Consider the following 57,671-nt stretch of genomic DNA (forward strand, 5'->3'; position numbering starts at 1 on the left):
CACAACCTGAAATGGTTAAATCGAAACGGGAAGCCGACTTCCCTATAGGATTTTCACCCTCTACTCTTGAGTAGAGGAAATTTTCTGACGGCGACTAACCGTTAAACCAGCAACTACTACACCTAAACCAAATAACACAGTAGGTTCTGGTACTTTCTGAGCCTTGCTATCAAAATCAACATTTGTCACTACCCCACTAAATCCTCCATTGTTTTCTACTTCCACATCTTCCATTGCTATAACTGTTTGAGCAAAAATAAAGTCTGTTGTTTCTATACCAAAAAAGGAACTCAAGTCACTATTGACTTCATTTACTCCTAATCCCAAAAACGCCGCAGAAAAATCATTTGCACCTACCGATATATCTCCAGTAAAAGAACCACTTACAAGTTCACCATCAGCAATAATTTCACCTAAATCATCCCTAACTGTTCCAGTAATGCTAACCGAACCTCCACTGCCAAAAGTATAGAAACCATCTTCGGAAATATTGGCTCCAGTTTCAAAGTTAAGTACACAACTATCACAAACTAATTCTGCACCATCATTAGCGTTAGTATCAATTCCCATTACCATATCTAATAAGAAATCTGTACCGACAAGGGAACCACCCTCACCATCGTAGGAAATTGTACCGCCACTAATGGTTTCATCGTCGAATTGGATAACAGCAGCATTAGCAGCATTAGCACCAGCAATTAGGAAAGGGATAGCAGCGATGGAAGCAACGATTTGGTTTTTCATGGTTTTTAATTCCTGTGTTTAACTCTATGTTTTAATCATCTCCCTTTTTTTTGATGGTGGTGGTGACTTGATAAGTGAATTTACGGTGATTTTTTGGTGGTGATGGAGTGAGTTGGGAAGTATTAAGAGAGTGAGCGTTCATGTCTCTTCTTTGTGAAGTAGATGAGTAATTCTAGTGATGATGGTCACAATTTAAGGAGGGTAGGCATTCAGGAATATTATATATAGTTAAAATTCCTCCTCAGTCTCAATAATTGACTGAGAAGGAATCAAGTGAAGTTTATGTGCTGTGGAGTAATTAATTTCCTAAAACATCTTGACAGAATAGATGGTCAGACTCGAAGCTTTGACCGGAATTATTAGCTTGGGTTTCTTTTGCTTCTAGAATGTTTTTGGCCATATCTTTGGCCTGGAAACGGGTGGCTCCTCCTGCGTTACCATATTCCCAGTTCCCATCGCTTACTCTATATCTATAGCTACAAGCGTAATGGTCGTTGACAAGTTGTACTTTTCCTTATTTTCCTACAGCGGGGAAGGAGAAACCTGTGATTACTACTAGAGCTGATCAACTGCTAATAATAAAACGTTGCATTTTTTTTCTCTCAATTTAACTAAACTGTTTTGTTGTTAATAACTACTATGGTTTACCTATCTGAAAAACTCTGGATAGTTAACTGAGAGTGTTATTAGAGTTGGCTCAAATTATCTTTAGTAATTATTGATTGAGAATTAATGGAGAAAATAAGTAAGTATTCAACCGGACATGATATTAGTGCAACGAGGGGCAATGATTCATAAAAAATCTCTGAAATCCTTATCTTTTCAGGGGCACAACCTGAAATGGTTAAATCGAAACGGGAAGCCGACTTCCCTATAGGATTTTCACCCTCTACTCTTGAGTAGAGGAAATTTTCTGACGGCGACTAACCGTTAAACCAGCAACTACTACACCTAAACCAAATAACACAGTAGGTTCTGGTACTTTCTGAGCCTTGCTATCAAAATCAACATTTGTCACTACCCCACTAAATCCTCCATTGTTTTCTACTTCCACATCTTCCATTGCTATAACTGTTTGAGCAAAAATAAAGTCTGTTGTTTCTATACCAAAAAAGGAACTCAAGTCACTATTGACTTCATTTACTCCTAATCCCAAAAACGCCGCAGAAAAATCATTTGCACCTACCGATATATCTCCAGTAAAAGAACCACTTACAAGTTCACCATCAGCAATAATTTCACCTAAATCATCCCTAACTGTTCCAGTAATGCTAACCGAACCTCCACTGCCAAAAGTATAGAAACCATCTTCGGAAATATTGGCTCCAGTTTCAAAGTTAAGTACACAACTATCACAAACTAATTCTGCACCATCATTAGCGTTAGTATCAATTCCCATTACCATATCTAATAAGAAATCTGTACCGACAAGGGAACCACCCTCACCATCGTAGGAAATTGTACCGCCACTAATGGTTTCATCGTCGAATTGGATAACAGCAGCATTAGCAGCATTAGCACCAGCAATTAGGAAAGGGATAGCAGCGATGGAAGCAACGATTTGGTTTTTCATGGTTTTTAATTCCTGTGTTTAACTCTATGTTTTAATCATCTCCCTTTTTTTTGATGGTGGTGGTGACTTGATAAGTGAATTTACGGTGATTTTTTGGTGGTGATGGAGTGAGTTGGGAAGTATTAAGAGAGTGAGCGTTCATGTCTCTTCTTTGTGAAGTAGATGAGTAATTCTAGTGATGATGGTCACAATTTAAGGAGGGTAGGCATTCATGGATATTATATATAGTTAAAATTCCTCCTCAGTCTCAATAATTGACTGAGAAGGAATCAAGTGAAGTTTATGTGCTGTGGAGTGATTAATTTCCTAAAACATCTTGACAGAATAGATGGTCAGACTCGAAGCTTTGACCGGAATTATTAGCTTGGGTTTCTTTTGCTTCTAGAATGTTTTTGGCCATATCTTTGGCCTGGAAACGGGTTGCTCCTCCTGCGTTACCATACTCCCAGTCCCCATCGCTTACTCTATATCTATAGCTACAAGCGTAATGGTCGTTGACAAGTTGTTTTTATAATAAACATTCAAAGCTTTGGCTAACAATAATTATGGATATTATAAGTAAAAATACATATTACACAAAAGTGGTTTTCTCTGCTAGTCAGAATTTAGAGATTAATACTGTAACGACATTTTTTAAACTTGGTATAACTTTATTTTTGGTGAGAATGATGTAGGCAATGAAGATAATCATCTTTAAATACAATTAACTATTGTTAGCTTTAACTTCCCTGGCGGGAAGTCCCGCGCTCTCCCGCACCTTTAGCGTCGTATGGGAAAGCCAGGGCCAAGATTCGGATACCTTCATAAGCTAAACGTTCATATGCCCTTGACAAGCTAGGTACATTTTGTTAGGGTAAGGTCCAACACAGGGGGAGGACATCACCTCTGTCTAAACAGCGGTCAGGGTTTCCCAGACTGAAGAATCCCGCGTTGTCCCGTAAGGGCAACGTCGGGAGTATGTCAAAGATGATACTATAATTGAAGGTGCGCCTTTTATGGGGGTTTGAATCCCCCATTATACACCTTGAGAAGCCGATCGCTAAGTGCTACTTCAATCAGAGACTGTCAATTTCGCCTCTACTAAATCAGCACTACGCTGCAATTGAAAACCCACTTTCTCACAAACTCGTTGCATAGCTATATTCTCAGCTAAAATTGTCGCAACAATTCCCTCTAACTGCTCATCTCGACCAATTTGTACCAGTCGCAATAACAATTCCGTTCCTAACCCCTGACGTTGATAGGGGTCGCTCACTAACATGGAAAATTCTGCTTCATTTACCCCATGTGACTTACTCAAGCGACCTGCTCCTAAAATCTCATGGTTTCCTGTTTCCGGATTTTTATAATCCACTACCAATGCCATTTCCCGATAATAATCAATAAAGCAAATCCTAGTTAACCGTTCGTGAGCAATGCGACGACTCAATTTGAGAAAGTTAAAATAACGAAAATACACACTTTCCTCAGATAATGTTTTGTGGAACTGAACAATTAACGGTTCATCCTCTGGACGAATAGGACGAATAGTCACCTCAGCACCATTTTTCATTTGCCAAGGTTTGATATATTGAGTCGGATACGGACGAATAGCTGGCGATGGCAATTTTTCTACACCCACACTCTTGTCATGGAGAACTACCCGTGCATCCAAAGCAATTAAACGTTCCGAAGAAGCCAAAAGTGGATTAATATCAATTTCCTTGATCCAAGGTTGCTCTACCACTAACTGACTAAATTTCACCATTAACTTTTCCAATGCTGCCAGATCCACAGCTTTACGTCCCCGAACACCTTTGAGAGCTTGGTAGATTTTTGTTTGTTCTATCATGCGACGGGCAAGAGTTGTATTCAGAGGCGGTAATGCTATTGCCCGGTCTTTAAACACCTCTACCAACTGACCACCCGTACCAAATAACAATACCGGACCAAATTGTGGATCGATACTGCTACCAATAATCAATTCATAACCAATGTCTAAGCTTAACATCGGTTGCACTGTCACCCCTAAGAAATGCTCAGAACCGACCTTCTCAGCTACGGATGTTTGAATATTCTGATATGCCCATTTTACTGCTGCTGCATCTTTGAGATTTAACTGCACTCCACCCACATCAGTTTTGTGAGTAATGGTCTCAGAAAAAAGCTTCAGTACTACGGGATAACCAATAACATCCGCGTGTTCCACTGCTTCAGCTTCAGTTTTAGCAATCAATGTCTGCACAATAGGAATGCTATAAGCAGCCAAAACCCGTTTCGACTCAGACTCAGTAAGAATAGTTCGGTTCCCATCCTGAGCAGTTTTGATAATTTGCTCAACTACAGAACAGTTAGGACCTTCTTCTTGTTCTTGTGCTAGCACTGGTGTTTCATATATACCTTGCAGGTTATAACTATATTTCCACATAAAGTTAAACAACCGTGCTGCTGCATCTGGATAACGATAAGTGGAAATACTAGCGCGATTCAGTATTGTTTCACCTGTGGTTACTTCATCTCCTCCCATCCAACTTGCTAATACTGGTTTTTTGGCAGTCTGAGCATAATGTTTCAACTGTTCTGCGGTTTGAGTGGGGTCTGTCATAGCTTGAGGAGTCAAAATTACAAGCAAACCGTCAGTATTAGGGTCTTTGACTGCTACTTCTAAGGTTTTGTGATAACGTTCGGGGTCAGCATCACCAAGAATATCAATGGGGTTACTATGACTCCAGTGAGTGGGCAAAAACTCATTCATTTGAGTAATGGTTTCTTCTGCTAGTGGAGCAAGTTCCCCACCAGTTGCAATCAGAGCATCAGTAGCTAGAACTCCCGGTCCCCCAGCGTTAGTAATAATTGTCAATTTTGGTCCTTTGGGAATCCTTGGCTGTTTTGCCATCACTTCTGCCATATCAAATAGTTCAGAAATACGATTCACCCGCAATACTCCACAGCGACGGAAAGCAGCATTGAGAACTTCATCGCTACCTGTGAGAGAACCTGTATGAGAAGCAGCAGCTTTGGCAGCGGCTTCGGTTTGACCTGCTTTGATTACTATTATTGGTTTGGTTAATGCTACTTCCCTAGCAGCAGATAGGAACGACCGCGCATTGCCAATGGATTCCATATAAATAACAATACTCTTGGTGTGGGGGTCATCACCGAGATAATAAATGAGGTCGCCCCAATCTACATCTAGCATGGAACCGATGGAGACAAAAGCACTGAAACCAACGTTTTCGGGGAAACTCCAGTCGAGGACTGCTGTACAGAATGCCCCACTCTGACTAATGAAACCAACGTTTCCAGGGTTTGCCATTGTGCTAGCAAAGGTGGCATTGAGTCCGCTATGAGGATTCATTAAACCTAGACAGTTAGGGCCGATAATTCGCATTTTGCCCCTAGCTGTTGCCATGATTTGTCGTTCTAATTCTATGCCTTCTGGTCCAATCTCTTTGAATCCAGCGGAGACTATGATCGCGCCTTTTATACCTACTTCTACACATTCACGCACAGCATCAGGGACCATTGGTGCGGGTATAGCAATAATTGCTAAGTCTACTGGTGCTGGTATGGCTTTAATATTTGGGTAAGCTGGAATTCCTAACACACTATGACGTTTGGGATTAACTGGAAAAATTGTGCCTCCAAAAGGGTTGCTGAGTAGATTCCAGAGAATTGTGCGTCCGACACTGCCGACTCGGTCTGTAGCACCAATTACTGCCACATTTTCTGGGGCAAATATTGAGGTTAGGGGTTGTCGCTCTGCCCTCAGAATATCATAGCTTGAGTCTGTTGTTTTTTGAGGTATTTGTAACATTATTTTTCCCCTTTTTTTCAACTTTAACTTGAAACGATATTTAACTTAACACTACTTTCAGGTCGCTGTACTTGTCTAGATATTTCATTTGTGAAAGGTTAAGGGAATCTTAAAATATATCTTCTTTGTCAATGGACAAAAATATCTTTTTTTTTACTTTTAAACATCGACAATATTTTATCAAATTAATTTTGCTTAGTCAAATTAATCTAGGATTAAAATAATGTGAGATTATCCTGTTTATCTGGGCAGATAAACTCTTATGAAATTATTGTATAATGACATACATTCTTCAAGTTTTTCCCCAGAAAAAATAAATTCCTTCTTTCAGAGTTTGATATTTTTGGTCAATACGATACTGTAATACGAATTTCATAAAATTCAGTAATATCAAACAAAGTAATTTCTTGAAAATCTTTTTCTGCTCAAGATAATATAATTTCATCTAACCTTTTTTGTAACTGTTTTTTTCCTGTTTTTGGGTTGATAATATTGACTTTTCGGTTTTTTGCTAAACCACCTATTATATAGTTCAGCTCTAATTTCTGTAGTTCCTCTAAAAAAGAGGAATTATTGCCATAACCTCCATCCACTAAAACTACACCAGGGGGATATTTTCTGGACAATATTTTTTGAACTAATTTGAGTGCTAAATCAGGTTTTTTGACCGTCAGACCCCGCGTCGCCGTCAGGCGCAAGCAGTCAGACCCCGCGACAACGCAAGCTCGCTTGCGGAACGCTGACCAAGAGAGGGAATGCTGACAAATTCTTGATCTTCTTTTCCCGGCGTTGGTGATTTGAGGTATGATATCTGTCTGGATCAGAGTGCGATAGAACTCCGTTCCGCTTACCCCACAAAAAAACTTTCTCCTTATACTTGGGGTTTCTTCTTCTTTCTTCCCTCCTGACTCCTGACTCCTGACTCCTGACTCCTAAGTAATTAAGATTAATATCATACCCTAATTCAGCAACGCCCTTTTCCCTAGTCGGAACGCTTCCCCGACAAAAACGACCAAGTCAAAGCGCTGGCTGTGGCAACTTAGGCACTCAAGAACTGGGAAAAGGAAACTGCTTTTCTCCGATTCGAGCCGGGAGTAATAGCACAAATGAATGAAATTTATCTCGAATAAAAGGTTTAAAAGCCAATAAAACAGCTACTATAAATAGTTGAAAGTTTTAGTAGTTCGGACTCTAGTATTGCAAAGACGGAACTTTACAATTGGAGTCAAACAACTGTAACCGAGAAAAGATTAGTCTCTCAAGTTGGCTGAGAAGTTTAAGCCAAGTTTGAAGAACACAAGGCCAAGTTGAATAGCAAGTCTGAGAAGCAGGAAAAAGGCCAAACGGGAAGGTTTACTAACTTAGTCCATTCTCGAACTTGTGCTTTTGCTCTGAGGCGATTATTTCCTCTATTAAATTGTGTTGATTGATAGTAGGTTTTAACCCACTAAAGTAATATATAAAACTGTGATTATATAAATTTACTCTAACAACAATATGGAAATAGCCGATCATAACTTGTGGGAAAAACTAGCATCTCTATCAGACAATTTTCCTAAATTGGGTATTCGCCTCTCCCTGGCAGCTAAAGAACTACAAAACGCAGGTACTCCCCCTTCAGAAAGTTTACTAGAAGAATTGATGGCCTATGGTAGAGATTTTGCTACTGTTAAAGAGCAGGGACTAGAATTGGCAAAAACATCTCAAGTTTCTGCAGGGGCAATATTTTCCTTTACAGACTTAGAAAACTTAATTAAAGCACTAGCTTCAACCACAGAATCATCAAGCAGTCAACCAGTTTTAGATATTCTTAATCAAATCTTGGCGATCGCTCATCAAGAACAACCAGAATTTACTCCTTTGCAACCAGTTAAGGCAAAAGCTAAAGAACTACATCAATTAATTTCTCATACAAAATCTGACAAATTACCAGATGATGCTCAAGCTTTAATTGCAAATACACATCCACTTTCAGCAGTATTAACACTTGTCAAACAGGGTAAAAATTTAGATGATGAGCAGTGGTTGGAATTAGAGGAAAAAGTTAATGCCAGCTTTGGCAAAAAACTAATGTTAGCTATATCTAGAGGAAAACTGACAATTCCTAATGATTCTTTAACCACAACATCTAGAATTAAACTTCCGGCACTTGAAGAACTAAACCGAACTCAAAATATTGCCACTCAAGCAACTAATACGCAAAAATCAACTGTTCCAAGTTTACCACCTTTAATAGTAGTACCTTCTGGTGGTGCAGAACCTAATCAAACAGCTATTGACGATCCAGATGTGATGATTTTAGAAGACCCAACACCTATAAATACAAAACCTGTAGACGAAATCATTATTGTTCCTGGTGTGGAAGTATCTCAAAATTCTTCCACTGTTGAAAGACCAAATACGATGTTGGGAGAAACTACTAATCAAAAATCAGCAGTATCTGTAGGGTTAAAAGTTTTAGTTCATATACAAAATATAGGCGATCGCATTTTTGCTGGTCAAGAATATGCAGGTACTCGCGGTCAAGGTTTTCGTGTAGAAGCTTTTCAAATAAATATAGAACCCTCTATTCCTGGGTTAAATCTTGAATACATGGCTCATGTTTCTGACATAGGCGATACTCCTTGGTTAGAAGCAGGAAAATTAGCTGGAGAACGCGGCAAAGCTAGAAGAATAGAAGGATTTGCGGTTCGTCTTACAGGTATTCAAGCTGGCAATTATGATGTATTCTATACAGCTCACGTTCAGAATATGGGAGATTTACCAGTTTATTCTAATGGTGCATATTGTGGTACTCGCAACCAAGCTCTCAGAGTGGAAGGCATAAAAGTTTGGATAGAGCCTAAAAATTAGCACTCAGGAGTTATTTCAGTTATCAGTTGTCATGAGGCTTATACTAGCAAAACTTCTCCCAAATGTGTTTACATCCACAAGAAACTTGGTGGCTCCAAAATTCACTTTTGCCCGGCTTGCGGTCATAAAACACCGCGATATTTGCCAGGCGCTCTCAGCATGATTTTGAGAGCTTTGTAGGCTGTAGCCTTCGATATCAGAGATGGCGTTATCGCTATCTCTGATGCCAATATTGTACTTGTACAGGAAGTTGATTAGCTTTATGAGGGTTAAAGACAGTACTTAAACTTTCTTGCCAGAAAAGTAACACATCTCAACATCCTGTATTGGTTCACGAGAACTAGAACTTTCATTCAGGAATTCAATACTTGTCTCATACGTCGTTAAATTCACCGACACATTAAGCCAATAGTAATTCTCTCCTTTGCCAACACTAAAGGACAGCGATGAATCTTGGTAAGAGATTTCACTTATTGTACCAACATTACATTTGTTCACTGACTCAGTACCATCAGCCATCTTGTCGAAATGGTACATATAAATTCCCTTCTTACCCTCTTTTACTCCTTCTGGAAGAAAAAAGGTAAAAAGTTGATTGCTTGCATATTGATACCATGAAAATGTTCCTTTCCAGCACGCAGTCCATAAAGGACCAAAAAATGGAATAGCCGCATCTAAAGACTGAAAATCACTCATAGTTCTTTACCTTTGAATTGTCCTTTAACATAGACTTTTTGTCACCATGGATCCAAGATATCCACGATTTTTCCATAAATCCATATTTACCAAAAAATTGGGTTTAAAGCCTCGCCCTTCTAGGGCGACTTTTTGGTTGTTTTTTTTTAATAAATATGTTATCATAGTGCTAGTTCAGATAGGAATTATGAAAGCTAGATTTAGGTATCGTATTTATCCAACAACGGGGCAAAAACACCAATTAGCCAAGCTATTTGGTTGTGTCCGTGTGGTTTGGAATGATAGTCTAGCTTCCTGCCAAGAAAAGTATACACTAGAAGAAAATAAACCAACTAATTCTGAACTACAAAAACAGTTTATCACATCTGCTAAAAAAACTGAAAATAGAGAGTGGTTATCAGAGGTTTCTGCTATACCATTGCAGCAATCATTGAATGATTTAAACCAGGCTTATCAAAACTTTTTTAGATCGACTAAAGGTCAAAGAAAAGGTAGACCTATTAAACCTCCTAAATTTAAAAGTAGAAAGTCAAAGCAAACTGCTAGGTTTACAAAGGGAGGATTTAAAATTGGTCAACATAAAGTTTATTTAGCCAAGATTGGAAAGCTGAAAATAGTGTGGTCAAGAGAGTTACCTGCTACTCCATCATCAGTAACAGTAATCAAAGATTCCGCTAATAGATATTTCTTGAGTTTTGTAGTAGAAATACAACCAGAAGTCTTACATCAAACTGATAATTCAGTAGGCATAGATTTAGGTATTAAAACCTTTGCTACATTGAGCGATGGTACAAAGATTGATGCACCCAAACCACTCAAAAAACGAATTAAGAAGTACCGAAAGTTAAGTAAGTCATTATCTCATAAAACTAAAGGATCTAAAAGGTATGAAAAAGCACGGGCTAGAGTAGCTAAATTCCATAGCAAATTGAAAGATACAAGGACAGATTTTCTGCATAAATTATCCACTGAAATAATTCGTGAAAACCAAACAGTTGTTTTAGAGGATTTGAACGTTTCTGGTATAGTTAAGAACCGTAAATTGTCTAGAGCAATATCTGATTTAGGTTGGAGAACATTCAGAACATTTATAGAAGGAAAAGCAGAAAAATATGGTCGTGAGTTCAGAGTAATTAGTCGTTGGGAACCCACATCTCAAACTTGCTCTAGCTGTGGATTCAAAGGTGGAAAGTTAGACCTTCAGGTGCGAGAATGGGAGTGTCTCAACTGCGGTGCAAAACATGATAGAGACGAGAATGCAGCAATAAATATATTAGTCGCGGGCGGGCAGTCCGAGACAAAAAAGCGCACCGAACCCGCGCCGCCGAAAGGCGCAAGGGAACGCGGAGCAAGAAACGGACGTGGAGGCAAGTGTAAGACTACCGCCTACGGTAGCAGCAGCCTGTGAGACGTCAACCCGCCGAGGAGTTACGGCTCGGTAGGAATCCCCGTGCCTAACAGCCGGGGAGGATGTCAACCTATCAACAAGATAGTTTTTATTCAATCCGTCGAAATGCTTACCCTTTATTTCCTTGGCTCTTCCAGACTATAGCTTACAGCGGTTTTCATTTGGGTAGACCACAGTAGGGGCGATTCGCGTTTGCGGAGCATTCCGTAGGAAATCGCCCCTACAAAGTTTTGCTTGTGAAGATGTGGTTCATCAATTGGAAAAGCGCTGTAAATTCCGCACAAGTATCAAATATCAGAACTCTTATATGTTATATGAGATGAAAAAGCAACTGCTAGACTCTTCACGTTGATCTTTTTGAGAAAAGCACTAGCGATCATTTTCTTCTTGTGATAAACTGATGCACTAGCAATCAAAATCTTGACTGACAAAGCTTTTAACCTCTAATTGATGACAGACCCTAGGGCGAATGCCATTCGCCCCTACATATGGCGTTTTCAGTCGGCAAAACTGATAACTGATAACTGATAACTGATAACTGAAATAACCGCTATTCCAAAGTAACCAAAACACACAATAATAATGCTTCAGTCCATTCAACCACAGCACCATAAGTATCACCAGTATGACCGCCCAAACAATAGTTAAACCAAGCACCTGTCAACAGAGTGTTCGCCCCTTCCCAAAGCAATCAAAATCTTGACTGACAAAGCTTTTAACCTCTAATTGATGACAGACCCTAGGGCGAATGCCATTCGTCCCTACATATGGCGTTTTCAGTCGGCAAAACTGATAACTGATAACTGATAACTGATAACTGAAATAACCGCTATTCCAACGTAACTAAAACACACAATAATAATGCTTCAGTCCATTCAACCACAGCACCATAAGTATCGCCAGTATGACCGCCCAAACAACGGTTAAACCAAGCACCTGTCAACAGAGCGATCGCTATTCCTCCTATTGCCATCCCAGAAGCTACTAACCAACTTTCAGGGTTTAATAAAATTTGGATTCCACTGATACTCAACAATAAAAGTAGACTTTGGAGAAAATCCCAAATAGAATATTTTGCCTCCTTGTGAAATGCTCCTTTTCCAGTAGGTTTGAGATAGGGGTAACGAGCGATCGCTACTAACTGACCCCATCTTCCCCAACCTGCTACTCCCATTAGTATTAAAAAGCGGTCGCTATCTAAATCTGTTAAAGCAGTAATTTTTAGCAACAGTAGAGCGATCGCTGCCATTGCACCAAAAGCTCCTGTAGCACTATCACTCATTACTTCCAATCTTCGTTTCTGGTCTGGCACTGCCAACCCATCAGCAGTATCCATCACCCCATCCAAGTGTAAACCACCAGTTAAAGTAATTCCAGATATAATCGCTACAGCAGACCTTGTGAGTATAGGCATTCCTAAAATTTGTAATCCAAGATCGATTAGCCCAAGGATACCCCCTACTATCAATCCTATCAAAGGAGCGAAACGAGCAATACCGTTAAAATCCAAGTTCCAAGTATGGGGAATTGGTAAACAAGTGTAAAATGCAATTCCAGCACTGAGTTTTGTCAGAGTTTTCCTAATTACATAGAGCAATATTTTTTACCACCCAAAATTTTCTGAGCTTGGCTTCTTGTTGTTAACTATAGTATCAAAAAAAATAATATTTGCTCCATTTGTTTCAAATCAAATTAACAACAATGGAGTAGACAAAATTAGTTTTGTATGGTAAAAATTTAATATTGGGAAAATAGTTCTGTATAGACCTCAAAGATTTCCAGGATACATACATAGTTAAATATACATAGTATAAAATGTATAAAAAAATCAAACTATAGATTAAAAGTCTGAAACTCTTATTCCAGATGAGCTGTTGTTATATAAATCGTTCCCTTTTACATGAGATTTTGTGCATATTCTGAACCAAATTACTATATTATTGGCTCATACTCCAAGAAATTATGCCAGAATTGGAACAAGAATAGCACTATCTAAATAACTCAGAATAAAAAAAAACTGTTCTGATAAATTTCTATCAAATTCAGAGGCTTTTGCTATATGAGTTCCAATAATTTTGACCAGAGAGTATCTGCTCCTTGCATAATTGACATTGGCATAGTTGTCAATAAACGTGATATGCAAAGACTGTTGATAGATTTAGGTAGAGTCCGCTATATCCATACTCAAGATGGCCATATTCAAAGCCGGGGTGAAGGATACATACTAGAAGTATTTGCGGATTGTCAACGGTCAACTTTAGTTGCTAATCATTCAATATACCTAAATGTGCTTAGTTTTGATTACCTAGAACTTGGACAATCATCAAAGAAAGAAACATACTTTGATTTAATTACTGAAGGACGTCAGTTAAGACTAATTCCTCTGTCAAACCCTCTTAAAGAAGAAACTACTAGAAATATAAATGCTGCAGCTTTTGACGCAGTAATGGATCAAGTTTTGTCATCTAATTGGGATATGCAGTTTGATGATGATGATTGCCCCTTTTAAGCAGAAAGGAAAAAATAGGGAATGAGGCAAACCATATAAATTGTTTGTTCTCAGTTTAGAGAAAACAGTTAGAATTATTTAATTGCCAATACCTAACTATCATGTCCCAAAACTTTTCCTTTCATTGTCAGGCTTGTTGTAGCAACACAAAAGCTCGTGCAGGTGTTTTTTTGACTCCTCATGGTAGTGTAGATACACCTAGATTTATGCCTGTGGGGACTTTAGCAACTGTTAAAACTCTCACACCTGCTCAGTTAGAGAAGGCGGGTGCTCAGATGGTCTTGGCAAATACTTATCATCTCCACTTACAACCAGGAGAAAGTATTATAGCTGGTGCTGGTGGGCTGCATAAATTCATGGCATGGGGAGGGCCAATATTAACTGACTCTGGGGGCTTCCAAGTATTTAGTTTAGGAGAAATCCGAACTATTAGTGAAACAGGTGTTAAATTTCGCTCGCCTCGTGATGGTAGTATTATTGATATAACTCCAGAGCGTTCGATCCAAATTCAGAATGAATTGGGAGCTGATGTGATTATGGCTTTTGATGAATGCCCGCCTTACCCAGCGAGTAGGGAAGAAGTAGAGTTGGCAACAAATCGTACTTATCGATGGTTGAAGCGTTGTGTTGAGGCTCATCAGCGTCAGGATCAGGCTCTGTTTGGTATTGTTCAAGGTGGTGTTTATCCCGATCTACGTTCTGTAGCAGCAAGGCAGTTGGTAGATTTGGATTTACCGGGTTATGCTATTGGTGGAGTGAGCGTGGGAGAACCGGGCGAGCTAATAGATGATATAGTTAAAGTAACAGCTCCTTTATTGCCAGAAGATAAGCCTCGTTATTTGATGGGGGTTGGCACTTATCGAGAAATGGTAAGAGCGATCGCTTCTGGCATAGATTTATTTGATTGTGTAATTCCGACTCGTTTAGGACGACATGGAGTAGCTTTGGTTAGAGGGGAGAGGTGGAACTTGAAAAATGCTAAGTTTCGAGAAGACTATACCCCTCTTGATGAATCTTGCCCTTGTTATTGTTGTCAAAATTTTAGTCGAGCTTATCTAGCTCATTTGGTAAGAGCTAAGGAGTCTTTAGGTTATACTCTATTGTCTCTTCATAATGTCACAGAATTAATTCGCTTTACTCAGCGAATTCGAGATGCTATTTTGGGCGATCGCTTTGTTACGGAGTTTGCTGGTTGGCTTTGAAAAACAATTAATAATTAATAATTAATAATTAATTATTATTAGGGTTTGCTGAAAAAGTCTGATACTCAGGGAAGGGGAAAGGTACTAGCATTTTGAGACGAAAAGATCTACAAATCTTGCACTTTTTCAGAATAAAAAAACCTGGAAACCCTTAGTAGTTCTCAATAATAGAGAAAAATAGGATGTTGAAGCGCGATCGCGTAACGTACCCAAACCATCAAAAATAAAAGATGTCTAAATAGGGCTTGCTGATTAAATCTAAAAGTATTGACAGATAAAGGTTTTAGCATTTTTTTTGTCTAAAAAAGTGCCAGCTTTTCAGCGGAAAAAGCTCAAAAAGCTAGTATTTTGGGATGATGGTGGCAGAAAAATCATTCTTACAAAACGCCCGCTCCTACCTCTTCGCTCATTCCCCGTTCCTCCTGTCTCCTACCCCTACTAAAAGACTTTTTCAGCAAACCCTAAATATTGATATTTTAACATATTTTTTGTATAATCTACTGGTTTTAGTTTTCCTACGGAATGCTACGAAACATCCCGACATTCCGTTACCGGAGAGCGCAAGTCCTCACATTAATCATAAAATTAAATGAAAACTGTTGTAATTACTGGAATTTCAGGCACTTTGGGTAGTGCTATGGGTAAAGCTTATAAGTCACGGGGATGGCGGGTTGTTGGTGTGACTCGTCAACCTAGTTTAGAGGGAGATTTTTTTGATGAGTTGTTTGTTTCTCCCCAGAAAACTATTGAGGATGCCAGAAAACTATTTGAGTATGACCCGGATGTGGTGATTTTGAATGCTGGTCAAATTGAAACGGAAGTAGGAGAGGGTGGAATTCCCATAGTTGAGTTGGTAGAGTCGATGAATCGGGTGAATTATACTTGGCCTGCGGTTGTAGGTGCTGAGGCAGCCAAATTACCTCGGAGTAGACCTTTGGATGTGATTGCTATTGGGTCAATTGCTGATGGAAGTCCTTCTTGTTTCGGACCTGTTTATCATTCTGGCAAAATTGCCTTGCATTATTACTGGTCTGGTGTCGGGCCAATTGTTTATCATTCCAGTAAAAATATGATTCGCCTGCGGTTGTATCGCCCTGGTGCTATTTCTGGTAAGTTTGCTTGGGCACCAGTGAATCGTCTGAATGATAAAGCTTATAAGATTCGAGCTAATCGAGTTAATTCTGCTCCGTCTGGGGATAAGGTAGCTGAGAAAATTGTTAATTGGATTGAGAATAGTCAGGAATGGGTAGGAACTTACGATGAGCCTTTGGGATTTAAGATTTTTAAGTATTTGTTTGCTTTATTCCCCAACTTTTTCTACAGATTACAATTGTATGGTTGGCCTAAAGGGAGTAAGTTTGTTTGATTATTAGGCGTTGCAAAAATGCGGGATGATTTTAATAGTTTTGTAGTTTTGTGGAATGGGTATCTTGCCCGTTCCCCTTTTTAGAGAGTTAGATAGAAAACTAGAGATTTAAAACTTTTTCATGATCAATTATCCATTATTATCTAGCCAGTTTTCCAAGTCTGCTATTGTTGCTAAATCAAAAATTTCATCACCTAAAATATCTAATTTTTCCAAAGATAATTGCTCTATCTGAGTCTGAACTTCTGGAGCTATTTCGCCAAACTTGCGACGAATTTGACGTTTAACTAATATTCCAATTCCTTCTTTTCTGGCTAAACTAATTTGTCCTTTCTTATCTCTAATCAATTTTTCCTGTTGCTCTAATTATTCTAATTCTGCATTGTTTAAATTGGCTCGATTAGCTATATTTAATGCTGCTTCTATTTCTGATACTGATTCTAATGATTCTGGTATTACTTCTAAACTTGGAGCCGATTTAATAAAATATATCCATTTATCGCTTAAGGTTTCTAAGGCTGATAATTATTTGTAAAATTTAGGTAATTCAACAAACATTAATGTTAATTCATCTTGGTAATTAAACAATTCTGTCTCTTCTTTAAACCTGAATTTGGTAATCATTTTATCTATCTTTTCAAATAAAACAAAGTCGGCGATCGTTAAAGCTATAAAAGGTTGCAACATCATATAACCTTGCCCTGCATCTAATTGATTTCCATAAGCTTTAGCTAAATTATAAATTACGCGTTTTTCAAAATCTTCTACGTTCAATATTTGCATTTCAATAATCACGGTAGAACCATTATCTAAAAGTGCTTTTACATCAAAAGAACTCCCTTTCATAGTGTTAGTAACTCCAGGGTTATAGGGGTTAATTATTTTCAGAGATTGAATGATATTTTGATTGTTATAAACTATGGCATTGAGAAAGCTAATGAGAATATTTTGACTGTGAATAGAACCAAAGATTTTTTTAAAGGCAAAGTCGGTTTTGGGGCTGATAAATTTCATGGTTATATTTCAGGAACTGGTATTGTTTATGGTACAATATATAGTATAATTTAGCTCTTTTATAACTATTTGCAGCACTTTTGAGGATAGTGAGGTACAGCTATAAGACTATTTATTCCTATATTCCCTGTTGCCTGTTGCCTGTTGCCTGTTGCCTAGAGCAATAAAACTTTGTACCTCATCAACTAGAAAACTGCTGTAAATAGTATTTAAGACTAGAATTAATAGCAGGATATCAAGGCAAAAACATTTCTATAAAGGATAAGGAAACTGATGGAAAATTCAAGGGATTAATTACTTCACTATCGGACAAAATAGTTTCAGATTGATAACCTACTGGTGTAGGATGACGATATATATAAGCTTGGCGTTGGACTACATCTAAAACCCAATATTCGGGAATATTTGCTCCAGCATAAATAAGTGTTTTTTCTTGTCGATCTATTCTCAAAGTAGTGTCAGAAATTTCGATTAAAAAGAATATTTCCTGTGGACTAGGGTGGCGATACGGCTGACGCCACGCTCCGCGAACGCCATAAGCTTTGGGATCGATATGAACTACTGCAATATCCGGTTCTGGTTCAGAATTTGATAATGTAACTGGTAACTGCATCCTAATATGAGCTTGCTGAGTTAATTGAGATTTTAAATAATCTACGGACAAAGCAGATAACAATTCCTTTTTTTTTAACAAATGAAATGGCATAAATTGAAGTGTTAATGAAGCGCTATCAAAATGTACCAATGTCACTTCAGTTATCAGTTAGTTATCAGTAACTCGTAGCTGTTAACCTGTAGTTTTATTTTAACGCTGGATAGTGATTTTCGGATTTATCGAAAACATAGAAATGAAGCTATAGATTTGATTATTCCTGTTGATTTGTGATGGAATAAGTTGATGATAATTAGATGGTCTTTTTCTTTCAGAAATAAGATAATATTATTGAGTGGATTTGTGGTTGGGTTGTTATGGGTAATGAGAATATGAGTGCTGGACAATTGTTGAAGCAGGCTAATAAGTTGAAGAGAGAGGGGAGGTTAGAGCGGGTAATATGTTGCTCTCTTGCTATTCCTTACTAAAAGCTACTAATTATCTCTTGTGGTGTTACAATTGATAATGAAAACTATCTCAAATTATTAATTATCCATTAGTAAAAATAACTAAACTTGGACATTATTAAAATTAAAGATGTTAAAGACGTTTTGGGGTAAAGTTAAACAAGGGAAAATCGAATTGTTGGAACCATCAGAGTTAGTAGAGGGAACCCAGGTGCTGGTAACTCTGATTCCCAATGATGAAAGTGACGGGGAGGAAGATAAGTCCCTCAAAAGTATTCCACGTCAGGGAGATTTTATTGATGAGTTAAAGGCTAATCCTATTAGGGTTAGAAATTGGCTGAAGTTAAATAGGGAAGAACTGCACGATCGCTCTTGATGAATAATACAATTAAACAGGTTTTTGTTGATTCTAATATCTGGCTTTATTGTTTTCTAAGTGGGCAAGATAAAGACCCAAAAGAAGATGCTAGAAAGCGAATGATTGCTAATAGTATTACTGATGTGGAAGGGATTGTTATTAGTACCCAAGTGATTCATGAAGTTTGTTCGATTCTGAAGCGAAAGGTAGGTTTTAATGAGGAACAAATATTGAAATTAATTGAGTCTTTTGAGAGGCGTTATCAAATAGTAGCAGTTGATTTATTCATAGTTAAAAATGCTTCAGAGCGAATTTTTTCTATTAACTTTCTATCATATAGCATTTTCAAATTTTAGTAAATTAAAAATAATGGAAGTTAAAGACTATGCCCTATTTTCTATTCCTGAAATAAGAAAGTTTCTTTGACTTAGATGAAACGGGAATTTTTGGGGTAGGATAATATTTTTGAGTAGATTTATGGTTGGGTTTTTATGGGTAATGAGGGTATGAATGCAGGCCAATTGTTGAAGCAGGCTAATCAGTTGAAGAGAGCGGGGAGGTGGGATGAGGCGTACAATAAGAAACCCGGTTTCTTTGAGAAACCGGGTTTCTCTGGCGGGGGAGGATGTCTTGACAGAAAAATTGCTTTTTTGTTATAATCTCGCTGTTAAACTAGAGCGATCGCTATGCCACGCCGTAAAGTTATTCTTGAAGCTGGTAATTATTACCATGTTTACAATCGGGGTAATAACCGTCAGCTTATATTTTTAGAACGGGAAAACTATCTTTATTTTTTGCGTCAGTTACAAGCTCGCTTAGTTTCTCAGGGTGTGGATGTTATTGCTTACTGTTTGATGCCAAACCACTATCATTTGTTGGTTTTTTTGCAAACGGAAGATTTTTCTAAGTTGATGCAGGGGTTTTCCCTAGCTTATACTAAAGCTATTAATAAGCGTTATCAAAGAGATGGTTCGCTGTTTCAAGGGCGTTTTAATGGGATTCGAGTTGATAGCGACGAATATTTATTAATTCTAACTCGATACATTCATCTCAACCCAGTTCGCGCTAACTTAGTGGAGAATGCAGAAGATTGGGAATTTTCTAGTTACCAAGAATATATCAAGTTGCGTCAGGGGAACTTGCTGAAGTTGGATGAGATGCGATCGCTTTTCGACAGCACAGAGCAATATCGTTCTTTTGTCGAAGATGCGACAATTAGCGAGAAGTCAATTCAGCATTTAACTTTTGAGGAGTAGTCATAAGAAACCCGGTTTCTTGAAGAAACCGGGTTTCTCAGCATTAGTCCAAACCGGGTTTCTCAGCATTAGCGGGAGTTACGGTTGGGAGATTTACTATATAGCCTTTTCAAATTGTAGTAAATTAATGATAAAGTTGGGAAATAATTTTTGTAGATTTTGAATCTGATAATATTATATATTTAGATTGAGATTTTGGTTTTTATGGGTAATAAAGCTATGAGTGCTGGTCAGTTGTTGAAACAGGCCAATCAGTTGAAGAGAGAGGGGAGGTTGGATGAGGCGATCGCTCTTTATCATCAGGTTATTGAAATTAATCCTAATTTTGCTTGGGCATATAATAATTTGGGGGATGGTTTTGTTAAGCAGGGAAATTTAGATGAGGCTATTGTTGAGTATCAACGGGCGATTAAAGTTAATCCTAATTCGGCTTGGTTTTACTATCAGTTAGGAGAGGTATTGGCTGAAAAAGGAAAGCTTGACATAGCATCTGTATACTTTCAAAAATCTATCAATTCTCACATAGATTTGTGTGATAAACTAAGCAAATGTTATCCAGAAATAGAAAATAATATCAATCAAGTAAATAATTTTTATTTGTTTCAAGGACAAGATTACGGATATTTGACAGATAAGCCTCAATGGGTTAGCTTTCCAGTAGATGAGAACTCTATGTATATCATAGAAGGAAAAATAGCTAGTGAAAATGCTCCTTTATCCAAAAAAGCCTTGGTTCAATTTGAATTTTTTGATCGAAACAATCAAAAAATATCTGGTTATTACCAAGGTTTCAGTAATTCAGATGATTTGGGTTTGTATAAGTACATAGATATTGCTAGCCAGAGCTTGTCAAAATTTTGCATTGCTTTTAAAACTCCACCAAAAGCTTTTTCTATTAATATAGGTTTTCGTCGCTGGCATAATAAAAGAACTAACAATCCAACAATAATATTTGAATCGTTAGTTAAAATTTATTTTAGTCAGTTGAAAAGTTTAGAAAGTTCAGTCTTATCATCTTGGGATTACTATAAATTAGGAGTTATTTGTTCAAAAAAAAATAAATTATCTGATGCCTTATTTCTTTGTCAAGCATCCTTTGAAAAAAACGTAAACTTTTCTAAGTGTGAAGACAAAATAAGGGAATTAATTTTTAAGATAGAGTCTAGTAGCTCAGTACAATATTGGGAAAATAGATACGATCAAGGAGGAAATTCAGGCATAGGGACCCACAATGATAAATTAGCAGAATTTAAAGCTAATGTTATCAATGATTTAGTGGAGAAAGAGAATATTGAATCTGTAATAGAATTTGGATGTGGTGACAGCCGTCAGCTTGATTTCGCTAAGTATCCTAAATATATTGGCTTAGATGTTTCTAAAACAGCTATTAATAAGTGTAAAGAAAAATTTAAGCACGATCCGACGAAAAGCTTTTTTTTATATGATTCTGCATATTTTTTTGATAGAGGAACAATTTTTTCTGGTGATTTATCTATTTCGATAGATGTTCTATTTCACTTAATAGAAGATGATATTTATTATGCTTACTTAAATCATTTATTTGGAGCAGCTAAAAAATTTGTAGTTGTTTATTCATGGAATTTTGAAGATAGGGAAAAGTTTAAATTTCATATTAGACCAAGAAAATTCACACGAGATATAGAACAACTAATTCAGGGATGGAAACTTTGGAAAGTTGTAAATAATATATATCCTGCAACAGAATTGGGTGAACGTAAAGGAAGTTTTTCTGATTTTTACATTTATCGTAAAAGTTGATCAATAAGAGCTAGAGAATTATTATAGGAAAATTAAGGATAATAATTATTGAGTTTTCAATGTTTGAAATTTATAGATAAATATTTATACCAACTTTTACTTTTCCTTTTAACTATCAACTACGTTTCCTCCAAACCATAACCCCATGACTACTATTTTTGGTAATAGCTCGTGAAGGGATATTCGCTTCCGAAAACCTAGAGGAGTCAATCAAATCACGCAGCAAAACTTGTTCAAGCCCTTTAAATGCAGGGCCAAACATTAACTCAAAGTCCTCAGTACCAAACGATCTCATATGATCTTCGTGACCAAATTGCTCTAAACGGTCGGTGGCAGATAACTCCTCTGAGAGATTTTCCCGAAACCGCTCTGAAAAAAATGGTACGCTAAAAATATGGTAGCCACCTGGAGCCAAAAGTTGATTAAGTTCCTGTAAAACAAACGCCGCATTACAGCGAACGTGTTCAAGAACATGAACGTGACACAGAACACCAACAGACTCCTTGCTTACCTTTTGAATATCAGTGCATAGATCGAACCTTTCTACATTTACTCCCCCTTTTTTGTATATATCTGGCTCAAAATCAAAAGGTCGATAATAATCTCCAAGCTTTCCAGCAAGCTTTTTGGCAATTCCAATCTCTGGCGCGAAGTGAAAGAATGGCAAAGTAATCTCACTTACCTTAAGAGTTTCAATAACTAACCAAAGCAGACGAGAGCGTTCAAAACTACCGCAACCACGGCAACGTGCATTAGTTCTACCTCTAAAATCTCCAAACTTATTACTTCCGCAAATAGGACATTTCATTTTAATTACTCCAATAAAAAAACTGATAGATTAAATTAGATTAAAAAAAACATTGGTAGTTCTAACCTGTAATTAGAATCACCTTAAGTAGTCGAAGTTGTCTAGTACATCGCTAAAAATATTGTTCAGCTTTTCTATCGTTTGAGGTTTTAATTTTTCCTTATGGTCACCAGGAGTAATCTTTCTTTTATGAGACATCTGCTCTTGCTCTAAAACAAACTCATCCTTATATTTCTGATAATATTTTTCTATAAGACTTTCAGGAGCTGAGAATTGCAAGGGAGACATCACTTGAGAAAGCCAACTTCTAAAGTTGGTCACCATATCTTCATACTTTACAAAAGTAAAATTTGGCATAGGCAACATTTTAATTTGCACAGCAGGTTTATATCTTTCTAGTAAAGAAAATGGCATTGATGGATCTACTTTTGCCCTGCCGATAATTAGACCTTTATCAGTTGCCCTGCTTATGCAATAGTCATCAATACTCATGTTTTGTATATTCTTTCGCTCTTCGCGACGTTTTTGGTCCCAGGATTTAGTGTTATGAGTCCAACCCTCTGAAAAATATTGAGAAACCAGTATATCTCTGGGATCTCTGACTTGAAGAATATGCCGAAGCTCAGAAATATGTGCAAATTCATCATCTTTATGAATCAAGAAATTTCGTTGTGGACACAAACAAAAACTTTCCTTAATATCAGAATTCAGTTGATTATGCTTGTATAAATTATTATTAACTTCAGGTTGATTATGAATAGAGAAATATAATATATTCTTCTCTATAGATAAATCTTTGAAAAGCTTATATAGAAAAACAGAAGCACTTTTTGGCAATGAGTATACAAAAAAGCCAAAAAGTTTTTCCTGCTCAAATATTTTAGAATCTGTACCCATATAAATTACCTAAACTCAAAATTTTAGACACCTTCAAACCTGGTATTGGATGATTATATCAAATCCGGTAACATCTGTCTTATAAAACTAGAAAGAAAGAATAAGTATTTATATTAAGTAAGGCTAATAGAAAGATTAATGCCAATACATATCATACATAGAGCAGGCAATAGCCAACCGAACTATAAAAGAATCAATCATAAATTGGTGCTTGAAGTCACCGTTTGCAAAAAAATCACTATTAATTTTCCCCTCAGCCCGATAACTAATCTCTTTAAGGATTTCCTGATTGACAACATCGGGAAGTACATCTACAAAGCTTGAGCTTAAAATGATCTCTGAAATTTGGATTCTTGAATTATAGGAAGAATCATAATCGAAATCATATTTGAAACTACGGTTTTGCTTTTCAGGATCAAAAAAGTATTGTTTTGTTTTCTCGCTAGGTTGTCTTAGGGCGTACCCATCCTGAAAATTATGGGAGCTATCAGGAAAATCAGTTTTTTTCGGACTTCTGTCAAACCTCCATATTTCACCATATAAAGGTATGCGAGAAAGGTTATCATTTAATAGTCTGATTGCGCCAAACAATACTCTTTCAGAGACGCGATCAAAAACGGATAACCGTTCAGCAAAGCGGGCTACTTTTTCATCAATAAGAGGGTAAATCATAAACGCTTTTGATGTCAAATCTAGTGTTGCAGGAACCGCAAATTGTCCTACACGAAAGTCTTGATGTGCATAAAATAGGATATCTCTACCATCCCTAAAGTCTCCTGACCTGGACCCTCTCCAGCGTCCTAATGCTTTTATTGTTTCAATATTGCATTCATTAGATGTAAAGCTGGAAATAAAGATGTTCCAGAATTGCTCATTAAGAAATGATTTCTGGCCGTTCATGCTCCGTGCTGAACCACCTCTCAATAAATGGCCATTTCCATGGAAAACTGGGCTATTTTGACAATGGGCAAGATCATTCTTAAAATTGTATTGATGAGAGAAGGCCATACCCAAACCATCTGTTGTTTGAAGACTATAAGCTAATGCCCGAAAAGCATCACTTATGACACGAGTTTTCCTGATTTCGTATTCCACTTCAATACATTCAGCCACTTTAGAAGCAACAGCAGATTCTCCTCCATCTAAGCGGTCATAGGTAAATGCTGAAAGCTTTTTGCAGCCCAGACCACTCAATGCAGCACAGATGCTACGACTGTCTTTACCTCCCGATAAAAATATATAGGAATTCAGTGATTCTCTGATTGGGTAGCAAGCTGAAAGCAATTCTTCTGCTAGAAGCTTAGACTTTTCTGCCAGTGGCATATCTTGAGGAATTGGTTCTAGTTGTGATAGGGGATAGGCAACAAATTTGTATTTACCATTTTCTTGAACTACAGATTTATTTGGTGGGCACGCTATGGTATTTAAGAATGGTGTATCCCCATCAACCGCAAAGCCAGCGCACAAATACTTATGAAAATAATTCCGGTTGTGTCTAATACCCAAAGTTAAAGCTGAAGCACAATATACTAGCAAAGGTCTGTTGCCAATGACACTGTAACCATCTCTGTTTTTACCTACAAAAAGTCCAACACTTGGAGGCTGAGTGCTCCAAGAAAATACTTGGCTACAGTTTGATGGAATGTAAACATAAGACCCTATACCACCTGGGCTAGACTTAATAATTAAGGAGCCATTTTTGAGATCCAATAGCGAAAAAATATTGCTTTCTTGCGCCGATGGTTCTAATACACCTTTGCCAGCATAGCCACAACAGAAGATATATCCACCTGAATTTTTCAGAAGCCCTGGATTAATGTTAGAGAAACCGCCATCATTGTTTTTATCTTTTTTCCAATAGACCAATATTCCACGATCAAATGAATGAACAATACTGGTAGCATAGCCAGGTGGAAGTACTCTGGCTAATTGAGGAATAAATTCAACAATATCTTCTTTCGCAGCATCGGAAACTGTTTGGAAAAAAACATAAGGGTATGACATAGCCTCAAGTCTAAAAACCTTCTTGATGGAACTCCGCTACAGATGTAAAAAAAGTCGCAGGCATTTCGTGGGGACAGAACAGCCAATCTCTACATTCATGACTCCTATCGCCCTTAATTACCTCCTTTGCACTACCAAGCTCACGTTTATCTAGGTGGTAATAAGTATAATTCAATGGACTCAGTACTTCCATTAAGGCATTTTCAGTCCTACCTGCAAGCACCTCACAAATCATAAAAGGACGAGCAGATTTTATTAAATTGATGCCACCAGCAATTACATCTGGCTCCGTTGACTCGGTATCTATTTTGATTACGCTAGGTATAGAGTTTGTCTGGCAGATGTTACTAAGGGTATCAAGTTCTACCTCAACTACTTCTTTTGCAGGTCGAAATCCCTTGCGCAGTGAGTTAGAAGCATCGCTTCGAGCCGAAATATACATTTGCGCTATACCACATTTGTCACCTAGTGCAACCTGGTGCAAAAAGATATTGTCTATTTTATTTAACTCGATCAAATTGCTAAATATATTTGCCAAATTTGGGACTGGTTCAAAAGCGTGAACAATAATATTAGGTACTGCCTTTGCACACACTAACGAATAGATTCCAATATTGGCTCCAATATCAAAAAATACTTTATTAGGTGACTGCTTCAGGAGAGTTATACAAGTTGCGAGGGTCAATGATTCATAGGATGCAAGTCCTGACTGCAAAACTGTTTTCCCTACAATTGTACTTTCTGCACCTGAAAAATTGAGAGTTTTATCTTCCGTAAAGGCGAGAAGTTGACTTAATTTGATTGATGACATGAATAAATTTTTCCAATCTTGTTAATTTTTTGCACAAATAAAACAAAACTGACCACAGACAGATAATTTTCTCATTAATATTTGAGGATTATTACGCTTTGTATTTTCTCCCCACTGGTCGATCTCAATATTAAGAGGTGACTCGTTGATAAAATACTTGCTGTATGTCTTAGGACGCCCTTCGTATGTTCTTTTAACCAAGGTCAAACCATCTATGCCGGGACGGATTTCCTCTAATCTTAAACCTGCTTCCTGAACAATTTCCTTAAAGCCGTAAGGAGTAAAATTCCAGAGCTGAAATGAATGATAAGGCTCTAGATGTGAGGTAGAACCAACCAAATAGCCATCAGGCTTCAGGACACGAGCCATATCCTTTAAAAGCGCCTCTGGATATCGAACGTGTTCTAGCACTTGTCGGCTAAATATCAGATCAATGCTATTGGATGGCATTGGTACATTGATTCCATCAAAGTCCATGAATGTCGCATCGGTACGTCTCCGTTGTCGAACTTCTGGCGAGTCTACAATGTCCACACCAGTCCAAGAAGACTCTGGCAGCAATTCTTTAAACAAATCCACAGATGTTCCTGTACCACACCCAATATCTACAATCACCGACTTTGCCGGTAGTTTATCTAAAACCCTTTGCACCATCCATTCAGGAGTTACTTGTTGAGGGTTGTCCTTCGGTACATAATCCTTCATTTCATGCCACATAAGGTATTTCTCCTAATACACTGGTAATGTCTTTACGGAAGTAGTTAGTATTCATTCCCGAAGGATTGCAAAGACTCGCAAACCTGACACCTCTGGTTATCTCTAAATAGCTTTCAATGTTTGCGAGGGCATCATTATTACCACCAAGTTCGTTGAACGTTCGATAAAGCGACACCTCTGGCTCTTTCCCAGTCACCGAAGGAAACTCCTGGCTTAGTGCACTATTAATAATGAACGATGGAGTACCAGTTAGAAGTGTGTGAGTCTTTAACCACAGGTCATCAGCTTTCGGCGCATACTGTTTTGCCACATAAATATTTCTCACCCTCGGATATATATGCAGTGGCGAGTACAAAACCCCATCTTTACCTGTAGGAACGTTCAACATCGAAGGGTTATTAGTAATATTTCGCGACCATTTTTTGTAAGAGATTAGTTTTTCCCGATCAAAACTCATTACTCGTCCACGAAATCCGATGACACAGCCATGCTTTAAGTAGTTTTCATAGAGTTGCCACAACCACCAGGGAGGATAAGCTGTATCATCATCCGCAGTAACTATCAGGGTATTGCAGAATTCAGTTGGGGTTCTTTCATAGACTTCATCAAGAACAGGTAAAATCTTACGGTAGGAACCAATGTTGTCCACAAATTTCACAAAAAACTTATTAGGTTTCTCTTCCAGCAGGTGACTGAGGTCGTTAGTAATCGTGGGGCAGCCTTCATCAAGTAAGTAAGGCTGTTCGGATAGATACAAACGTATTTCATAAGCATCCCTGGGAAAATCTTGAGCAAGCAAAGACTCTATCACGAGGTGGACATGATTAAGTCGAGAACTAATAGTTGTAAGGCTGATAATAACATTGTGCATAGGATATACTTGAGTTGATATTTTTAATTTTTTTGATAGTAAACATAATAACTCACTTCAGTACCGCTGGAATCCAATGCAAAGCGTTATGTGAACCATCAGTTCCTATAGGTATATGAGCCATCATAAAACGCCAGGCGTTTAGGGCACTCCTAAAATAGTATTCTTTATAAGAGGAAACAGTACCCATTCCACCACGCATCAGCACTAAAGGTTGCGAAATGGTTTCTATAGCCTCATATGAATAATGTCGTCGCATCCTCAAGCGAAATTCCACATCGCCTCGCGTCTTAATGGGAATAAAGCAGCCGATCTCCTGAAAAACTTGTTTGCGCCAAATGAATGAAACCGGAGCGTCTCCCAACACATCACCAATATTATCACCGTCAACCATTAGTCGTGAATTCTCACTAATTCTGAGATGATTAGCATGGGTAGCCATTACTCTGGTATCAGTTAGCATCGGCTGCAACTGATACTCCAACCTTTCTGGATGAGAGATATCATCATCATCCTGAATAGCAATAAACTCTCCCTTTGCCATCGCAATAGCAATGTTGCGGGAAGCATATTGACCAACATTCTTGTTGTTGCGGTGATAGACAATCGAATGTGTACTATCTTGGCCTATCTCGTCTATCAATAACTGAATCATCCGGCTTAATTCATCTGATGAACAATCATCAATAAGAATAATTTCTAAAGCTGGATATGTTTGATGAATAATGGATTCGAGAGAAAGCCTCAAGAGCTTCATATCTGGATTGAAGGTCGTGAAAACTACAGAAATCAAGGGGACGTTATCTATGTTATTGTTTGGATGATAGGACTGGCGCTCCTTTGCCCACTCGGTCAAGTTTGCCTCCATATAGTCAGCGATCGTAGAATATTCAGAAGGGTTAATAATTTTGTACTTAAAACCTTCTTTCATAAGCTCCTTATTAATATGAGCAATTAAGGGGGTATCGTATCCAGCAAGTGCCAAAAGAATATCTTTGTCTTTATTAGTAATGCCTATTTGCTGATAATGAGTCGCTATCCAATCTAATAGCTTTGAGTCAAAGCAATCTGCATATAGTAACAAAAGACACCTAGCCAAGCAAGTTTCCCGATCGGGAGGTCTTTGCTCAGTTATTTTAAATGCTGAAATAATCTCTGCCAATAACCATTCCGGAGTATCAAAACAACATGGAACAGTTCGACGCAGGTCTCGCACTAACGAAATCATGCTTTGTTTCGGAATTTGAAATATTTTCTTGAGTAGTTGCCAAATCTTTAGAAAGTCTGGCTCCCTATTCATTGATCTACTTTTTTGTAGGATTTGGTGGATGGCAAGAAACCCCAATGCGTCGTGCGTGTCAGTTATTTCTGCCAGCTCAATGAGCATAGGAAGGTGTTCCGCTAACTCAATAGCTTTTGAGAAGCTATGCCGTAACCCTCTGGAGAGCATTCGTGCTGGAATTTTCCTGAAAAGCATTATTTCAAATGCCTGATTAAAAATCTGAACAAGCGCCTCCGAAGAGTTTATTCCAGATAACTCAAATGCCAAATAAAGACAAGAATCAATTCGGCGGGCTAGTATTTCATTGTGAGAATCATCAGTTGTAGCTTTCAATTCGGCAACAGTATTATTCAAATAGCTGTGAAGCTTAATTTGGAGAGCATTACTATTTGGCGAAAATATCAGCACATTCAATAAATCTCCAATTGATCTTCGCTGCATCGTTACTGAATTAGAAACGTAATCAATTGCCTTTTCAAGTATGCGTTCAACACTTTCTATATAGGCATCACCTTGATGTTCTAATAGTTCTGCGATTAGCAATTTCATTGACGGTAAATGGACTTTAGATTCATTAACAGGACCAAGCGACTGAAACTGGTTGAGAATATCTGCAAAACTTTCTCGCGCCATAAACCGTCCCGGTTCAAGAAAGATTGACAGTAATACCGATTCTGAGTCAATCCGCATAGTTTTCCAATAGCCACCTGGAATATTGTTCTTTTGATCGGCAATATATTTTGCGCTATTTGCCAGCACGAGTAGTGAATTGCAACGGCTGTTATCGTCGATCAGTGCTTCACGCTTGCCATTAGGCACTAACAGTATGTGAAGGCCAGTTTCAGCTATATGTCTTTGCAATAAGAACAACTTCTGACTTACAAGATCAATGGAATCATCATTACCAAAGATAATTAGGGGTTTAAAATCGGAATAAAATTGCGTTGACTCAAAAGTCTTAGCGTGTCTTAATTCAACTACCCTATCCTTTTTTCCCAACTCCTTTAAAACATCCCCCAACTGCTGCCTAACCACAGTAGACTCCGGGTGCAACTCCAAAGACCGTCGCAACTCAACCTCCGCCTCCCGCCACCTACCCAACTGCATCAACCCATACCCCAACTGATGCCTAACCACAGCAGACTTCGGACTAACCTCCACCACCAACCTATACTCAACAACAGCCTCCTCCCATCTACCCAACTGCCCCAAAGCATACCCCAAATGATGCCTCACCTCAGCCTCAGCAAAACCCAAACTAATTGATCGCCCATACTCAACAACGGCCTCCTCCCATCTACCCAACTGCCCCAAAGCCTGACCCAAACCAAACAAAACCTCACCAGACTCCCCAGACAAAACCACCGCCTGACGATAAAATTCCACCGCCTCCGACCATTGTTCCAACTTACCCAAAGCCTCAGCCAAACCCAAACAACAATCAATCCCACCGGGACTCATCTCCCAACTCCGACGATAAAACTCTACCGCCTCAGACCATTGCTGCTGCCCAGACTTAGCCGCCCCCAAATAATAATAAGCCTCTGTCTGTAGGGACGTTCCATGGAACTTACCTACATTTGCATACAACATATTTACCACTTTGTCAAGACACTGATCCACCTCGGACCATTGCCCCAACTTCACCAACACTGCTCCCAAACCAAGATAAAACTCGGGCACATCAGTCTTCTGTTCCACCGCCCGACGAAAATAACCCACAGCCTCCTGAAACTGACCTTTACCCTGTAACAAAACCCCCAACTTGTAGAGAGACCAGGAAGCTTGAGGATTTATGGCCACAGCCTGACGAAAAGCAGCGATCGCCTCATCTATGCGCCCCACCTTAACTAAAGCCTCCCCTAAATTATGATGGCCATAGGAAAAACCAGGATTAAGAGCGATCGCCTCACGGTAAGCAGCTACAGCATCATCGAGCTTGCCCTCCCGCAACAATTGATTAGCAGTTTTGAAATTAGTTTGAACCATATTCAAGAATTTAGAATTTAGAATTTAGAATTTAGAATTACAGCATATTTCGGGGAAATGAGGTACAGGGTAAATGATGAAAACCATGTAGCGTGGGCATCTTGCCTGGATTTAGGCATCTTGCCCACGACGGGTGTACCTCACCAGGAATGAAGTCAAAAGTCATGCATTCAAAAGTAACAAATGAAGTTAAAAGTTAGAAATTAACTCAAAATTACAGCATATTTCGGGTAAATGATGTACAAGATAAATAGTGAAAATATTGTAGGCATCTTGCCCGCGATGGGTGTACCTCACCAAGAATGAAGTCAAAAGTCATGCATTCAAAAGTCAACAAACAAGTCAAAAGTCAAAAGTAAGAAATGAAGTTATAAAGTTAAAAGTTAGAAATTAACTCAAAATTACAACAGATTTCGGGAAAATGATGTACAAGATGAATAGTGAAAATATTGTAGTGCGGGCATTTTGCCCGGGATGGGTGTACCTTATAACAGCGGAAAGCGCTGTAAGTCAAAAGTAAGTAATTAACTCAAAAGTTAAAAGTCAAAAGTGAGATTTTATAGGCTTGAAAGTTTGAAACTATAGCAATGTGCGCTGGCATATCTACAAATTACCTAATAATTAAGGTATCCGTTTTCAATAATTATTAATTATTAATTATTAATTATTAATTATTCATTACACTTCCATTTTCAGCGACCTGAATACAATCGTACCAAAGCAATACCAGTAACAATAGCCACAAACAACCATGTTACCAACAGACCTATAACTTCACCAATAAATAGACCGATCGCCCCATAAATAAATCCACCCACTGCCCAACCAAGGGATAAACCTATAGCCCAAGCAACAATATTAGCAATTATCCACCATTCTTCACCATAAATTTGCTTCCTGAGTACAAACCATTGGCCTAGTCCCAAAATTGCCCCCACAATAGCTCCATTAATCAACCCATGAAATAGCCTGACTAAAATTTGTTCAGTTCGTGGGGCTACCCAACCTAATCCTCCTAAACTACTGGCCCCGATTAATAACCATGTCAAAATATTTACTACAACCCACCATCTACTTCGGAATATATAATTTCTCAGTACCAACCATTGGGCTAATCCGATGATGCCACCGCCGATGGCTCCCGAAAAAGCACCAATATAGGGTCTAACACCTACTTCTACAAATATTAAACTGACCAAAAAGCCAACAACGGTGAAAAATACCCATTGCAGCCAAAAACCCCAGCCGATGGTTTTGGACGTAGTATGAGATTGATAATAGTATGGTTTAGTAATTGACACAGGCTCTTCAACAATTAATAATTAATAATTAATAATTAATTATTACCTCTCCTTGAAACCGGAACCGAAAGCAATCTCTCTGAGGTTGTCTGAGAAATTTGCTACATCACGCGCCCCCGCGCATCCCCCACGCATTGGGGGACTATAGCAAGCAAATTGACTCTTGTTCCCCCCATGCGTTGGGGGGCTAGGGGGGCAAAATTCAGTATTAAACAACTTTTCAGATATCCCCTTATTGCGAGGGCGAATACCATTCGCCCCTACTCCCCTACTCCCCTTTGGGGCGAGATACTGAGGTAGGAAACATTTTCTGGAAACCAGTCCGGCGCTCTTGGGGTGAATTTGGAGTCATATAACCCCATAATGTTTCCCAATAGAAAAACGATACTCCTGCAAAGTGGCGATCGCGTACTGCTTTTACCTGTTGTTGAATTTGCTCTATTTTCATGGAAGTTTTCATGGTACCTGTGAGAATACCTATACTGAAAGGAATTTTACTTTTGGCCAATTTTACCTCTGGTTGTGCCAATTCTGCTAAAAATGAAGGTAAATTATCTCGATACACCTGTAAAACAAATTCATCTACTATACCTCGCTTTATCCAAGTTGGCCAGTCTTGCAGATATAATTTATAAGCAAAGTCATAAGGATTAGAAGATAAGGATACAATACAATTAGGTTTAACTGCTTTGACGGCTTTATAAAGTCTTTCCATTAAAGCGGTTATTTGATTTGCCCGCCATTGCATCCATTCTGGGTCTGTAAAATCTTCTGGAGGCATTTTACCTTGATGTTGTTCCCTGTAGAGGCGGACTGTAATTGGATCGTAGCCTAATTGTACTGGCATGGCAAAGCGGTCGTCTATTTGAATGCCATCGACATCGTATTTTTTGACAACTTCTAATACTAGGTCGATAAAAAATTTTTGTACTTGGGGGTGAATGGGGTTCAGCCAAACATTATTGATAGAGAGAGACTGTTTTAGTGTTGTTAATAATGACTGTTCATCTGATTCTGGCAGTAAGTCTTTAAGTTCTAATTCAAATATATCCTCGGAAAAATTTCTATTTTTGTCCAGACTCGTTGTCACCCAGTGGGGATGGCGTTTGACTAACAGAGAATTTATTGGTGCCATGAAACCATATTCAAACCAAGGGATGACTCGTAAACCTTGGCGGTGGGACTGTGTAAATATTTCTCTAAGTACATCTCGACCAAGGCGAAATGTGGCAAGGGTAGGGTCTTGAGGTTGACCCGTAACTTTTCGAGCAATATCACTGGGATAAAATGTGTTGCCTCTATTCCAGGTTACGGGATAAACAGTGTTGAAGTTGAGTTGAGAAAGTTGACGGAGGGCGCGGTTAATTCCCCAGGGAGCGAATAATACGGTACTACTAACATTGGTTATCCAGACTCCACGCACCTCTTTTTTTTCAGGTATAGCTTTTGCAGTGACTAATTTTGGCGAGCTTACTATTGCGCATAGGAAAATAGAAATAAAAGCGATCGCTACTCCTATTCCTAGCCAGATTTTTAATTGTTTGAATTTATAATTAATGTTATTCATTATTAGGGAGTAGGGAGTAGGCAGCTTTGCTGTAGGCAGCTTTGCTGTAGAGAGAAATAATTGATGATTTCTGTGGGATGATTGATTTTATTTTTTATTATTAGACATCTGGTAAAAATTAAAAATAAAATCAATTATTATCCATAAATTATCAATTATTATTCCATGTTACCTGTTATCTGTTCCCTGTTCCCTCTTTTATGGATATGTCTATTGGAGATATCTATAATACCAAGCATGAAAAAAGAATGTTACGAATAATAGGGGCAATTAAAAGACTTTATAGGAGATGTCTATTTTCATATTTATGAAAAAGCGTTTCCTGGCGGAATGCTCCACAAACAAATACCTAATTAGGGTTTGCTGAAACAGTCTTTTTTGAGTAGTAGGGGAGCGGGGAAGTAGAGGAGTAGGGGAGTAATTTTCAGGCTACTCTCCTGCCCAAAATGCTAACTTTTTGAGCATAACATAATAGAGCTGAAAACTAGATACTTTTTCCAGAGCTAAAAAGGCTAAAACCTTTATCTATAAATGCTTTTAGATTTAATCAACAAGCCCTAATTATATTGAAGATTAATTCACTATCTCAAATTTAGAGATGTGCCAACTCCTGATTCAAATAATATAAATTATTTGAGAGTTTAGCGATCACGAATTTCTACAATCATGCCTTAATTCAGCAACGCCCAAATTTTTAGGCTAATAGCTGATAGCTAATAGCTGATAGCTAGTTAAGTTACGAGAGGTTCCAACCTAGCCAAAACCTCATCAATTAATTCAGGAGTTGCTCTGCATATCTGGAGTAGCCTCTTTAAGTAGCTCCTCAAGGCTGTATTTAGGTTTGGTAGGTGACAGAATAATTTTATTACCTTCTGTAGATATAGAAACAGTTGTTCCTTCTTTTAAGCCCACCTCTTGGATAATCGCTTGCGGAAATATAACTCCAAGGGAATTACCCCAGATACTCACTTTTTGAGTTACCATAGTTAAAAAATTATATGAACTTTATATTAGGTTAAATTATAGAATTAGTCAGGAAAGAACAATGATTCTATACTAGAAATATGTAGGGACGCTCCATAAAACATCCCTACTTCGTTTTCGGCAGAAATTTTTGGATAACTGTACAACCTGATTTGATTCTACTTAACTAAAGTTGCGATCACTCTTGCCAAAGCATCCACAGCTTCAGTAACTTCGGCAGCAGTTACAATAAGTGGAGGCACAAAACGCAATACTTTCGGACCCGCAGGTACAATTAATAAACCTTCATTCATGGCAGCTTTGACTAGATCGATAGAAGTCAACTCCACATCTGCTTTCAACTCCATACCATTAATCAAACCCCAACCACGCACTTCGCTAAATAGGTCGGGATATTTAGTGGCAATAGCATTTAACCCTACTCGCAACTGTTCCCCCCTCTGCTGTACATTTGTCAACAAATTTTCCTGTTCCAAAGTTTGACAAACAGCGAGCGCTACCGAACAAACAAAAGGGTTTCCACCAAAAGTGCTAGCATGACTACCAGGTTCAAAAACATCACAGTGAGATTTGCATAACATTGCTCCAATGGGAATACCTCCACCTAGTCCCTTAGCGGAAGTAAAAATATCTGGTTCAATCCCCAGATTTTCATATCCCCAAAGTTTGCCACTACGACCCATCCCTACTTGCACTTCATCTAATATTAAGAGAATGCCTTTCTCATCGCAAATTTCTCTAATTCTTTGAAAGTAAGCAACATCACCAGGGCGAACCCCACCTTCTCCTTGGAGTGCTTCTAGCATAATAGCCGCAACTTGTCGTTTGTCTTTGTCTAATTCAGCGATCGCGCTTTCTATCGCAGCAATATCATTGTAGGGCACATAATAAAATCCTGGCATTAGGGGGCTAAAACCTTTATGATATTTTGGTTGCCCTGTTGCGGTAATAGTTGCTAGAGTTCGTCCGTGGAAACTAGCATGGGCAGTCAAAATTATCGGATTTTCAATATCTAATTTTTCGTGAGCATATTTGCGGGCTAATTTTATTGCTCCTTCGTTAGCTTCTGCTCCAGAGTTACAGAAAAATGCTTTGTCGGCACAGGAGTGTTCTGTCAACCACTGTGCCAATTCTCCCTGAACTGGGATATAGTATAGGTTAGATACATGATGTAGTCGTTGAATTTGTTGCGAGACTGTTGCCATCATTACGGGGTGAGCATGACCAAGGGTACAGGTAGCAATTCCGGCAACAAAATCCAGATATTCTTTTCCTTCAGTATCCCAAACACGACAACCTTCACCCCGTTCAAGAGCAATGGGGAAACGCCCGTAAGTGTTCATTACATAAGCGTTGAAGTTGTCAGCACTAAATGTTGTATATCCGCCTGTTGTTCCTAAAGATTGCTTTACTATTGTTTCAGGAGTCATAAATCATAATCCTCAAAATCCTCAAAATCAACCTCAATGTTAATTTGATTTTAAAAGAACATATAGAATTTGTAGGTTTTTTTTAATTTATATAGCAGAAGAAAGAAGGAAGAAGGAAGAAGGAAAAATCTGGCGTTGTCTGAGTTTTAAGCTTTTGATATGTCCGCGCCCTTTGCTTCGACGGCTATAATATTTTCAGGACTTACGCGAACTATTGAATCATGCAGCATCTGTAGGATTAAACGGCCGTTTGCCCCTATTCGGTATGGTGGTTATGCGTCAGTCCTGATTTTCTCTAAAGTTTTTCGCTATATCAATTTTTATTGCTTTTACCTTGTTTTTTTAGATTCTTTTAAACTTTCTTTTTTGATGTGGGGGAGTACGGGAGTAGGGGGAGTAGCAAACAACAGTAAGTTTTTTTCACCACCTAAAACCTATCGCCTATCACCTTACCGAATAATTAAGGTTTAATACCAAATATCAAAAGTTTTGCTACATCTCCTTGATAGTAGAGAGTAGAGAGTAGAATTAAAAGAGATAAGATATCTTGGTTTAATGCTGATAATCGTTACAAACATGATTAAATTATTATTACTTAATAACTGAAGTCCCATGGGAGGTATAGCTTATTTTTGGGAATTGGTATAAATCCTCTCCTTTAAAGGAGAAAAAGCGGTCGAGGGATGGCGAGGTTTCCTCGCCATATCCAATCGACCAAGAGAAGAAAAAAAATTACCTTTTGCGTCAATCCTATCCGTTTTCAAGGAGAGGTAATTATTAATTATTAATTATTAATTGTTGAACACCTACCACCTTCTTATTTCCTAACCTTCAATCCTGTCATAGTTTCAAGTTCTTGTCTGAATAATAAAGCATATCGACTAGGGATATCAACCAAGGTAACGCTTTCATTATTTTGTGCATCCAAATAAACAATTGCTATTTGAACCCTAGCTTGTTTATCTATAGCACTAATTATTCCACCTACAGGAGAAAGAATACCTTTCGCAATACTTTTTCTGACTTGAGTTTTCGCATAATCTCCTGTAGAAAGTTCTGTAATTTGTTCTTTCTTTAAAGTAAAGTTAGCATCTTGATATTCTTCTTTATCAAATTCTATATCCAGGCGCTTACCCGAAATATCTACGTTGACTTTGCATTGATTTAACTCCCCATTATTATTATTTAAACAATGAGCAGCATGAGTTCTAGCTAAGGCAATATTAGCTGGAAAAAATAATGAAGCAATAGAGACAAGAGCAATTAATTGTTTTTGCATAATTTTAGCCATACTAATTAATAAAAGTCAGGAGTCAGTGTAGAAGAGCCGTCAGATTGGCGACTTCAACAATTAATAATGAATAATGAATAATGAATAATTACCTCTCCTTGAAAACAAGAGGATTGACAAAGAGATGAAAATTTTTTTTATTATCCCCTTAAAAGGGGAGGCTTTAAACCACAATTTTTCGGTTCGGTAAAGGAGTCAGGAGTCAGGAGGAAAAAAGAAGGAAGTTTTTTATCACAATATTAAACGGACATGGTATTAGTTATATCGGAGAGAAGGAAGAAATGGATACTGAAAAGTTGCTCCTCCCAGTCTACAAACCCCAAAAAGCTTGTAGAAACTATTGAGGTGGTGGAGTATTACAGCAGATTTCACCATGGCGTGAGGTACATCCTTTGCAGGCAAAATGCCCGCACTATCAACATCTTAACGTTAATATTTGGGTAGTGGTGTACAAGTAGTGATCTTCTTAAAAAAATTAAGTGGGCAAGCAAATACTATTCCTCTAAAACCATTGAATTAGATATATTTTCTCTTGCCTTCCGGAGCTGTTGCCAGATGAGATTTTGCCTACCTTGACAATAAATCACTACATCTACAGGACTACCAATATTTGTATCTCATATACAACCGAATCTGCTGTAAACCCATAAAGAAAAAGGTTAGTGGTACATTGTAATTGTATAGTCGCCAGTGGGAGCATCTTGCTCCCGTTCTAATGATTTTTGCCATAATATAGCCAGTGGGAGCATCTTATACCATTTCTGAATAATAATGCTATATTTGATTACCATCTCCCTACTCCCCCACTCTTCTACTCCCCTACTCCCCTACTCCCCTACTCCCCTACTCCCCTACTCCCCCGCTCAAGAAAACATAGAAAAGTTTTTGAGGTTTGGTATTATTCAGAACTACGAATTTGTAAACCAGTCAAAATTTCTAAATCTTTCATTAGAGGTTCGCTTTGTTTTGTAGGAATATCAATCATAGTGACATTTTTATTGTTTTGATAATCTACATATTCAATTGCTAACTGAGTCCTATCCTGTTTAGCAAACAGACCAACTAAAGCTCCCAACGGACCAAGAATTAAACTGGCACCAATAGTTTCTTTAGCTCTTTTTTTAGCATATTCACCAGTTGAAATTTCAGTAATTTGATTACCTCTCAACTTCATATTAACATCTTGAAATTTTTCAGATTTAAAATTCATTTCCAGGCTGTTATTTCGGTCTGAGATAATAACTCTACACTTTTTCATTTCACCACTAATAATATTCAGACAGTGAGCGCCATGTTCTCCGGCAAAAGCCTGGTTGTTACTCCAAACAACTGTAGCAATAGATATCAAAATAGCAATTTTTTTCATATTCTTAATGTAGTGAATTAATACTTAATCAGATTGACTAAAGCTTTTTAGATCAGGACTTACGCAGTACTGCTATATATGGTGCATAATTTGGTCATAATTCAAGATATCACCACTACAATTAGTGTCGTTGCGTAAGTCCTGTATATATTAGCTCTAATAAACCTACACTATATATAAGCATTCAGCCGTCAGCTAACCTCTTTCAGAGGAACTGCGGACTTCAGCTATGAGTTATTAACTAATGATTGCACTATCAGGAAGAATTAGTCTCCAAGGAAAATTCAAACTAATGAATAAATTGGTCGCCTTTAGCTAACCTTACTAAGTACTGTACGTTGAAAATCTGTTTGCTGAATGCTAATAGCTGAATGCTTACCACTATATTATATTTTCTAGATAATTAGTGTTGGATAATTAACAGTATCAAGGATAAAAAAAATCTAAAGTTGATATCAGTAAGTTTATGGCCAATTATATTGGTATTCCCAGACACTTTTTCCTTCTTGCTTCTTCAAATAACAATCCTAATATCAAGTCTCATTAATGAGCCATAATAAAAATGTTTTCTCTGATAAATCTCTCCCTGTTCCCTATTCCCTATTCCCTATTCCCTATTCCCTAAATTTTGTATTGTGGGTATTCAAAGAGACATGATATAAATCATTTCTAATATTGCTTCGATGTTTACAATTTCCTATTTCTGATATATTGTATAAATTTTTACAAAAAATCAATATCAATGTTGGAAATATCAAATAAAATAGTATACGAAAAACTATACTAGCTAAAGCAACATGAATAATCTACAACAGTGGACTTCACTCTTCGGCAGAATATTCCTCTCTGCAGTTTTTATCAAATCAAGTATTGGTAAAATTTTCGATCCAGCAAGTGCTCAACAATATATGGCATCCGCAGGAATTCCTGGTTGGCTATTAATTCCGACAATTGCTGTTTTATTAATAGGTGGATTATCTGTTTTAGTTGGTTATAAAGCCCGTTATGGCGCACTTTTATTAATAGGATTTTTAATTCCAAGTACTCTGATTTTCCACAATATTTTTGCAGATGCTTCCCAGGAAATTGCTTTTATGAAAAATCTTGGATTAATCGGAGGATTGTTAATGATTTATTCTTTTGGTCCAGGTTCAATTAGTTTTGATGAAAAAAATATTAATTATGAATAAGAGGCTATTTTTCATTAATGGATAATGGATAATTACCTCTCCCTAAAAGGGAGAGGATTGACCAACGCCGAAAAAATTTCTTCTCTTGGTCGATTGGATATGACGCAGGTTTCGCAGCCATCCCACCCTTCGGGAAGCTACGCTTTACATGTTGCGTAGCAAAACGACCGCTTTTTTCCCCTTGAAAGGGGAGGCTTCAAGGCGTGAATTATTTAATTATTTAATTATTTAATTATTTAATTATTAATTCTTCGGTAAATCAAAGATTAAGTAGGATCTGTGACGGTACGCTTATTATTTCTAGATGAATGATTGGTTTTACACCTCATGCACCTTTTTTATACCTCACGCTTTTTGGGAATTACTATATCAAAAACTTAAAATTCAGACAAAGCAAAATTTTCCCTTCTTCCTTCTTCCTTCTTCCTTCTTCCTTCTTCCTTCTTTCTTCTTTCTTCTGCTATAAAAAACATCAATAAATTTGTTAGAAAATATGAAAACACAATGGGAAAATTTTTTACAAAATCTCGGTGAATGGCATGGCTCATTTACTCAAATTTCTGCTCAAGGAGAGATAGTTAAAGATACACCTAGTATTCTGATTTTAGAAAGTTTGGATGAGCAGAATAAAACAGTCCGTCTCACTCTTCGTCGCTTTACTTCTTCAGGGGATAATTCTCAGCCAAAAGTTAATGAATTAGTCAGAGAATATCAAACCTTTGGCAAAGATACTATGTTTTTTGAAGATGGTGCCTTTTCTCAAGGTTCAATTCAAATATCACCAATTTCAGTTAATGGCGCTGAGTTGAGTTTTATTAATCAAAATCGTCGTCTCCGTTTAGTAGAATTATTTAACCAGGATGGAAATTTCCAAACATTAACTTTAATTCGAGAAAAACGAGCAGGTACAAATGCTTTAGAAAATCCGATTCTCACAGTAGATGCTTTATTAGGAAAGTGGCAGGGAGAAGCTATTACTATTTATCCTGATTTACGGAAACCGGATGTTTATCCAACTCAAATGGAGTTAAAGATTGAAAATACAGGTCGCTTATTTCAGCAAATTACTTTTGGCAATACTAATCAGAAAATAATTACTTCTACTGCGAGAATTGAAGACTCTATTTTACACTTCGACGAAGGTTCTCAACCTGTAAAAGTCTTACTTCTTCCTGATGGTGCTTCTGCTACTTTGCCGATTAAAGTTGAGTTGAGAAAACCTGTATTTTTTGAAGCTGGTTGGTTAATTAAACCTGACCTTCGTCAACGACTTATTCGTACTTATAATGACACAGGAGAATGGGTAAGTTTAACTTTAGTCACTGAACATAAAATTAATTAAAATTACTTTTGGCTAGACCTAAATAACCTTGAAGAAGGAAGAAGAAATTTAGTTATCTAGGAGAGAAGGAAGAAGGAAAAAGTGGATGGAGACAGTTAACGAACTGGCACTTCGTGTGTAAGCATTCAGCCGTCAGCCATCAGCTATCAGCTATTCGTGTTAGTTTACAATAAAAACTTTATTAATTATCTTACTAGAAAAGTTGCCTCCCTTTCCCTTAAATTCTATATTAATTTAAACACTGTCTTTAAGAAGAGGGTCTTGCTGCTGTTTGCGCAGCATTCCGCAGGAAAAGCTGACTGCTAATAGCTGTTTGCGCAGCATTCCGGAGGAAATGCTTACCTTCGTGTCTTATCACCCCAAATAATTGTAAATATCGTGTAGAAGGTGGGGTATTAAACTCAAAAGAAAAAGATAATTTTAGAATATATTTTCTTGAAGAAGGAAGAAGGAAGAAGGAAGAAAGAAGAAGGAAGAAGAAAAAAGTGAATAGGGATACTGAAAAGTTGCACCTCCGCATCTATAAACTTCAACTAATTGTAGGCATCATGTAGACAGTGAGGAATTAAACCAAAGAAAGCTATTAACAGAAGGAGGAAAAATGTCATTATCTCTCAAAATTATTCTGCTAGTTGCTACAACAATTTATCAAGCGATCGCCTGTCATTTGGAAAATCAAAAACCACCTCCGGGAAAACTATTTGATGTTGGTGGTTATCATCTACATTTGTATGTTGTAGGAGAAGCTAGTCCAACAATTATTCTCGACCACAGTTTAGGTGGAATAGAAGGATATTTCTTAGTAGAAAAACTGGCAAAGTTAGGGCGAGTATGTATTTACGACAGAGCTGGATATGGATGGAGCGAACATAGCCCCCATCCTCGAACTAGCAGTCAAATTGTCACAGAATTAGATACCTTACTTACCCAAGCAAAAATTCAGCCACCATACATTTTAGTAGGAAATTCTTTTGGTAGTTACAATGTCAGATTATATGCTCATCGCTTCCCAGAAAAAGTTATTGGCATGGTACTTACAGATGGACTCTATGAAACAGAAATGCTGAAGATGCCTATCCAATTACAAGCTTTGAAACTATTATTTATTTCCGGCTTTGTTATGTCTATTTTAGGTTCAATATTAGGAATTATTCAGCTATTAAGAAAATGTCGAATATTTGAATTAATCAAACCTGAATTACGACAATTTTCTCAAGAATCGAGAAATCATGTAAAACATTCTTTTTGTCGTTCTAAACACTGGATTACAATGAGTCGAGAAATGCTCAATCTCAATCATAGCGGAAATCAGGTGATTATTGCTAATCAGTTTGCTTCGATGCCAGTAGTTAGTATCAAAGCTAATTCTTTTTTTCAGCCTTCTTGGTGGACTTTTTTAATTCCTCTGAAATCAGCCAACAAATTACGAGAGCAAATGCACAAAAATTTGTGTAATCTATCAACAAAGTGTGTTCAAATTCAAGCTAATAAAAGTAGCCATTTTGTATGGATAGACGAACCCAGTCTAATTGTAGATGGTGTCAAAATTTTACTAGACAAACTAAATCAAACTACATCGACGACTTAACGTCAATTTCAAAAGTGCTTTATACTTTTGATCGCTAATAGTATAAGCTCCAAATCTTTCCCAGTGGGGTTATTCATCTGAGCATCAAAAAAAACAAACTGTCGCTGTCGTAGTTTTGTAGGTGGGGTAGAAGGAAGTGTTAGCGTTTGCGCAGCATTCTATTTCGCAGCAGCATTCCGCACGAAAGGAAAGCTGCTCCGCAGGATAAACCCAACAAGAAGCTTGTGTCTGTTGGGTTGCGCTACCACTTAACCTAACCTAAAGTGCGATCGCTATTCTCGTAGATTGTTTCAACTAAAATGATGCAATAGAAAATTGGTTATATAGAACCCCTAAGCGTATCTTCATAAATATCAAGTTTTTTTAGCTAGGAGACAGGAGACAGGAGGGAAAATGTGGGTTCGTGATCATACAAAAAATTCAACACTCCTTCATATGATTTTTCCTCACTCATTGATGCGCGAAAAGACTTGACTACCATAATTATATAGAACTCAAATGGGTACTATAGAACCCGGATAATTAGTTATCATATAATACCAGTTTGAAAAAAGAATGCTATAAAAAGTGCATCTCGATCAGATATGCTTAAAAATAACTTCTCCAGCTCATTTTAGATGGTTATATCTATCGTTTTCCCTTTTTTTTCAATATTTATTCCTTATTCCTTCTTGCTTATTCCTTCTTCCGTACGGACGTTGCATGCAACGTCTCTACTATTTGTAACAAACGTTGATCAAATTGGTATAATTGAGGAGTCAGGATTCAGGAGTCAGGAGTCAGGAGAAAGGAAGGATGAGAGTGGGAATTATATCAAATCCGGTTAATTGCACATAGAATCTGCTGATATAATATCTGTTTATACTTCTATAATTACTTCAATATTTAATCTCCCTCACTCCCCTACTCCCCCACTCCCCTACTCCCCCACTCCCCTACTACCCCACTCCCCCACTCCCCCACTCCCCTACTCCCAACAACTCTAATAAGTATTCAACCGGATTTGATATTATCTGGGGATATTCCGGCATTTTATGTCTGCATTGAATGGAAGTATAGAATGCGACAACTGTATAACCGGATTTCATATTAGAGATTGCTTTCCTATGGAATGCTACGCAAATTCTATAGAATGTGGGCTATCATTGACTATAATTTTAGCGATGCCAAACATTATTATAGGGTGCAAAAATGGACGATAATTACGAAAAAAATAATCGTATTCAAAAAGCTTTTAATTTGAAAAAGAATGAACAGACTCTTCTGAGCGACATTGATGGGCTGGGAATAGCTTTAGATGATGACTTTTATAAAATTAAAGCCACAAAAGGCTCTTTAGATATCTTTGTCGAGTTAACCTTTAACCATAATGAAGGGAATCTTGATTTATTTCTCTTTGATTCAAAAAGAAATGAAATTGCCTCTTCAGATTCTCTAGATGATAATGAAATAATTGATTTTACTGTTGACAAAGCAGGGACTTATTATATCCAAGTCACTTCAGGGGATGGTACTTTTTCAGGGAATACCTATGATTTGCTCTGGGATGATGTTATTGGCGAAAATACCTTTCGCACCATTAATGGTTTAAATAATAATCTTCAAAACCCTGAATTTGGTAGTGCAACAGAAAAAGGCACTCGATACACTCAATTATTACGCTTAGGTCCTGAAGCTTACGAAGATGGATTATCTGAACCAAGAGGTGGTGGACTAACTACGCCCCTTGAACTTCCTAGTCCGCGGGCAGTCAGTAATGCGATCGCCGATCAAGGAGAAGAATCTATTGTCAACGACTTTAAACTTTCTGACTGGTTTTGGCAGTGGGGACAATTTATCGATCATGACATCGATTTAACGGAAGCCGATTCTTCAGGGGACTCATTTCCTATTCCAGTTCCTACAGGCGATCCAGATTTTGATCCTTCTGGAACAGGAACTCAAATCATCCCCTTAACCCGTTCTATTTTCGATCCTGCCACTGGCACCACAAACCCCCGTGAACAGGTTAACGAAATTACGACCTTTCTTGATGCTTCTATGGTTTATGGTTCCGATGAAGCAACAGCCCTTTCTTTGCGAGCTAATGATGGCACTGGAAAACTAGCCACCAGCATCGGTCCTGATGGGGAGATTTTACTGCCTACTGATGGTGCGGGTAACTTTATTGCCGGGGATATCCGTGTTAATGAACAATTAGGCTTAACTTCTGTTCACACCCTGTTTGTAAGAGAACATAACCGCTTGGCACAAAAAACTGCTGATGTTTTAGACGATGGGAACGGAAGAAAAGCAGACAAACTGAATGAACTGTTTGAAGAGTCTGGGTTAAGTCGTGGTGACTTTATCTATGAATCAGCTCGTCGTTTAGTTGGGGCAAAAATTCAGACCATTACCTATAACGAATTTTTACCCTTGCTCTTAGGAAAGGATGCTCTTGCTGAGTATACGGGTTATGATGAAACCGTTGAACCGGGTATTTTCACTGAATTCTCCACTGGTGTTTTCCGCTTTGGTCATACCATGCTTTCTCCTCAACTCTTACAAGTGGAAGAGGATGGAAGCTATGAAGCCGTTGCTCTACGAGATGCTTTCTTTCAACCTAGCAAAATTATGGAGGATGGAGTTGATTCTTTATTGAAAGGGTTAGAATCCCAACAAGCTCAAGCAGTTGATAATTTCCTGATTGATGATGTTCGTAACTTCTTGTTTGGTCCTCCTGGGGCTGGTGGTTTTGACTTAGCCTCTCTCAATATTCAACGGGGACGGGAGAATGGTGTAGCTGATATTAATACAGTTCGTAATGCTATCGGTTTATCCTCTTATACAGACTTTGATGAATTAACAGGAGGAAACAGCGAGCTTGCTGCTAAGTTTGCATCGGTGTATGATTCTATTGATGATGTGGATCTCTGGATTGGTGGATTAGCCGAACAGGATGTTAATGGTGGAGTGGTTGGTGAGACAATCAGTGCCATCATCATCCAGCAATTCACTAATTTACGGGATGGCGATCGCTTTTATTTTGAAAATGATCCGTATTTCCAGGAACTTGAAGGCATTATCGATAAGAATATTGATAAGGTTAGTCTCGCCGATATTATCGAAGATAACTCTGATGTAAAAATTGTGGCCAGTGCCTTTACAGTCAATAACCCCATAGTTGTTTAAATCCTGGATACAATCTTGCTTTGGTCTGATTTAAAGCTGACTAACGGGACTTAAACAAAAATCAAGCCCCAATAAACCCCGATCAGTACCTCTAGCTGAATGAAGCAAGAGGCTTGACATCAGAAATATTCTCTTTTCTCTTAGTCGATTGGATATGGCGCAGGTTTCCTGCGCCATCCCACCCTACTGGCGCGTCAAGCTTGAAATAGTGTTTTAGGAAAATTCTCCAAACCTTAGTCATAGCAAGAATTATACTAAAAAATTTAATACATCATTTTCAGCTTGACGCGCTACTACAGGAAGCTCCGCTTTTTCCTAGGTCATGCTGCGCAAACATTATGCGCCAGCAAAACGACCGCTTTTTATCCCCTTAAAAGGGGAGGGTAAATACAGAAAGCGAAAACTTGCCTAAAACTCGTCAAACTTACTCATAACTATAGCTATAAAACTAAAATGAGTAAGTTTGTTCAGTTGTCTATCCATTGAGTCGTTATCAGCTACAATTAAGGTATGAAGCTAGTTGAACGTCATGTTATTACCAAATCACATTATTTATGGTCAGCTTGTGACCACAAGGCTTTTTTGTCAAAAAATTTGTTCAATTTAGCAAATTACCATTATCGCCAATATTTCTTTGAAAACAAAAAGAAATTAAATTTTAATGAACTGTATCACCAGGTATCTAAAAGTGACGATTATCAAGCTTTACCTACCAAAGTAAGTAAGCAAATAATCAGAAGATTAGACTCAGCTTGGAGTAGTTATTTTGCAGCCTTAAAAGCATGGCAAAAACAGCCAAATAAATTTTTAGGTAAACCAAAAATTCCCAAATATAAACATAAAACAAAAGGCCGAAATATTCTGCCCTATCCTAATGAATCAATTTACAAAAAAGCCTTAAAAAAGGGGATTTGTCACTTATCCATTAGTGAAATAAAAATACCCACTTCACAGACAGAAATAATAGAGGCAAGGATTATCCCGAAAAGTAGCTGTTATATAATAGAAATAGTCTATGAAAAATCGGAGGAAACAACAGAAAATAAACAAGTAGCAGGAGTAGATTTAGGAGTAAATAATTTAATAGCTGTAACTACAAATCAAACAGGAACTTCACCTCTTTTGATTAAAGGCAGACCATTAAAAGCTATTAACACCTTTTATAATAAACAGCGCTCTTTTTTACAATCTCAATTAAAAACTAATCAGAATAAAAGCAATTCTCATCGGTTAAAAAAATTAACTCACAAACGAAATTGTCGAGTAGAAAACTATCTCCATACAGCAAGTAAAAGAGTAATAGATTGGTGTGTCAACCATAAAATAGGAGTATTGATTATTGGGCATAATCAGAGTTGGAAACAAGAGATAAAATTAGGTAAAAAGAACAATCAACAATTTGTGAATATCCCTCATTATAAGTTAATAGAGATGTTAAGATATAAAGCCCAACTAAGAGGAATAAAAGTAATAATTACAGAAGAATCTTATACATCTCAATCAAGCTGTTTAGACGGGGATGATTTACCAAAATATGGAGAAAACAAACCGAAATTTAGTGGAAAAAGAGTAACACGAGGGTTGTATAAAACTCGGGAAAATAAATTATTAAATGCTGATGTAAATGGGTCATTGAATATAATTAAAAAAGTAATTCCTGATGTCTTTGACCAGGGAATAAAGGGTTTGCCGTTTAACCCTGTAGTGCTTGATCCACTACGAATGACTAAGATTTCAGGCTTTTGAGTAAGTTTGAGTAAGTTTAGTTGAGCGGTTAAGACCTTATTTCTTGGTCAACCAAAATAATTACTTTCTCAGCCCCCCTCGCAATGACAGTCATAGGTTGATAGTGAGTTGAAGACTTATTGACATCTCCAGGGGTTGAAACACCCTGGATTCTGTGGCAAATCCACCGCAAATGGAACGGGGCGTTATCTAATAACTGAGTGCTAATTACTATAGACTACATCGACGACTTAACGCTAATTTCAAAAGTGCTTTATATTTTTTATCGCTGATACTATAAGCTCCAAATCTTTCCAAGTGGGGGTTATTCATCTGAGCATCAAAAAAAACAAACTGTCGCTCCCTGAGTCGCTCCACCAACTTTACCATCGCCACCTTCGACCCTTCAGGAATATTGTAAAACATTGACTCCCCAATAAAACCCCCACCAATCACAATTCCTAAAATCCCACCAGCAAGCTCATCTCCTTGCCAAGTCTCAAAACTATAAGCATACCCCGCTTGATTCAAAGCTTTGTAAATCTGCTTGAGTTCCCCAGATATCCAAGTTGTTTCTCGATCTGCACAACCTTCAACTACAGCCTCAAAATCCTGATTAACACCAACAGTAAAACGATTTTGATTAATTATACGACGTAGTGACCGTGGATAGCGAAATCTTTCATCCAAAGGAATCAAAGCTCGTTTCCGACTACCATACCACTCTAAACTATTTTCTCCATCATTCGCCATGAGGAAATAGCCCTGAGCATATCCTTGTATGATGGAGTTAATGTCATATTCTATCATGGAATTACCATTAACAATTTATAATAGAAAATTTAAGATTATGCCTGAACCAATAAAACCAATTACTTTACCCATAGCAGAAAACCCCGAACAGGAAGGGGAATGGTTGCGAGCTTCCTTACACAAATGGCTCAATCAAGAGTTTATCCCGGAAAAAGTTAATGAGGACATTGCTCAAAGAGCAGCCCAAATATTTATTCGCCACCGTATGGAAGGAGAAAATGATTTAGGCTCATTGGTAATTGCTATTGTGACAGAAATGCAAGCCTTTGATTTTTCTCAGAGTTTTTATGGAGAGTTCGCGATCGCCAATGCTGTTAGTGACTTACTATTAGATAGTCTGGGAATAGAGCGCTGTTGTGGACAATAAAAGATTTTAATATTCCCAGTTCTTACTTTTTTAGGGGGGGGTTTGGCATAATGGGCGCTTGTTTTCCCATCTTTTATATCATGTCTTGATAATAACGATGTGGAAAAAACTTGTCCTCTTGCTTCAACAGCAAATCTTTCTATTTTCCCTACTCCCCTACTATCCTAATTATCTGAATAATAAGTATGCAACTGGACATAATATTACAGGTGGACAAACTGATTTGTTTAACCCACCCCTAAGTAAGAGATATAAGACTTTCAGCTAACCTGAAAGCTCAGTGTAGATAGCTATAAACTACCAACTAGACTTAACAACTCCTGGTAGAAGACCTTCGTGAGCCATTTCTCGGATAACGTTACGAGATAGTCCAAAATCCCGATAATAACCTCTTGGGCGTCCAGTTAACCAACAACGGTTTCGCACGCGAGAAGGGGCACTATTACGAGGTAATCTCTGGATTTGACGATGGATTTCTATTTTATCTTCTAAATCTTCTGCTTCTTCAAATTGCAGTTTAAGCTCTGCACGTTTAGCAGCATATTTTTCTACTAATTTTTTGCGTTTTTTCTCACGCTCGATCATGCTCTTTTTTGCCATGATTAGTTTCTTTAGTTGCTCCAAATAATCGGTATTTTTAATTTTAAGGTATTTACCCAATCTCTAATAATACCATAGATTTTTTTAGGTATGGGGAGATGGGGGATGGGGAGATTGGGAGATTGGGAGATTGGGAGATTGGGGGATGGAACATTTTTTTATACTGAATTAAACGGATTTGATATTAAATCCTCAGCACTTACGCAGAGACTCTACATATAGCAAGGGCGCCATTCGGAGCTTGGCGGAACGCCAATACCATTCGCTCCTACAGATGGTGCTTTAAAAGTTAATTTGCGTAAGTCCTGGTTCTTAAAAGTTTAGTATTGCTAGAAATTTTACTATTCCTTATTCCCCCGCTCCCCCGCTCCCCCCGCTCCCTATTAAGTAGGTTTCTGCAATTCTGCGGTCGAAGGACATAACTCAGCCAATAAACATTTATCGCAGGCTGGATTTTTGGCCTTACAAACTGCCCGGCCATGATAAATTAATCGGATTGACCAATTTTCCCAATCAGGTTGAGGTAGTAACCGCATTAAATCTCGCTCTATTTTAATTGGATCGGAATGTTCTGTTAAACCCAATCTTTGACTTAACCGTTTAACATGAGTATCTACTGTTACCCCTACAATAATTCCGTAGGCATGAGCTAAAACTACATTAGCTGTTTTCCTTGCTACTCCTGGTAGTTGTAACATTTGTTCCATCTGCTTTGGCACTTGATAGTCGAACTTCTCAACAATCATTTGGCAAGCAGCTTTAATATTTTTGGCTTTATTACGATAAAATCCTGTGGAGCGCACTAGGTTTTCTAATTCTTCAATATCTGCATTTGCTAGTGCTACAGCATCAGGGAATTTTTCAAATAGGGCAGGTGTAACTTTATTGACTCGTTCATCTGTACATTGAGCAGAAAGGATAGTTGCCACAAGTAACTGTACTGGGGTTTGATAACTCAGGGTACAGGTGGCATCTGGATAAAGACGTTTGAGACGAAGGAGTATTTCGAGCGATCGCTTTCGCTTCGCTGAAAATTTACGAGTTGTCACCATTATTGGGAAGGAAGATGGAAGAAGGAAGAGGCAGGAAGGAAAGAATAATTTATACCATAAGGAAGAAGGAAGAGGCAAGAGTAAGGAAGGAAAGTAAAATCAACCACTTTTTCCATCTATATCTTTAACTTATTTTACTCAAGAACTTAATTTTCGAAAGAAAAAAAAGGACAGGACTGACCCACGAGGAAAGTAGCATTTGAGATTGCTTCCCTGTGGGTCGCAATGACAGAAATACGTTCTAATGCGTAAGTCCTAAAGGAAAAACAACCTATCGTTCAACTTATACTATGTCCGTTGAATAGTGCCATAGAACTCCGTTCCGCTTACGCGATGAACAAAAACTTTCTTCTTCTTTTACTTCTTGTTTTCTCCTGACTCCTGACTCCTGGCTCCTGACTCCTGACTCCTCCTAAAATATTCAACCGGACATGATACTATCTTTTACCTTTGGAGTAACGATCGCACTCCCTCCAGATTAGCAGTATCTCTAATAACTAAGAAAATTCCTAAACCTAACAATAGCACTAAACCTGTCTGCATTACATTTTCCTGAATATTCATAGGTAAGGGTTTACCTCTTACTCCTTCTATGAGTAAAAATGCTAACTGACCGCCGTCTAAAGCGGGTAAAGGTAAAATATTAATTACTGCTAAGTTAATGCTAATCAATGCTGCAAATTGAAATAATTCCCCGACATTATCTTTAGCAATTTTGGCCCCCATGTCTACAATGGCCACAGGTCCGGCCAGTTGTCCTGCTGTCTGACTAAAGTTACTAATGAGTTGCCCAAAACCTTGAAGTGTTAAAACTACAATCCTTTGAAATTCGTTAGCACCGACGCTAAAAGCTGCAAAAATGTTGTCAGGGCGATGTCGCACTATGTCTCCATTGGAAATTAGTTGTACTCCAATACGACCTTTGCCATCATCTCCTAGGTCTGGTGTGACTTCAACAAATAGTTGTTGTCCGTCACGCTCAAGTTCCATCTCCAAAGGTTTATTCGGACTATTTTGAATTGTTTCTACTAGGGTAGTAATAGCTTCTTTGTCCGGGCCTAATTGCTGGTCGCCAACGGATAAAATAATATCATTTGCTTTGATACCTACTTTAGCAGCTGCGGAGCTAACCTCTGTAGCAACTGCTGGAACTTTTACTCCGGGAGCATAGTTAAAATCTGGTATGCCAATAATACTCACTTGAGTAACTAATAGAAAATAAGCAAATATTAGATTGGCAATTACTCCCGCACTGAGAACGATCGCTCGGTCGAGGATAGGGCGGTTGCGTAATAGGTCTGGGTCATCTTTGGGAATTGTACTGTCGGGGTCATTATCGGGAAAACCCACAAAACCGCCAAATAGAAAGCTGCGGATAGCATATTCTGTTTCTGGCCCTTGATATTTCCATAATATGGGGCCAAATAAGCCAATGGAAAAACGATTAACGTGGATTTTTTGGAGTCGAGCTGCCAGAAAATGGCCTAACTCGTGAACTACAATGAGTGCGCCTAAAACTGCGATCGCTAACAATACGGACATTAGTTATTCCTGTTAAGTTTCCAATTATATAAAGTTAAACCTTTATTATAGAACCTTGATGGGATCTATTAGGCATCTCCAGAAAAGAGGGAGTAGGGAGTAGGGGGAAAGAATTGATGAATAGGAGTGCCATAATTGATTTTATTTTTGATTATTGGAGATGTCTATTTATGTACTTACAGTAGTTTTGGAGTTGATGAGGTACAAAGTTTTAGGAGTTTAGGGAATAGAGATTAATATTAAACTGTACCTCACGGTTCCTCAAAAGTGCTTTCATTAATGGATAATTGATAATTACCTCGGGTTTTAACCGTTACGGAATTGAATATAAGGAAATACTATTTCTTTTCTCTTGGTCGATTGGATATGGCGCAGGTTTCGGAGCCATCCCACCCTTCGGGAAGCTACGCTAAGAGCACTTTTTTCCATTAAAAGGGGAGGCTTCAAGGCGCGAATTATTTAATTATTAATTATTCGGTAAATATAGATCGCTAGGGTTTTGACTCAAACAATCTTGAAATAGTTGGGAAGCTTGACTGAATTTTATTTGATAATAAAATATGATTGCTTCTTTATATATATGTTTTGTAATTGTCTTACCATCATAATATTCAGGTGGATCTGCATCAAAAACTTCAAATACTGTCACCATTTCTGCTTTTCCCTTTACCTTAACTCTATCAATTAATCTAATAGAATATTTTCCTGGATTTTCTAATGATATAAATGTAGAATTACTCATTAATAAAGACACATCATATAATTTGGTCAGTTCTTCTAAACACTCGTCTTTTCAACATCAAGAATATGACTTCCTATTTCTGTGATTTCCTGCAAAGCAGCCTGCAAGTTTCCTCCATATAAATTTTTACTTTTAGCTATTTTCAACAATCCATTCTGTTGTTTTTTTAGACTATATTCTCTAGTTCATATTCCCGACTACGCTACAATTTTTTCTTGAATTTCTCTTTCTAAAACAGTATTTGCTTTTACTAACTCAGCAGTACGTAAACGCAATTCTTCTGTAGCTTCTTTAACTCTACTTTCTAACTCATCATAAGTATGACGACGGGCTATTTCTGCTCTTTGGCGAAGTAGTTCAGAAGTTGCTCTAGTCGCAAAAACTTTCATCATTGCTATGGTATTTTCTGGGTTAGCTAAAATTTTATTATTAACCACACACAATACCCCAATTACTTGATGATGTTCATCTAACAATGGCATTCCTAGATAAGATTCAGCTTTCATATTTTGCAAAATAGTTTTGTCAGGAAAAATTTCCTGAATTTTTTGGGGATAACAACATAATTTCTCTTCATTAATAACTGTTCCACAGGGTAAATTTAGGAAATTATATTTGATATTATCTCTGATTTTTCCCTTTCCCCAAATAGCTAATGTTTTTAACTCGAAAGAGTCGTTAATTTTTTCACTAACAATTACATAAGTAACATTCAAAGCTTTTGCTAAATTTTCTACTCAAGCTGGAAAAAATTCTTCTCCTGTAACAGAAGAAGTTGCCACAACAATATTTTGTAATATCTGTTCTGTTTGTTGACGCTCTAATATTTGATGTTGTAATTCTCGATTAACTGCTTCTAGTTGTTCCGGCGTTTTTAAAGCCAGAAATTGAGGCAAAAGTGTAGCCATTTGTAAAGCTGTATAACAAGAAACTAAAGCAGTTAATGCTTGTTCTACCCCGGAAAACCAGTAAGCAGGATACCACAATGTCCAGATTTCTACTAAATGACCAAACCCACATAAAATAATGAATGCTCCAAATAAAATGAATACTCCTAAAAATGGAACTTCTTTTTTTCGTTTACAGAGAAAATACAGCAACATTGTTGGTATAGAAAAATAGGCGATCGCTATTAGTAGATCGCTCAGAAGGTGGAGCCATACTAATGAAGTTTGCCATAAATAGCAATTACCGTGAGGCATATATTGAGTTGGAGAAAAAATTGTTTTTAATAGTTCCCACATTTTCATTTTTATTATCTTAAATTATGATTACTATGGAGGAGTCAGGAGTTAAAAGTTAAAAGTCAAAAGTTAAAAGTCAAAAGTTAAAAGTCGGAATTCAGGAGGTAAGAATAAGGAAGAGGATAAGAAAGTTTTTGTTTCGTGCTATTAAGCTTACATTATATAAAGCTTCTGGATACCTTAAATTTTAGATACAGGATTTCTTTATTTTTGACTTTTGATGTTATTTATGTTGGGATGAGTTTGTATAAACCAAAAGTTCAGCAATTAACAATTAACAATTAATAATTACCTCTTCTTAAAACGGATAGGATTGACTAAAAGGATTTTTTTGATTCTCTTGGTCGATTGGATATGGCGCAGGTTTCCTCGCTATCCCATCCTACGGATGCTCCGCAAACGATCGCTTTATCTCCTTAAAAGGGGAGGCTTCAAGGCGTGAATTGTTGAATAAATAATTATTAACTATCAACTCTTAATTATTCATTATTCATTATTCATGATTCAGTAAATATCTACAGAAAATTTAAGTTTTTTCCAGCTTTAAACCTTCTTTCCTCTTCCTTCTTCCCTCTTCCTTCTTCCCTCTTCCTTCTTTCTTCTAGTACCAAAAGGTGAAGCCCTAAGTTCTGTCCTTACTTAGGGCCTCATTTTATCACTCAATTGCACATGCGATCGCATTTAATTCTCGGTTTTAATCTTCAATCATTGGGTTTTACCAGTTAAACTATCCCGGCGTATAAATTTGTGTATAATATTGGAGCCAGGAGCTGGATGCGAGCCAGCATTTCAATGATATTTTTCCTCGAAACTCGTTCTCGCGACAGTGATGAATATTAAGCTTGGAGTAATAGCTTCATCTTGAAAATGTAAAAAATATTGCCTCTACCTATTTGGGCTACTTCGCTAATAAAGCGAAGGTCAGAATCGAACTGACACTATAATATTTCTACGGTTTAAATTAAAGTTTGAGATTTAATTTATACTCCAATTTAATAATAACTCAAACTATAAAATTTGACAACTTAATTAACTAAATAAATATTGAAAAATACGCTCTCCAACTCTTTGTTCTTCTGTCTCAGAATTATTAGCTTCTTCACGAGCAAACTTAACAGCTTGGGAAAGCTTTTCTAACTTTTCCAACATTTCATTAACCCGACGTGCAGGCAAAGCACCAGAAAATTTTACCGTCCGCCAATAGCCAATAGTAACATCTTCATAATATACCTCCACTTGTGCGGGGTGATGTTCCGTTGCTTCGGCCTTAACGTGGTTACGAGGAGTTTTGAAAGTTCGCAAAGTTTGGACTGGTTCCGTTGCCCAACAATCAGAAGATTGGTCAAATGTCCAAGTATCTGCTGCATCCAAAACAGGCAATTTTTTAATAAAAGACCGTAAGTCCGTAAACTGCTTTTCTAGAAACAATAGATAACTAACCGGAGCTTGAGTCAACAGAGTTTGACCATCCACCACAACATCAGCGCGGGCGGTACAGTTTGTCCAATCTTTTGTTGCCGTCACATCAAACAACTTGGTTAATACTTCGGCGGTTTTGCGGATAATCTCTTGTGCTTTAACCTCCAGCTTTTTCGACTCTGGTGGGAGTTGTTCTCCCTCCTCATCCTTGGGGCGATAAGTTCGAGAAATACCGGAAAGTAAAGCGGGTTTCTGCAAAGCTTTTTGAGCTTCTGCTAGTTCCTGCACTGACCGACTTTTAATTCCTTTTTCAATCGCAATAATTTGATTTAGTCGTGCCATCTAAGTCCATTTGTTTTTGTATTACTTGTATTATATTGTAATTTATGACAACTGTCTACCACAATTGATCGGGAAAAACAGAAGGCAGATGGCAAAAAGCAGATGGCAGAAGCTTTGTAGTCTACCTTTGTAAAAACCGCTTTGAAGAAGGAGACAGGAGACAGGAGACAGGAGACAGGAGACAGGAGAGAAATTACATGGGGATTCTAACCCCAAGTAATGCGCGAACACCGCGGGTGACGGTGGGGTATTAAACCCATAAAGAAAATGATAAAACTCAGATAACACCAGATTTTTCCTTTTTTCCTCCTTCCTTTCTTCTTTCTTCCTTCTTCCTTCTTCCTTCCTCCCTCTTCCTTCTTCTATAAGCTAAAATAGATTTTGTAGAGTTCAAGTCAAGCAATGAGTTTAGAAAAAGATTTATTCAAGCAATATTTAAGACCTATGAGAGAAAAAGACTTATTGAAAACTTTGAAAAAAACCGCAAAAAAAGCTTCTAAGGCGAACATTTCTATGGTCAAAAAATCAGATGATTATCGTTTAAGTAAAAAAGCAGAAAAAAAGATGATTTTATCTAATTTAAAGTCGGCAAAATTGTTGCGATCGCTAATATTCATAAAATAATGTTACTTTCTTTAAATTTGACAGTAACGTAAGCATTTCCTGCGGAATGCTGCGCAAACAGCTATTAGCTGTCAGCTAGCCTCCTAGGTCGGAACTGCGTGAACAGCAACAATACTTTCTAATATAGGATAGTGTTTAAATTAAAATAGAATTTAAGGGCAAGGGAGGCAACTTTTGTAGTAAGACAATTAATAAAGCTTTTATCCTATATTAAAAGCAATAGCTGATAGCTGAAGTCCGCAGTTCCGACCATAGGAGGCTGGTTGACCGCTGAATGCTTACACAGTAACTGCTAATTTTTCTTGATTTTTAGTCTATCAAAGTAGGTAATAAAATAGGAAAAAGGCAATTTCAGTTATCAGTTATTCAGTTATCAGTTATCAGTAACTCTGCCTGTTTGCGCAGCATTCAGTAGGAAATTCAGAGTTTTGAAATATTGAACTTTATTTTTTTTCATCCCCTTTTAAAGGGATAAAAAAGATCATATTCATTTTATTCTTATGTATTAGTTTCTTCCCTATTCCCTCCATACTCCATACCTAAAACAAAAGTCTCCAATATCTCACAACTAAAACTATATTGCTATATAAATAAAACTTAAAACTTAGGCAACACCAGATTTTTCCCTCTTCTCTTTTCCTCTTACCTTCTTCCTTCTTCCTTCTTCCCTCTTCCTTCTTCCTTCTCAATCATGAGCAATAATCCTAATCAAATTTATGTCGATACTGATTTAGCAAATAAATTAACATTAGAAAGTGAAGATGTTAAACAATTACTTTTAGCCAATAACATCGCTACATTATCTGCAGCAATAAAAGGGCAAAAAATTAGCCTAGACTTAATAATTAAGGCATTACAAGATAATTCACAAGAAATACAATGGAGAGCTTATGCTATTTTGCAGGAAATAGAAGAACCTCAAGTTATACAAGCATTATCAGAATATCAATGGGAAGCAGTTAGATTTTTAGAATTATAT

General features: G+C 37.6%; 49 protein-coding genes and 1 pseudogene (1 of these 50 only partly in view). 19 read left to right on the top strand and 31 right to left on the bottom strand.

Going from position 1 to position 57,671, the window contains the following annotated elements:
• Nucleotides 1–60: 60 nt before the first annotated feature.
• From F6K23_RS00130 to F6K23_RS00145, 4 genes are all read right to left on the bottom strand, one after another.
• Nucleotides 61–744: a PEP-CTERM sorting domain-containing protein gene (locus tag F6K23_RS00130; RefSeq protein WP_293149356.1), complete on the bottom strand. Its 684-nt coding sequence runs from the start codon at nt 742–744 to the stop codon at nt 61–63.
• A gap of 889 nt (nt 745–1,633) precedes the next feature.
• Entirely contained in the window at nt 1,634–2,317 is a 684-nt protein-coding gene (locus tag F6K23_RS00135; protein WP_293149356.1) for a PEP-CTERM sorting domain-containing protein, read from the bottom strand.
• Between the two features lie 1,051 nt (nt 2,318–3,368).
• Nucleotides 3,369–6,113, bottom strand: coding sequence for a bifunctional acetate--CoA ligase family protein/GNAT family N-acetyltransferase (locus F6K23_RS00140; RefSeq protein WP_293149358.1), 2,745 nt, complete (start codon nt 6,111–6,113; stop codon nt 3,369–3,371).
• A gap of 425 nt (nt 6,114–6,538) precedes the next feature.
• A complete protein-coding gene (locus F6K23_RS00145) occupies nt 6,539–6,811 on the bottom strand; it encodes a transposase (RefSeq protein ID WP_293149360.1) in 273 nt (90 codons plus the stop codon).
• 799 nt (nt 6,812–7,610) lie between these two features.
• On the opposite strand from F6K23_RS00145, the gene F6K23_RS00150 reads away from it, so the two are divergent.
• Both F6K23_RS00150 and F6K23_RS00155 read left to right on the top strand, forming a co-directional pair.
• Complete coding sequence (locus tag F6K23_RS00150) at nt 7,611–8,966, top strand: hydrogenase (RefSeq protein ID WP_293149362.1); 1,356 nt, start codon at nt 7,611–7,613, stop codon at nt 8,964–8,966.
• Between the two features lie 21 nt (nt 8,967–8,987).
• A complete protein-coding gene (locus tag F6K23_RS00155; protein ID WP_293149780.1) occupies nt 8,988–9,146 on the top strand; it encodes a zinc ribbon domain-containing protein in 159 nt (52 codons plus the stop codon).
• A 102-nt stretch (nt 9,147–9,248) separates the two neighbouring features.
• Here F6K23_RS00155 and F6K23_RS00160 read toward each other — a convergent pair whose 3' ends face one another.
• Complete coding sequence (locus F6K23_RS00160; protein ID WP_124143516.1) at nt 9,249–9,662, bottom strand: hypothetical protein; 414 nt, start codon at nt 9,660–9,662, stop codon at nt 9,249–9,251.
• A gap of 187 nt (nt 9,663–9,849) precedes the next feature.
• On the opposite strand from F6K23_RS00160, the gene F6K23_RS00165 reads away from it, so the two are divergent.
• Nucleotides 9,850–11,070 carry an RNA-guided endonuclease TnpB family protein gene (locus F6K23_RS00165; RefSeq protein ID WP_293149365.1) on the top strand — a complete coding sequence of 407 codons (1,221 nt, stop codon included), beginning with the start codon at nt 9,850–9,852 and terminating at the stop codon, nt 11,068–11,070.
• Nucleotides 11,071–11,620: 550 nt separating this feature from the next.
• Here the strand turns inward: F6K23_RS00165 and F6K23_RS00170 are convergent.
• On the bottom strand, nt 11,621–11,734 hold the full coding sequence (locus F6K23_RS00170) for an adenosylcobinamide-GDP ribazoletransferase (RefSeq protein ID WP_375340718.1): 114 nt from the start codon (nt 11,732–11,734) through the stop codon (nt 11,621–11,623).
• A gap of 165 nt (nt 11,735–11,899) precedes the next feature.
• Nucleotides 11,900–12,667 (bottom strand): adenosylcobinamide-GDP ribazoletransferase, encoded by a 768-nt coding sequence (gene cobS, locus F6K23_RS00175; RefSeq protein WP_375340719.1) that lies wholly within the window; start codon nt 12,665–12,667, stop codon nt 11,900–11,902.
• Nucleotides 12,668–13,129: 462 nt separating this feature from the next.
• Here cobS and F6K23_RS00180 point away from each other — a divergent pair, with 462 nt between their 5' ends.
• The 3 genes from F6K23_RS00180 to F6K23_RS00190 all read left to right on the top strand — a co-directional run bounded on the left by F6K23_RS00180 (nt 13,130) and on the right by F6K23_RS00190 (nt 16,147).
• Entirely contained in the window at nt 13,130–13,579 is a 450-nt protein-coding gene (locus tag F6K23_RS00180; protein ID WP_293149367.1) for a hypothetical protein, read from the top strand.
• 101 nt (nt 13,580–13,680) lie between these two features.
• Complete coding sequence (gene tgt / locus F6K23_RS00185) at nt 13,681–14,781, top strand: tRNA guanosine(34) transglycosylase Tgt (protein ID WP_293149369.1); 1,101 nt, start codon at nt 13,681–13,683, stop codon at nt 14,779–14,781.
• 589 nt (nt 14,782–15,370) lie between these two features.
• Nucleotides 15,371–16,147 (top strand): NAD-dependent epimerase/dehydratase family protein, encoded by a 777-nt coding sequence (locus F6K23_RS00190; RefSeq protein ID WP_293149371.1) that lies wholly within the window; start codon nt 15,371–15,373, stop codon nt 16,145–16,147.
• A 129-nt stretch (nt 16,148–16,276) separates the two neighbouring features.
• Here the strand turns inward: F6K23_RS00190 and F6K23_RS00195 are convergent.
• Nucleotides 16,277–17,161, bottom strand: a pseudogene (locus tag F6K23_RS00195) (Rpn family recombination-promoting nuclease/putative transposase).
• 235 nt (nt 17,162–17,396) lie between these two features.
• Complete coding sequence (locus F6K23_RS00200; protein ID WP_293149373.1) at nt 17,397–17,912, bottom strand: Uma2 family endonuclease; 516 nt, start codon at nt 17,910–17,912, stop codon at nt 17,397–17,399.
• A 438-nt stretch (nt 17,913–18,350) separates the two neighbouring features.
• Between F6K23_RS00200 and F6K23_RS00205 the strand changes: the two genes are divergently transcribed.
• The 4 genes from F6K23_RS00205 (at nt 18,351) to F6K23_RS00220 (ending at nt 21,613) form a co-directional block, all read left to right on the top strand.
• A complete protein-coding gene (locus F6K23_RS00205; RefSeq protein ID WP_293149375.1) occupies nt 18,351–18,596 on the top strand; it encodes a hypothetical protein in 246 nt (81 codons plus the stop codon).
• The gene (locus F6K23_RS00210; protein ID WP_293149377.1) at nt 18,596–18,934 is read left to right on the top strand and encodes a PIN domain-containing protein; all 339 of its coding nucleotides are present in this window, start codon (nt 18,596–18,598) and stop codon (nt 18,932–18,934) included. The genes F6K23_RS00205 and F6K23_RS00210 overlap by 1 nt, the downstream gene beginning before the upstream one ends.
• A 330-nt stretch (nt 18,935–19,264) precedes the next feature.
• The gene (locus tag F6K23_RS00215; protein ID WP_293149379.1) at nt 19,265–19,834 is read left to right on the top strand and encodes a transposase; all 570 of its coding nucleotides are present in this window, start codon (nt 19,265–19,267) and stop codon (nt 19,832–19,834) included.
• A gap of 219 nt (nt 19,835–20,053) precedes the next feature.
• The gene (locus tag F6K23_RS00220; protein WP_293149784.1) at nt 20,054–21,613 is read left to right on the top strand and encodes a tetratricopeptide repeat protein; all 1,560 of its coding nucleotides are present in this window, start codon (nt 20,054–20,056) and stop codon (nt 21,611–21,613) included.
• 115 nt (nt 21,614–21,728) lie between these two features.
• Here F6K23_RS00220 and F6K23_RS00225 read toward each other — a convergent pair whose 3' ends face one another.
• From F6K23_RS00225 to F6K23_RS00290, 14 genes are all read right to left on the bottom strand, one after another.
• Nucleotides 21,729–22,421 carry a hypothetical protein gene (locus F6K23_RS00225; RefSeq protein WP_293149381.1) on the bottom strand — a complete coding sequence of 231 codons (693 nt, stop codon included), beginning with the start codon at nt 22,419–22,421 and terminating at the stop codon, nt 21,729–21,731.
• Nucleotides 22,422–22,499: 78 nt separating this feature from the next.
• Nucleotides 22,500–23,318, bottom strand: coding sequence for a sulfotransferase domain-containing protein (locus F6K23_RS00230; protein WP_293149383.1), 819 nt, complete (start codon nt 23,316–23,318; stop codon nt 22,500–22,502).
• Nucleotides 23,319–23,453: 135 nt separating this feature from the next.
• Complete coding sequence (locus tag F6K23_RS00235; protein WP_293149385.1) at nt 23,454–25,322, bottom strand: hypothetical protein; 1,869 nt, start codon at nt 25,320–25,322, stop codon at nt 23,454–23,456.
• Nucleotides 25,323–25,332: 10 nt separating this feature from the next.
• Nucleotides 25,333–26,133, bottom strand: a complete 801-nt coding sequence (locus F6K23_RS00240) for an FkbM family methyltransferase (RefSeq protein ID WP_293149387.1) — start codon at nt 26,131–26,133, stop codon at nt 25,333–25,335.
• A gap of 21 nt (nt 26,134–26,154) precedes the next feature.
• Nucleotides 26,155–26,850 (bottom strand): class I SAM-dependent methyltransferase, encoded by a 696-nt coding sequence (locus F6K23_RS00245; RefSeq protein ID WP_293149389.1) that lies wholly within the window; start codon nt 26,848–26,850, stop codon nt 26,155–26,157.
• Entirely contained in the window at nt 26,840–27,721 is an 882-nt protein-coding gene (locus tag F6K23_RS00250) for a hypothetical protein (RefSeq protein WP_293149391.1), read from the bottom strand. The genes F6K23_RS00245 and F6K23_RS00250 overlap by 11 nt, the downstream gene beginning before the upstream one ends.
• A 52-nt stretch (nt 27,722–27,773) precedes the next feature.
• Entirely contained in the window at nt 27,774–30,992 is a 3,219-nt protein-coding gene (locus F6K23_RS00255; RefSeq protein ID WP_293149393.1) for a tetratricopeptide repeat protein, read from the bottom strand.
• A 692-nt stretch (nt 30,993–31,684) separates the two neighbouring features.
• On the bottom strand, nt 31,685–32,293 hold the full coding sequence (locus F6K23_RS00260; protein ID WP_293149395.1) for a hypothetical protein: 609 nt from the start codon (nt 32,291–32,293) through the stop codon (nt 31,685–31,687).
• 268 nt (nt 32,294–32,561) lie between these two features.
• The gene (locus F6K23_RS00265) at nt 32,562–33,860 is read right to left on the bottom strand and encodes a glycoside hydrolase family 10 protein (RefSeq protein WP_293149397.1); all 1,299 of its coding nucleotides are present in this window, start codon (nt 33,858–33,860) and stop codon (nt 32,562–32,564) included.
• Between the two features lie 777 nt (nt 33,861–34,637).
• Nucleotides 34,638–34,844: an AbrB/MazE/SpoVT family DNA-binding domain-containing protein gene (locus F6K23_RS00270; protein ID WP_293149399.1), complete on the bottom strand. Its 207-nt coding sequence runs from the start codon at nt 34,842–34,844 to the stop codon at nt 34,638–34,640.
• A 158-nt stretch (nt 34,845–35,002) separates the two neighbouring features.
• Nucleotides 35,003–36,274, bottom strand: a complete 1,272-nt coding sequence (locus tag F6K23_RS00275; protein WP_293149401.1) for an aspartate aminotransferase family protein — start codon at nt 36,272–36,274, stop codon at nt 35,003–35,005.
• A gap of 817 nt (nt 36,275–37,091) precedes the next feature.
• Nucleotides 37,092–37,553: a hypothetical protein gene (locus F6K23_RS00280; protein ID WP_293149403.1), complete on the bottom strand. Its 462-nt coding sequence runs from the start codon at nt 37,551–37,553 to the stop codon at nt 37,092–37,094.
• 671 nt (nt 37,554–38,224) lie between these two features.
• Entirely contained in the window at nt 38,225–38,356 is a 132-nt protein-coding gene (locus F6K23_RS00285; RefSeq protein ID WP_293149405.1) for a hypothetical protein, read from the bottom strand.
• 107 nt (nt 38,357–38,463) lie between these two features.
• Nucleotides 38,464–38,931, bottom strand: a complete 468-nt coding sequence (locus F6K23_RS00290; RefSeq protein ID WP_293149407.1) for a hypothetical protein — start codon at nt 38,929–38,931, stop codon at nt 38,464–38,466.
• A 797-nt stretch (nt 38,932–39,728) separates the two neighbouring features.
• Here F6K23_RS00290 and F6K23_RS00295 point away from each other — a divergent pair.
• From F6K23_RS00295 to F6K23_RS00315, 5 genes are all read left to right on the top strand, one after another.
• Nucleotides 39,729–40,121, top strand: coding sequence for a DoxX family protein (locus tag F6K23_RS00295; RefSeq protein WP_293149409.1), 393 nt, complete (start codon nt 39,729–39,731; stop codon nt 40,119–40,121).
• A gap of 493 nt (nt 40,122–40,614) precedes the next feature.
• A complete protein-coding gene (locus F6K23_RS00300) occupies nt 40,615–41,463 on the top strand; it encodes a DUF3598 family protein (RefSeq protein WP_293149411.1) in 849 nt (282 codons plus the stop codon).
• Nucleotides 41,464–42,064: 601 nt separating this feature from the next.
• A complete protein-coding gene (locus F6K23_RS00305) occupies nt 42,065–43,051 on the top strand; it encodes an alpha/beta fold hydrolase (RefSeq protein ID WP_293149413.1) in 987 nt (328 codons plus the stop codon).
• A 1,191-nt stretch (nt 43,052–44,242) separates the two neighbouring features.
• Nucleotides 44,243–46,222, top strand: a complete 1,980-nt coding sequence (locus F6K23_RS00310; RefSeq protein WP_293149415.1) for a peroxidase family protein — start codon at nt 44,243–44,245, stop codon at nt 46,220–46,222.
• Nucleotides 46,223–46,732: 510 nt separating this feature from the next.
• A complete protein-coding gene (locus F6K23_RS00315; RefSeq protein WP_293149417.1) occupies nt 46,733–47,968 on the top strand; it encodes a transposase in 1,236 nt (411 codons plus the stop codon).
• A 210-nt stretch (nt 47,969–48,178) separates the two neighbouring features.
• On the opposite strand, the gene aat is transcribed toward F6K23_RS00315, so the two are convergent.
• The gene (aat, locus tag F6K23_RS00320) at nt 48,179–48,757 is read right to left on the bottom strand and encodes a leucyl/phenylalanyl-tRNA--protein transferase (RefSeq protein ID WP_293149419.1); all 579 of its coding nucleotides are present in this window, start codon (nt 48,755–48,757) and stop codon (nt 48,179–48,181) included.
• A gap of 40 nt (nt 48,758–48,797) precedes the next feature.
• On the opposite strand from aat, the gene F6K23_RS00325 reads away from it, so the two are divergent.
• Nucleotides 48,798–49,127 (top strand): hypothetical protein, encoded by a 330-nt coding sequence (locus F6K23_RS00325; protein WP_293149421.1) that lies wholly within the window; start codon nt 48,798–48,800, stop codon nt 49,125–49,127.
• Between the two features lie 297 nt (nt 49,128–49,424).
• Here F6K23_RS00325 and rpsN read toward each other — a convergent pair whose 3' ends face one another.
• Nucleotides 49,425–49,727: a 30S ribosomal protein S14 gene (gene rpsN / locus F6K23_RS00330; protein ID WP_124146600.1), complete on the bottom strand. Its 303-nt coding sequence runs from the start codon at nt 49,725–49,727 to the stop codon at nt 49,425–49,427.
• Between the two features lie 90 nt (nt 49,728–49,817).
• Here rpsN and F6K23_RS00335 point away from each other — a divergent pair, with 90 nt between their 5' ends.
• Entirely contained in the window at nt 49,818–49,949 is a 132-nt protein-coding gene (locus F6K23_RS00335) for a hypothetical protein (protein WP_293149423.1), read from the top strand.
• Between the two features lie 161 nt (nt 49,950–50,110).
• On the opposite strand, the gene nth is transcribed toward F6K23_RS00335, so the two are convergent.
• The 6 genes from nth to F6K23_RS00365 all read right to left on the bottom strand — a co-directional run bounded on the left by nth (nt 50,111) and on the right by F6K23_RS00365 (nt 56,068).
• On the bottom strand, nt 50,111–50,779 hold the full coding sequence (nth, locus tag F6K23_RS00340; protein ID WP_293149425.1) for an endonuclease III: 669 nt from the start codon (nt 50,777–50,779) through the stop codon (nt 50,111–50,113).
• 444 nt (nt 50,780–51,223) lie between these two features.
• Entirely contained in the window at nt 51,224–52,321 is a 1,098-nt protein-coding gene (gene rseP, locus F6K23_RS00345) for an RIP metalloprotease RseP (RefSeq protein WP_293149427.1), read from the bottom strand.
• A gap of 466 nt (nt 52,322–52,787) precedes the next feature.
• The gene (locus tag F6K23_RS00350) at nt 52,788–53,063 is read right to left on the bottom strand and encodes a hypothetical protein (RefSeq protein WP_293149429.1); all 276 of its coding nucleotides are present in this window, start codon (nt 53,061–53,063) and stop codon (nt 52,788–52,790) included.
• Nucleotides 53,064–53,260: 197 nt separating this feature from the next.
• Nucleotides 53,261–53,779: a GAF domain-containing protein gene (locus F6K23_RS00355; protein WP_293149431.1), complete on the bottom strand. Its 519-nt coding sequence runs from the start codon at nt 53,777–53,779 to the stop codon at nt 53,261–53,263.
• A gap of 21 nt (nt 53,780–53,800) precedes the next feature.
• The gene (locus F6K23_RS00360) at nt 53,801–54,307 is read right to left on the bottom strand and encodes a hypothetical protein (RefSeq protein ID WP_293149433.1); all 507 of its coding nucleotides are present in this window, start codon (nt 54,305–54,307) and stop codon (nt 53,801–53,803) included.
• Nucleotides 54,308–55,336: 1,029 nt separating this feature from the next.
• Nucleotides 55,337–56,068 (bottom strand): hypothetical protein, encoded by a 732-nt coding sequence (locus F6K23_RS00365; RefSeq protein ID WP_293149435.1) that lies wholly within the window; start codon nt 56,066–56,068, stop codon nt 55,337–55,339.
• A 402-nt stretch (nt 56,069–56,470) separates the two neighbouring features.
• Here F6K23_RS00365 and F6K23_RS00370 point away from each other — a divergent pair, with 402 nt between their 5' ends.
• A complete protein-coding gene (locus F6K23_RS00370) occupies nt 56,471–56,692 on the top strand; it encodes a hypothetical protein (RefSeq protein ID WP_293149437.1) in 222 nt (73 codons plus the stop codon).
• A gap of 691 nt (nt 56,693–57,383) precedes the next feature.
• On the top strand, nt 57,384–57,671 hold the beginning of the coding sequence (locus tag F6K23_RS00375) for a pentapeptide repeat-containing protein (protein WP_293149439.1). Its footprint extends 687 nt past the window's final position; only the first 288 of its 975 coding nucleotides appear in the window; its start codon is at nt 57,384–57,386; the stop codon falls past the right edge of the window.

Origin of the sequence: Okeania sp. SIO2C9, assembly GCF_010672455.1 — a bacterium.
In the GTDB taxonomy this organism is placed as follows: domain Bacteria; phylum Cyanobacteriota; class Cyanobacteriia; order Cyanobacteriales; family Microcoleaceae; genus Okeania.

Coding starts and splice junctions, on each gene's coding strand:
- F6K23_RS00140 (WP_293149358.1), bottom strand. CDS start 6,113: ATGTTACAAATACCTCAAAAAACAACAGACTCAAGCTATGATATTCTG.
- F6K23_RS00365 (WP_293149435.1), bottom strand. CDS start 56,068: ATGGCACGACTAAATCAAATTATTGCGATTGAAAAAGGAATTAAAAGT.
- F6K23_RS00230 (WP_293149383.1), bottom strand. CDS start 23,318: ATGGGTACAGATTCTAAAATATTTGAGCAGGAAAAACTTTTTGGCTTT.
- F6K23_RS00250 (WP_293149391.1), bottom strand. CDS start 27,721: ATGCACAATGTTATTATCAGCCTTACAACTATTAGTTCTCGACTTAAT.
- F6K23_RS00225 (WP_293149381.1), bottom strand. CDS start 22,421: ATGAAATGTCCTATTTGCGGAAGTAATAAGTTTGGAGATTTTAGAGGT.
- F6K23_RS00135 (WP_293149356.1), bottom strand. CDS start 2,317: ATGAAAAACCAAATCGTTGCTTCCATCGCTGCTATCCCTTTCCTAATT.
- F6K23_RS00270 (WP_293149399.1), bottom strand. CDS start 34,844: ATGGTAACTCAAAAAGTGAGTATCTGGGGTAATTCCCTTGGAGTTATA.
- F6K23_RS00215 (WP_293149379.1), top strand. CDS start 19,265: ATGCCACGCCGTAAAGTTATTCTTGAAGCTGGTAATTATTACCATGTT.
- rseP (WP_293149427.1), bottom strand. CDS start 52,321: ATGTCCGTATTGTTAGCGATCGCAGTTTTAGGCGCACTCATTGTAGTT.
- F6K23_RS00300 (WP_293149411.1), top strand. CDS start 40,615: ATGAAAACACAATGGGAAAATTTTTTACAAAATCTCGGTGAATGGCAT.
- F6K23_RS00210 (WP_293149377.1), top strand. CDS start 18,596: ATGAATAATACAATTAAACAGGTTTTTGTTGATTCTAATATCTGGCTT.
- rpsN (WP_124146600.1), bottom strand. CDS start 49,727: ATGGCAAAAAAGAGCATGATCGAGCGTGAGAAAAAACGCAAAAAATTA.
- F6K23_RS00150 (WP_293149362.1), top strand. CDS start 7,611: ATGGAAATAGCCGATCATAACTTGTGGGAAAAACTAGCATCTCTATCA.
- F6K23_RS00165 (WP_293149365.1), top strand. CDS start 9,850: ATGAAAGCTAGATTTAGGTATCGTATTTATCCAACAACGGGGCAAAAA.
- F6K23_RS00275 (WP_293149401.1), bottom strand. CDS start 36,274: ATGACTCCTGAAACAATAGTAAAGCAATCTTTAGGAACAACAGGCGGA.
- F6K23_RS00310 (WP_293149415.1), top strand. CDS start 44,243: ATGGACGATAATTACGAAAAAAATAATCGTATTCAAAAAGCTTTTAAT.
- F6K23_RS00285 (WP_293149405.1), bottom strand. CDS start 38,356: ATGGTAATCAAATATAGCATTATTATTCAGAAATGGTATAAGATGCTC.
- F6K23_RS00220 (WP_293149784.1), top strand. CDS start 20,054: ATGAGTGCTGGTCAGTTGTTGAAACAGGCCAATCAGTTGAAGAGAGAG.
- F6K23_RS00190 (WP_293149371.1), top strand. CDS start 15,371: ATGAAAACTGTTGTAATTACTGGAATTTCAGGCACTTTGGGTAGTGCT.
- F6K23_RS00350 (WP_293149429.1), bottom strand. CDS start 53,063: ATGAGTAATTCTACATTTATATCATTAGAAAATCCAGGAAAATATTCT.
- F6K23_RS00240 (WP_293149387.1), bottom strand. CDS start 26,133: ATGTCATCAATCAAATTAAGTCAACTTCTCGCCTTTACGGAAGATAAA.
- F6K23_RS00280 (WP_293149403.1), bottom strand. CDS start 37,553: ATGCAAAAACAATTAATTGCTCTTGTCTCTATTGCTTCATTATTTTTT.
- F6K23_RS00360 (WP_293149433.1), bottom strand. CDS start 54,307: ATGTGGGAACTATTAAAAACAATTTTTTCTCCAACTCAATATATGCCT.
- F6K23_RS00290 (WP_293149407.1), bottom strand. CDS start 38,931: ATGAAAAAAATTGCTATTTTGATATCTATTGCTACAGTTGTTTGGAGT.
- F6K23_RS00265 (WP_293149397.1), bottom strand. CDS start 33,860: ATGAATAACATTAATTATAAATTCAAACAATTAAAAATCTGGCTAGGA.
- F6K23_RS00325 (WP_293149421.1), top strand. CDS start 48,798: ATGCCTGAACCAATAAAACCAATTACTTTACCCATAGCAGAAAACCCC.
- F6K23_RS00160 (WP_124143516.1), bottom strand. CDS start 9,662: ATGAGTGATTTTCAGTCTTTAGATGCGGCTATTCCATTTTTTGGTCCT.
- F6K23_RS00130 (WP_293149356.1), bottom strand. CDS start 744: ATGAAAAACCAAATCGTTGCTTCCATCGCTGCTATCCCTTTCCTAATT.
- aat (WP_293149419.1), bottom strand. CDS start 48,757: ATGATAGAATATGACATTAACTCCATCATACAAGGATATGCTCAGGGC.
- nth (WP_293149425.1), bottom strand. CDS start 50,779: ATGGTGACAACTCGTAAATTTTCAGCGAAGCGAAAGCGATCGCTCGAA.
- F6K23_RS00245 (WP_293149389.1), bottom strand. CDS start 26,850: ATGTGGCATGAAATGAAGGATTATGTACCGAAGGACAACCCTCAACAA.
- F6K23_RS00335 (WP_293149423.1), top strand. CDS start 49,818: ATGGGGAGATGGGGGATGGGGAGATTGGGAGATTGGGAGATTGGGAGA.
- F6K23_RS00315 (WP_293149417.1), top strand. CDS start 46,733: ATGAAGCTAGTTGAACGTCATGTTATTACCAAATCACATTATTTATGG.
- F6K23_RS00180 (WP_293149367.1), top strand. CDS start 13,130: ATGAGTTCCAATAATTTTGACCAGAGAGTATCTGCTCCTTGCATAATT.
- F6K23_RS00235 (WP_293149385.1), bottom strand. CDS start 25,322: ATGTCATACCCTTATGTTTTTTTCCAAACAGTTTCCGATGCTGCGAAA.
- F6K23_RS00305 (WP_293149413.1), top strand. CDS start 42,065: ATGTCATTATCTCTCAAAATTATTCTGCTAGTTGCTACAACAATTTAT.
- F6K23_RS00370 (WP_293149437.1), top strand. CDS start 56,471: ATGAGTTTAGAAAAAGATTTATTCAAGCAATATTTAAGACCTATGAGA.
- F6K23_RS00205 (WP_293149375.1), top strand. CDS start 18,351: ATGTTAAAGACGTTTTGGGGTAAAGTTAAACAAGGGAAAATCGAATTG.
- F6K23_RS00255 (WP_293149393.1), bottom strand. CDS start 30,992: ATGGTTCAAACTAATTTCAAAACTGCTAATCAATTGTTGCGGGAGGGC.
- tgt (WP_293149369.1), top strand. CDS start 13,681: ATGTCCCAAAACTTTTCCTTTCATTGTCAGGCTTGTTGTAGCAACACA.
- F6K23_RS00295 (WP_293149409.1), top strand. CDS start 39,729: ATGAATAATCTACAACAGTGGACTTCACTCTTCGGCAGAATATTCCTC.